This is a genomic window from Lacrimispora sp. (genome assembly GCF_036758025.1).
Taxonomy (GTDB): Bacteria; Bacillota; Clostridia; order Lachnospirales; family Lachnospiraceae; genus Lacrimispora.
The window spans coordinates 173,014-230,522 of the sequence record NZ_DAIOXM010000003.1 but is presented as its reverse complement, the minus strand read 5'-3'; the positions used below and the strand labels follow the sequence as shown (position 1 = coordinate 230,522).

Genomic DNA, 57,509 nt, shown 5'->3' with positions numbered 1-57,509 from the left:
GATTGCAGCATTTTTCACCAGGGAAATCAATCCCTCTTCTCCGGTGGAATACGGGGCTACGGTCACCATGGGATCTACGGGAGTGGCAGGTTCTGAATATCTTGCAAGACTTTTCAGCCATCAGGAAAATTTATATGACAGCAACGGGGAAATCCGTCTGGATTCAGAAGTTTCCCTCCAATCCTTAAAGGAGCTGACAGAACTGAAGCGGTATACTCAGCCGGATTACTGCGGCTGGTGGACTGATACGGCCAAAAGCTTTGCCTCAGGAAACTTTGCCATGTCCATTCTCTACAGCAATTATGCCGGCCCCTTCCTGGACAATACCTCCAATGTGGTGGGAAATATCGGCTACACCATGATGCCGGGAGCCAACCCGGTTATTGGGGGAGGCAGTCTTGGGGTATCAAAATACTCCTCCCAGCCGGAAAATGCTCTTTCCTTTATCCGGTGGATGTGCAGCGAGCCCATTTCCTCGGCGGCTTCCCTTTTAGGCAGCACTTCTCCTTGCAGGAAGACTTATGAAAATTACGAGGTCATGAATAACTTTCCCTGGATGAGCCTGTCCAAAAAATGTTTTCCATTGACCAAGGGAAACCGTATTCCCCAACACGCAGGACTGCCCTTTGACGAAAGAAAGTTTTTAAATATTCTGGGAATGGCCGTTAAAGATACCTACAGCAGCGTATCCGCACCGGAAGAAGCCCTTCGCAATGCCCAGGAGCAGTTGGAAAAGCATTTTAAATGCAAATTTTAAAAATAATATACAAACAGGACACCTTCTCACGTACCAAAAGAAGGTGTCCTGTTTATTAATGAAGGCTTTCCCGTATGGTCTTAAATGACTGAATCCCAAGAGTAGGAAGAACGGCAAATATGAAGATGGTGAGAAACTGTCTGGCTGTTAAGTCGGCCACATAAAAAAATGCATGAAGCCCGGGCACAAACAGCACTGCTGCCAATAATACCGCACCTGCCTCAAAGGCCATAATGGTCCATAAATTGCTCCTGAGCCCGATCTTTAATATGGAATGGCTGCTTCGGCAGTTAAAACCGTGAAAAAGTCTTGCCAGAGTCAGGGTAGAAAATGCCATGGTGCTGGCAGCCTGTTCGCTTCCCGTGACCAGTCCTGTGTGGTAGGCCGCCATGGTACAAAAGGCAATGAAAGTCCCCTGCAAAAGAATCTGAATGACAAATCTCTTTGTCAATATTCCCTCCTTTGGATTTCTCGGAGGGTGGGCCAAAAGGTCTGCTTCCGCCTGTTCCATGCCAATGGCAATGGCAGGAAGGGAGTCTGTCAGCAGATTGATAAACAGCAGATGCACCGGAACAAAAGGGGTGGGAAGAGCCAAAAAAGAGGTATACACAACGCAGAGGATTCCCGCCATATTTCCCGACAAAAGGAACTTGATGGCATTGCGGATATTCCGGTAAACATTGCGCCCGTTGGCAACCGCTTTTATGATGGTTGCAAAGTTGTCATCCATGAGGATCATGGCAGAAGCATCCTTTGATACCTCGGTTCCCATCTTTCCCATGGCAACGCCGATATCAGCCTGCTTTAAGGCAGGGGCATCATTGACTCCGTCTCCTGTCATGGCTACGATGCTGCCCTTCTTCTGCCAGGCCCGGACAATGCGGATTTTATGTTCCGGGGAAACTCTTGCGTAGACGCTGATGCTCTCCAGTCTTCTATCCAGTTCTTCTTCCGTCATATCGTCAAGCTCCGGCCCGCTGACTGCGGTTCCGTTCATGTCTAAAATCCCAATTTTTTCTGCAATAGCTGCAGCCGTCACCTTGTGATCCCCTGTGATCATGACGGGACGGATTCCTGCCCTGCGGGCGCTTAAAACTGCATTTCTCGTTTCCGGGCGGGGAGGGTCCATCATGGCTGCCATGCCCAGAAAGATGTATCCGTCCTCTGACTTTTCCGTCAGCTCTTCCTGTTCTCCCATTTCCCGGCAGACAAAGGTGAGGACCCGAAGGCCCTGTTTGGAAAAGTCCAGATTCTGCTCTGTCATGGCCCGTCGGTCACTCTCTGTTATGGACCTGACCCCGTCCCAGGTCCAGATCTCAGTGATTCGGGGAAGGAGAACATCGACTGCCCCCTTGGTAAAGAGAATCCGTTTTCCTTCAATCCGGTGGAGGGTACTCATCAGCTTTCGCCTCGAATCAAAGGGAATCTCTCCGATTCTGGGATACCAGGACTTAACCTCTTCCTCTTGCAGACCCGTTCTCTCCGCCATCTGGATCAAAGCCGCTTCTGTAGGATCTCCCAGCAGCTTCCCCTCTCCATAGACAGAGTCATTGTTTAACACAGCATCATACAGCAAATATTTATGTACGGAAATTTCAGTATTTAAAAGCTCCGGCACGTAAAGGCGGTTATTGGCATAAACCTGCTGGACTGTCATCCGGTTCTGGGTCAGGGTTCCCGTTTTGTCGGAACAGATAACAGAAACGCATCCAAGGCTTTCCACTGCCTTCAAGTCCTTTATAATGGCATTTTCCCGGACCATCTTCTGGGTTCCCATGGCCTGCACAATGGTGACAATGGAACTCAATGCCTCCGGTATGGCGGCTACGGCAAGGGCTACTGCAAACATCAAAGAGTCCAGAATGGGCATCCTGCGGTAAAGGCTTAATCCAAAGACTCCGGCGCAGATAATGAGAATTGCGGCCGCCAGCCTGCTGCCAAACTGGTCCAGACTCACTTCAAGGGGAGTCTTTTTCTCTCCCGTATCGTTCATCAGGGCGGCAATCCGGCCTATTTCCGTATCCATCCCGGTTCCTGACACCACTGCCACGGCTCTGCCTGAGGCGACCAGGGAACCGGAAAACACCATATTGGTCTGTTCCGCCAAAGGCACCTTTTCCCCTCTTAATCTTCCCGTCTTCTTCTCCACCGGAACCGATTCTCCGGTTAAGGAGCTTTCATTGACCAGGAGAGAGTGATTTTCCAAAAGTCTGCCGTCAGCCGCAACCATATCTCCGGCCTCCAGCAGCAAAATATCTCCCGGTACGATTTCAGCCGATAAAACCTCCTGCTTTTTTCCCTCCCGGATTACCTTTGCAATGGGAGCTGACAGGGCCATCAGGCTGTCTAAGGACTTTTCCGCCTTCTGATGCTGGACGGTTCCTAAAATTGCATTTAACAGAAGCACTGCAAATATAACTCCTGTACTTTCCACATCACCGGAGATCATGGAAATGACCGCCGCTATAATTAAAATAATGACCAACAGATCTTTAAACTGGTCTAAAAACACTTCAAAAGCGCTTTTCCGTTCCACCCTTTTTAACATATTGGGTCCATAGATTTTCCTGCGCCTTAAGATTTCCTCAGAATTCAGCCCGTTCTGGCCTGCCTCCAGCCGTCTCAGGACCTCTTCCTCTGATAAACGAAACCATTCTTCCATACTGACGCTCCTTCCCATTTCTCCTACTATGGTATGAAGCGGGCAGGGGATTTCATGAATGAATCTTACCGGGCCATGAACCGAGGGTCGTTCTTTTTGCCTATTGCAGGAACGCAGATTTTTTATTATAATTTCTATATGACATTGAAACTTCAGGCTGACATGATACAACAGAAAGGATACGATTCCTATGGAGAAAATCACAAGCTTTACCATAAACCACTTAGAACTGCTTCCCGGCATCTACGTTTCCCGCAAGGACCAGGCCGGAGATGCTGTGATCACCACCTTTGACCTGCGAATGACCCGTCCTAATTTTGAACCGGTCATCAATACGGGAGAGCTTCACACCATAGAGCATTTAGGAGCTACTTTCTTAAGAAACCATGAAACCTTTGGTTCTAAAATCCTCTACTTCGGCCCCATGGGCTGCCGTACCGGCTTTTACCTTCTCTTGTCCGGAGATTACAGCTCCAGGGACATCGTTTCCCTGGTCACAGAAATGTATGAATTCATCCGGGATTTTGAAGGAGAGGTTCCCGGTGCTGCTCCAAGAGACTGCGGCAATTATCTGGATATGAACCTGGGGATGGCAAAATATATGGCCGGAAGATACCTGGATCAGGTTCTGTACGGAATCGATGATAAGAATCTTATTTATCCGGAAAACTAAAATAAACCCGAAGGGAGGAAGAGATGTACAAAGTATTAATACCTAAAACCATTTCCAACACCGGGGTGGAATATCTTCTGGAAAAAGGCTGCGAGGTCATCATCGGAGCCCCCTCTTCCCCTGACGATCCCCGTTTGGAGGATTGTGATGCCATTTTGCCAGGGGGAAAGTCCAAAATCAGATACGATCAGGAGGTTCTGGACCGGTGCAGAAACTGCAAGATCATCGCCAATTTCAGCGCCGGATATGAGCATGTGGACACTTTGTATGCGGAACAGGTCGGAATTCAGGTCACCAATGCGGGAACCGCCAACTCCAATGCTGTGGCGGAGCACACCTTATTTCTCCTGCTGGCCTGCGCCAAAAATCATGAAATCATGTCAAAGGCAGCCCGGACAGGCAGCTTCTCCATCAGGGCAGATGTGTTTAATTTAGAGCTTCAGGGAATGACTCTGGGAATTATCGGCTTCGGAAACATTGGCCGGCGGGTTGCAGAGAAGGCTGTCCATGGATTTGGGATGAAGGTTCTCGTCTATTCGCCCAGCTTGACCAAAGAACAGCTGCCTGACGGCATCCGGCTTGCATCTGACGAGAAGGAGATTTATCAAACAGCAGATTTTATCTCCCTCCACGTGCCTCTGACAGAAAAAACCAGATATATGGTTTCCAAAGAACAGTTTGATCTGATGAAGCCTTCTGCTTACATCATCAATGTTTCACGGGGAGGAATTATCAGGGAAGAGGATTTGATTAATGCAATAGAAGAAAAGAAAATCAGCGGAGCAGGGCTTGATGTGTTTGAGCAGGAGCCCCTTCCTGTTGACAGCCCGCTGTTCCGATATGAAAATATTATTATCTCTCCCCACTGTGCCGCCAATACGGTTCAGGCGCTGGAGAATATGGAATTGTATGCGGCCAAAGATATCTGGAGGGTTTTAAACGGGGAAGAACCGGAGTTTCCCGTAAATCATCCAAGAAAAAATTTGCCGTAAGAGAAACCGGACAGGAGGATTTCAAATGATTGATTTATCAGGAATACCTAAGACCAGCAGCCTGATTGATGAAGCATTAAAAGAGCAGCTCACTGGCATTTTTTCCAGGATGCCGGAACCAGTGGTGCTGAAGGCCGTGGTTGACACAAAACAGGAAAAGGATTCTGAAATGGCTTCATTTTTGCATGTTATTTCGGAGCTGGGAGAAAAGCTGAGTGTGGAACTCTACACCCCGGCGGAGGCTGCGGCTCAAGCTCCTGAGCTGGATACGGCTTATCTGCCGGTGACCGGATTTTACAAAAACGGCAGATACCAGCGAATAGCCTTTCATGGGGTGCCCGGAGGTAAGGAGATAAACTCCTTTATTCTTGCTGTCCTGAATCTGTCGGGAGGCTGTCGGGACGTACCGGAAAAGGTAAAAAAAAGCATTGGCAAACTGAAGAAAACGGCCAATATCAAGATCTGTGTATCCCTGTCATGCCACCACTGCCCTTCGGTGGTAACGGCGTGTCAGCAAATCGCCATTTTAAACCCGGGCATTGAGGCCGAGATGATTGATGCGGCCCTTTATCCGGAGCTGGTGGAAAAATTCAATATCTCGAGGGTGCCCATGATCATCACCAATGACCATGATATCCATATGGGCAGTAAAACCATTGAGGAAATCGTTAATCTGTTAAAATATTAACTAATTACAGATGAGAAATTTACCCATAATTGTGAAAACTCAACAATTTTTATCAATAAACTTGTCAACAATATGTACAAATCACAACAAATAAATTCAAGCTATTGAAAATATGTGTGCAATGTGCTATATTGTAATAAGGTTAATACATTGTGCAGAGACGATTGAGAGCATGGGATAACAACAGAAATGTTGGTTATATTCCATGCTCTTTTTTTCTTAGAGGGGTGCATTGTATTCAATTCAGGAAAGGGAGATTCCATGGATCAGAAATTATACGACCTAATTGAGGCGAGCCCGGTGATCGCAGCCGTCAAGGATATGGAGGGCTTAAAGGCCTGCTGCGAAGCTGAGGATGTAAAAGTAGTTTTTGTCCTGTTTGGTGATATCTGCAATATAGGTTCCATTGTAAAAAGGATCAATCAGGCAGGAAAGGTTGTAATGGTACATATTGATCTGATTACGGGTCTTAGCAGCAAGGAGATTGCTGTGGATTTTATCAAGAATAACACAGAAGTGTACGGGATCATCTCTACTAAGCCTTCGATGATTAAACGTGCCAAGGAGCTGTCGCTGTACACAATGCTGAGAGTTTTTATTCTGGATTCCATGGCATTTGAAAATGTTGAAAAACAGGTAAATATGGTACGCCCGGATATGATTGAAATTCTGCCGGGGCTGATGCCTAAGATAATCCGCCGTGTCAGCCGACTGGTGAAGGTTCCGGTGATTGCCGGCGGTCTGATTTCCGAGAAGGAAGATGTGATGGCTGCACTGCTGGCGGGAGCCATCTCCGTATCGTCTACAAACCAGGATGTGTGGAAGCTTTAACGGCAATAAATAAGGTAGCTAAACTGTTCTTTTTGCAGAGGACAGTTAGTACAATAGAGACAAACAACAACCAAATTATTAAGGAGGTCTTTTATGGCAAAGTATGTAATGGCATTGGATGCGGGGACAACAAGTAATCGCTGTATTCTCTTCAATGAAAAGGGTGAGATGTGCAGTGTGGCTCAGAAGGAATTTACACAGTATTTTCCGAAACCCGGCTGGGTTGAGCATGACGCCAATGAAATTTGGTCCAGCCAGCTCGGTGTTGCAGTAGAGGCAATGTCTAAGATCGGTGCAGCGGCTGAAGATATCGCAGCAATCGGTATTACAAACCAACGCGAAACTACAATTGTATGGGATAAAGAGACCGGTGAGCCGGTTTATCACGCAATCGTATGGCAATGCCGGAGAACCTCCGAATATTGTGACTCTTTAAAAGAAAAGGGATTGGTTGATACGTTCCGCGAAAAAACCGGACTGGTCATCGACGCATATTTTTCCGGAACCAAGCTGAAATGGATTCTGGATGAGGTACCAGGTGCCAGGGAGCGGGCCGAAAGAGGAGAGCTTCTGTTTGGTACCGTGGAGACATGGCTGATCTGGAAGCTGACCAAAGGGGCTGTCCATGTGACTGATTACTCCAACGCTTCCCGTACTATGCTGTTTAATATTAATACTCTGGAATGGGACGAGGAAATACTGGCAGAACTCAATATTCCAAAATCCTTGCTTCCGGAAGCCAAACCGTCAAGCTGTGTATACGGAGAGACCGATCCCCAGTTCCTGGGCGGCCCGATTCCCATCGGCGGCGCTGCAGGAGATCAGCAGGCGGCATTGTTCGGCCAGACCTGTTTCGAAGCGGGTGAGGCAAAAAATACATATGGAACAGGCTGCTTCATGCTGATGAATACCGGAGAAAAGCCTGTCTTCTCAAAGAACGGACTGGTTACTACCATCGCCTGGGGTCTGGACGGCAAAGTTAACTATGCTCTGGAAGGCTCCATATTCGTAGCCGGTGCGGCCATTCAGTGGCTTCGTGACGAGTTAAGAATCATTGACTCCTCACCTGATTCCGAATATATGGCAACGAGAGTAAAAGACACCAACGGCTGTTATGTAGTACCTGCATTTACCGGTCTGGGAGCACCTCACTGGGATCAGTATGCACGTGGAACCATTGTGGGACTGACCCGTGGTATCAACAAATATCATATTATCCGCGCCACCCTGGATTCACTGTGCTATCAGGTTAACGACGTCCTGCAGGCTATGAGAGCGGATTCCGGAATTGAACTGGCTGCTCTTAAAGTCGATGGCGGCGCAAGTGCCAACAACTATCTGATGCAGACCCAGGCCGATATTATCAATGCCCCGGTTCACCGTCCTCAGTGTGTGGAGACAACCGCCATGGGCGCTGCTTATCTGGCAGGTCTGGCAGTTGGTTACTGGGCTACCAAGGAAGATGTAATCAAAAACTGGGCTATCGACAGACAGTTCCATCCGGAGATTGAAGAAGAACAGAGAACAGACATGGTCCGCGGCTGGAACAAAGCAGTTAAATATTCTTACGGATGGGCTAAAGAAGACTGATTGCTGCAACGAGAATGTTTCACATAAACCAATAATAAAAAGAGGGGACTACTACTATGTTAGTTTATATTGCTGAATTTATTGGAACTTGTTTGCTTATATTGTTAGGTGACGGAGTTGTTGCCAATGTAACTTTGAATAAATCGGGTATGAAAGGGGCAGGCTCTATTCAGATCACCTTTGCCTGGGGTCTTGCGGTTATGCTTCCGGCGTTTATATTCGGAGCTTCCTCAGGAGCACATTTTAATCCGGCACTGACCATCGCTTTGGCAGTGGATGGAAGCCTTGCCTGGAGCCTGGTTCCCGGTTATGTCATCGCACAGTTTGCAGGTGCATTTTTAGGCGCATGCCTGGTTTACATCTTGTTTAAGGATCAGTTCGACGCGACAGAGTCCGCAGGCACAAAGCTGGGCGTATTCTCAACCGGACCTTCCATTCCCAACATGGGCCGCAATATTTTAAGTGAAGCTATCGGAACATTTGTCCTGACATTTGCCATTAAGGGCCTTGCTCAGGCAGGCGCAGTTCCTCCCGGAGTGAGCAATCTTCTGGTCTTTGGAATTATCGTATCCATCGGTATGTCTCTGGGCGGTCTGACCGGTTATGCCATCAATCCAGCCCGTGACTTAGGACCCCGTCTGGCTCATGCAGTTCTGCCTATCAAGGGTAAGGGTGATTCCAACTGGGGTTATGCACCGGTTGTTATTATCGGTCCCGTTATCGGAGCAATTGCAGCAGTGCTTCTGTATGGTGCAATTCCCTGGCAATAAGATACAACTGGCTTCTGTGTGAATTTCGGCGGCAAATAAATCCGGCACCGCAAACCACCGGTCATGGCATCTGGTAAAATGAATGAAACTAAGTTGAATCGGGAAACCAAGAAAGGAGGACAATGCATGGAGAAAAAACAGCTGGATATCACCAATATGAACGGTGTGACGGAGGATGAAGACACAACCTGCGGGCTGAATGACATGAACTGTGTCGGCGAAGACGAAGTGAACACCTGCGGATTGACTGACATGAACTGTCTGGGAGAAGATGACGATACAACATGCGGGCTGAATGATATGAACTGCCTGGATGAGGAAGAAGAAAAGGAAGAAAAAGAAGAAAAAAAGTAAAAAGACGCTAACATTCAGAGACTTCTTATGATAGAAGTCTCTGAAACGTATATCAGGAAATTATAAAAAGGGGGTTTCACAATGAAAAAATTCATCAATGATGCGGCACTGGTTGAGGAACAGATGATTTTGGGAATGGTAAAGGCATATCCTCAATATTTGAAGAAACTGGATTGCGGCAATGTGGTAGTGCGGGCCCATAAAAAGAATGGTAAGGTTGCCTTAATCAGCGGCGGCGGCAGCGGTCACGAACCGGCTCACGGCGGTTTTGTGGGCCAGGGTATGCTGGATGGAGCAGTTGCCGGAGCAGTCTTTACCTCTCCCACTCCCGATCAGATTTATGAAGGTATCAAGGCAATCGCCACAGATGCCGGAGTGCTGATGGTAGTTAAGAATTATACCGGCGACGTCATGAACTTCGAGATGGCTGCCGAGATGGCGGAGATGGAAGGCATTCAGGTTGCATACGTGGTAACCAACGACGATGTGGCTGTCAAGGACAGCCTGTATACGGTTGGACGCCGGGGTGTAGCCGGTACTGTTTTTGTACATAAAATTGCCGGTGCCATGGCTGAACAGGGCGCTTCCCTCAGCGAAGTACAGGCCGTAGCACAGAAGGTAATTGACCAGGTCCGTACCATGGGTGCAGCCATTGAACCGTGTACAGTGCCGGCAGCGGGAAAACCCGGATTTGAACTGGCAGAGGATGAGATGGAGATCGGCATCGGTATCCATGGAGAGCCGGGAACTCACCGGGAAGGGCTGAAACCGGCAGATGAGATTGTGGATCTCCTTTTAGAACAAATTCTTGCTGATATTGATTACACCGGCAGCGAAGTGGCAGTGATGATCAACGGGGCCGGAGCAACACCGCTTATGGAACTGTTTATTATCAATAACCATGTTGCAGACGTCCTGAAAGAGAAGAATATCCATGTGTATAAAACCTTTGTGGGAGAATATATGACTTCCATCGAGATGCAGGGCTTTTCCATTTCACTGCTCCGTCTGGATGATCAGCTAAAGGAGCTTTTAGACGCCCCGGCCGATACACCGGCATGGAGATAATATATACGGAGAGGTGATGCAGCATGGCAGACAGCAATAAAGTAATCGAGATTATCAAAGCAATCGGGCACTGCATGGTGGAGCACAAAGAGGAGCTGACAGCGTTGGACCAGCCCATTGGGGACAGCGATCACGGTATTAATCTGGCCCGCGGCTTTGAAGCGGTTGAAAAGAAGCTTCCGGAGCTGGCCGGAAAAGACATCGGAACGATCTTAAAAACAGTGGGGATGACCCTGGTCTCCACTGTTGGGGGGGCATCCGGTCCGCTTTACGGTTCGGCTTATATGAAGGCCGGTATGGCTTTGGCGGGAAAAAACGAAATGGATCAGAAAGATTTCCTGGAGATGATGAAGGCGGCCTCCGATGGTGTGATGCAGCGTGGCAAGGCAGTCTTGGGAGAGGCGACCATGCTGGATGCCATGCTTCCGGCACTGAAAGCTATGGAGGAAGCTGACGCTGCCGGAGCCCCGGCTAAGGATATGCTGGAGGCGGGTGTGCAGGCTGCCTGGGCCGGCACGAACCATACAAAGGATCTGATCGCCACCAAAGGACGGGCCAGCTATGTAGGAGAACGTGGACTGGGACATCAGGATCCGGGTGCAACGTCATTTTCCTATATGCTTGAAACAGTTGCACAGTGGAAAGGATAAGAAGAATGGTTGGGATTGTAATTGTTTCACACAGTGAGGATCTGGCAAAAAGCGTGGTGGGGCTGACCGCCATGATGGCCCCGGATGCAAAAATTGCACCGGCCGGCGGTCTGGAGGACGGCAGTTTCGGCACAAGTTTCGAGAAGATTCAGACAGCCATCCAGTCGGTGTATTCCGATGACGGAGTGCTGGTGCTGATGGATATGGGCAGTGCGGTAATGACCACCGAGATGGTAATAGAGACCATGGAGGGCATGAAAGTGGCAATGGTGGATTGTCCGCTTGTTGAGGGAGCAGTGGTCGCCACCATTGATGCGGCCGGGGGAATGGATTTTGACAGTATCCGGCAGGCACTTTCTTCTGTTGCAGCATCAAATAAGTTTTAAATAGAGGAAGCTTCAACCGTTAGTAAGACCGGAAGTAAATGCAGCAATTCAGCCAAGCTAATTACTCATTAGGTACAAGCAGTCAATAAGCCCGCCTTCAGGCGGGCTTATTAATTATACTTTTTTAGGATATCTCTGCATAACGTTTTCAAAACAGTTTCTCTTCTTTACACTTACAGATACATCATGACCACACACAGTCCAGGCACAGTGATAAGAGACAGTATAGTCGATAAAAATACAATTTTTACTGCAAAATGTTCGTCTCCGTCATATTTCGATGCCAGAATTGCTGTGGTGGTGGCAGCCGGCATTCCGGCAAGCACCACTGAAACCTCCGTAACCAGTTGATCTAACCTCAGCAGACGGCAGATTAACAATACCAGAGCCGGAAAGATCACCAGACGCACAAAGCAATACCATAAATTGTCACGGTCAATAATTTCGGAAGCTTTCACCTCTGCCAGTATGTTTCCAATTACAATCATGGACAGGGCTGTTGTACAGTTACTGGAATACTTAAGGGTTTTTTCAATTCCGCTGGGCAGACTGATCTGGCTGACCATCAGCATAACGCCTATTACAACTGCCACAATGCAAGGATGCGTTGCCACCTTGCGCAGCACATTTTTCCCCCTTGTTCCTGTAAAACAGGATATACCCGCAGACCACATCATGATTCTTTGGGGAATCAAATAAATTGATGCATACAGAAGTCCCTGACTTCCATACAGGCCTTCCACAATTGGGTTTCCAAGAAACCCGGCATTTGATACAATGGTTCCATACCGAAGTACAGGAATCCGGCTTTCACGGGCTCCCGGATAAAAGAACCTTCCCGCAAAGGCCGCAAAGACTTGTATTCCAACTGATATGAAGAAAACCGTAATACAGGATATGAGGATCTGTCTGTTAAATTCAATTAGAAACGACATGATTATGTTGCAGGGAAGGATAAAGCCAATAATTAAATCTGTCATTGGAATTCTGGCTGAAGGAGTCAGAATTCCCAGCCTGGTCATCACATAGCCTGCCATCATCAGGCAAAACATTGCTGTCTGAAGATCCAGCAGGCTTTTCACATCAGCCATTGTACTCCACCTTATTTACCGGCCAGGTTAATGGCTTGTGATACAAAACCTCAAGAATGCCAGCTGCCCCTGTGTAAGACAGATTCTCAGATGCTTCTACTGTCAGCCCTGAACAGTGAGGAGTTACAGACACATGATCCATGGCCAGCAGAGGATTATTTTTCTCCACCGGCTCCTTCTCGAATACGTCAAGTCCGGCGCCTGCGATTTCTCCCGTATTCAATGCTTCCACCAGATCATCTTCCCGAATCACATTTCCCCTGGCAGTATTGATCAGAAAAGCTGTCTTCTTCATGAGCCTGAACTCCTTTATGCCGATGCTGTGAATCGTATCCGGCAAGGCAGGCAGATGCACGCTCACAAAATCCGCTTCTGAAAACACCTGGTCCCGGTCAGCAATCACTTCTATGCCGCACTCCGTCATGCCCGGTTTTACAAAGGGATCATATCCGATCACCCTCATCCCAAAACCGGCAGACGCTTTCTGTGCCACCAGTCCGGCAATGCGGCCGCAGCCTATGAGAGCCAGAGTTTTTCCCTTGATTTCATGAGTATCATTTAACACAAAACGGATATCGTAATTTCCATTAATCAGTTCCTGCTGGGAACACCGTATTCTTCTTGCACAGCTTAATATATGCATCATGGCCATCTCAGCTACGGAATTGTTATTGCCCAGAGGCGCATAGACAACCTGAATTCCTTTCTTAGTGGCATATGCTACATCGATGTTATCATATCCTACTCCATGCTTGGCAATAACCTTCAGATTAGGTGCCATATCAATCATCTGGGAAGTCACAGGCTCATTTCTCACAAATATGGCATTGCAGCGCTTTAACTGATCCTGATAATCCGAAAGTTCTGTTCCATCTGCAATCATCACTTCACAGTCATTTTCTTCCAGAAGTGTTTTTCCTGATGGATGCATGTCCCGCAATAATAACGCACTGTATTTCATACTTCCTTTTCTCCTGTCTGCATTCTCAGTTCTATGATTCCTTCAGCCAGCCGCCTGCAGCCTTCAACAATATTTTCATAGCTGTTTGCAAAAGACATCCTTACATAACCTGCACCATTGTTTCCAAACACATCACCTGGTACAAGCGCTATCTTCTGATGTTCCAGCAGATATTCGACCACCTGGGAAGAAGGAATCCCCAGTGATTTCACATTAATGAAGATATAAAAGGCTCCCTTCGGGCTCAGGCAATGAATACCCGGAGTATTGTTAATGACTTGAACAGCATAATCCCGGCGGCGCTGATACTCTTTCACCATGTCCTCAACCTCGCTGCTTTCATCACGAAGCGCCGCAATACCTGCTTTCTGAACAAAAGAGGCTGCGCAGACAGTGATATGCTGATGCACTTTATTCAGCTCCTGAATCAGTTCGCTGGGAGCTGCCACATAGCCCAATCTCCAGCCTGTCATGGAGTAGGCCTTAGAAAATCCGTTAAAAGTAACGGTACGCTCTTTCATGCCCGGCAGGGATGCAATGCTCACATGTTCGGCATCATCATAAAGAAGGCGGTCATATATCTCATCTGAAATAATTGCCAGATCATATTTTTCAGCCAGTGCCGCAACCTCTTCCAGAGTTTTTCGGCTAAAAATACTGCCGGTGGGATTTCCGGGAGTATTAATCACCATAGCCTTGGTTTTATCGGTAATCAGTGCTTCCAGCTGTTTTATATCAGGCTGATATCCGTTCTCTTCCAGCAGATCATAGCAGACCGGCTCGGCTCCCAGCAGTTTGGGCACATTCAGATAATTGATCCATACCGGATCGGGAACCAGAATTTCATCTCCCGCGTCCAGCAATGCACAGAGAACATCATATACGGCTTCCGAGAGGCCTGCGGTAATGAGGATTTCTTCTGCCTTATAAAAAATGTGATTCTGTCTTTCCAAATACTCTGCCACCTGCTCCCGCAGCTTCATATCTCCAAAGTTAGACGTATAAAATACCTCACCCTTTTTAAGACTTTCTGCACACGCTTCCTTGATATACTCAGGAGTATCAAAATCAGGACGCCCTATTTCAAAATGAATCACCGTCTCACCGGCACGTTCCATCGCCAACGCCTTTTCATTTACCTTACGAATGCCGGAGGGAACCAGCCCTTTCATTCTGTCTGCAATCTTAAAGCCCATTTTTCCTGTCCTCCTTAACCTTTTAATGCTTCCAAAATTGTTAATGCGTAGACCTTTGCCGCTTCTGAGAGTTCTGAAATCCATACATATTCATTTGGCATATGAGCCAGCCGCCCGCTGCCCGGACCGTAAAGCACGGTAGGAATGTGCCCCAGATTGGTAAGAAAATCTGCGTCATCGTGCTGCGGCGTTCCCACCAGCGGACAATCGATTCCCATATACCGGTGTGCTGCCTGAATAGCCTTTACCACCTGAGCCTCCTCCTCAACGATAGAAGGGTTGGACTCGTAAGTCAGCACAGCAGAAGCCTTAAAATCCGGATCTTCCTGCTTAAGCTTATCCAGGATTTCATTGATCTGCTCCAGAAACAGCTCCCCGGTTTCACCCGGAACCGTAAATCTTGAACATTTCAGTATACAGGTATCGGGAACCACACTGGAGCGGCTGCCTCCCTGAATAACACCGGGATTAATGGAACCTTTTCCTGTGTAGGGATTGGTTCCCGGAACAATTCTGCACAGATGATCCACAACCTTTGTCATCATAACGATAGCATTTTTTCCTTCTTCCGGTGTGGCTCCATGAGCGCCTGTGCCATATGTAGTGATCAGCGCTTCCAGCATACCTTCACATGCAAGGCATACGCGAAGATCCGTATCTTCACCGTTGACCGCCATATCACCGGTAAAGCCATCCATCAGTGCCTTCCACGTGCCTTTCCGGCTTACATCCTGAACTTCTTCCTCCACAGGATACATCAGGCAGACTTCTCCGGCAAAATCAGCACCTTCCTTTAAAAGCGCATAAGCCGCAACAATCTGCGCTCCTATGGCTCCCTTGCAGTCTGTACTTCCTCTGCCCCATATCCGGTCTTGATGGACTTTTCCTGAATAGGGATCATCCTCCCAGCCCTCTCCCACCTCTACCGTATCCAGATGGCTGTTAAATATCAGACGTTTCCCTGGCCTGTTTCCCCTGATCCATGCAAAAAAGTTGCCATGACGGTCTGTTTCACATTCAAATCCCAATCCGGTGCAGTAATTCATCAGGAACGCAGCCAGCTCTGCTTCATTTCCGCTGACACTGGGAATCTTCACCATATCTGACACCAGGTTAATCATACGCTCCTGTTCTTCTTCTATACGTTTTAATACTTGTTCTCTCATTCAAGGTTCTCCTGTATTAAAAAGCGGCGTTTTACGATGCCCTTCAGCATGTCAATGCATTCCGCCTTTTCTACCCGGCCTGTATTGATCACATAATCATAATGATTCATGTTAGTCCATTTAAGGCCTCCTGTATAATAATGGTAATAATCAGAACGGTATTTATCAATCTGATGAATCAGACGGTGGGCTTCGGCCTCATCTACTTTAAGCCTGTTCATAACCGTCTTTACACAACACGCTCTGGGAGCGTCAACATAAATGCTTATTACATTTTTTCTTTCCCGCAGAATATAGTCAGCACATTTTCCTACGATTACACAGGATTCCGCCTCTGCCTGACTCCGGATAATTTCCGCCTGGATATTAAACAGGTTATCATCTGATGTAAATTCCTTGTCATCGGGAGTCAAAAGTGCGGCGGCCGGAACACCGGTTAGCAGCCTTCGGATGTTTTTTGCTCTCAGCTTCTCATCTACCTCTGAAAACAGCTGCTCACTGATACCGCTGTAATCAGAAGCCATTTTTAGAATCTGATGGTCATAGCAGGGAATATGAAGTTCATCTGCCAGCATATGTGCAATTTCCCTGCCTTTGCTGCCAAATCCTCTGGCTACGGTAATTACATAATTTCCCATTCCAATTGTCCTCCTGTCTGTTACTTGCTAAAGCAGCTGATCTCAATGCCTTCTTTGCCAAAAGCTTCTTTCAGGGCAAGGACAAATTCCAGCGCATGATCGCCGTCTCCATGTACCAGAACTGTCTCGGCCTTAACTTCAATATCCTTTCCGGTAACAGCTGTAACCTTTCCTTCTTTAATCATACGGATCACCCGTCCAATCGCTTCATCCTTATCCTCAATCATGGCACCAGGCTGGCTTCTTGGCACCAGGTTTCCATCTTCTAAATATGCCCTGTCTGCAAATACCATACTTACGGTTGGAAGACCAAACCTATCTGCCTCTTTTTTTAATACGGAATTTTTCCCATAATATAAGATCCGCATCTCTGTATCAAACTCGCAGCAAGCCTGACACAGTGCTTTTGCGGCAACGGCATCTTCCTGCACCAGATTTCCCAACGCTCCATGAGCACTGATATGAGCCACAGGTTTGCCCGCCGCTTTTGCAAATGCATAAACAGCTCCCAGCTGGTATGTGACCACGTTCTTTATCTCATCATAGGAAAGGGACATCTTTCTCCGGCCAAACCCCTGCAGATCAGGATATCCCGGATGGGCACCGATTCCTGTGCCGTATTTTACAGCCATCTCTACCGTGTGGCGCATAACCATAGGATCTCCGGCATGAAAACCGCATGCAATGTTGGCAGATGACACATGTTTGATGATTTCTTCATTTGCCTCCAGTGTATAACGCCCAAAGCTCTCTCCTAAGTCACTGTTTAAATCAACTTTATACATTCTAAACCTCCTCCTTTAACGGGGTCATTGTTCCGTCACACCGACATGATAAGTCCTGCCTCCCACATGAAGGCGAAAGGTCCGCTGATAAGATCTGTGCAGTTCCTCTTTTATTCCTTCCAATTCTTCCAGCTCAGACAGCCATAACTTCTGCGCTTCTTCCACAGTAACCTGTCTGAAGCGCACTCTTGTACCCGGCAGGGACTGGGCAATCAACGGCAGGTCTGCACTGATGACATTGGCGATTTTGGTGTACCCTCCCATGCTCTGACGTTCACTGAGCATGATGATGGGCAGCCCTGAAGTTGGAACCTGAACTGCTCCCAGCGCAATTCCATCTGAAATAATGTTTCCGTCCGTCTTATGTTCAATGGTTTCTCCCTCCAAACGATATCCCATACGATCGCACTCCTGACTCACCCGGTAAGACGTTCCATAAAATGCCGCCAATCCCGCCTCTGTGAAACGTTCCTCCTGGGGTCCTCCGATTACCCGAAGCTCAATTTCACTGTAACTAACCTTCTGAGGAGTATATCTGATATCATAATTTTCAAGAAATGACCTGGGTGCGGTAAAGCCGATTTCATCCCCTGTCTGAAGTTTCCTTCCGTTCCAGCCTCCGATGGCATTTCTCAGCAATGTGGATTTGCTTCCATCTGTCTCCGGAACAGCCAGCCCCCCTCCAAAAGCAATATAGGAACGGCAGCCGGAGTTTGCTGCACTGCATTGCAGAACGCTTCCTTCATATGCATAAAGGGCGGTATACATCGGAACCTCTCTTCCGTTTAAAGTGAGATTCATAGGAGCTCCCGTAACTGCAAAAAAGTTTGCCTCCGTAAATAAAATCTCCGGCCCCATGAAGGTAGTTTCCAGCACTGCTTCATCCATGTCATTGTCAATCAGAAGATTTGCCAGCCGCATGGAATGCAGATCCATGGCACCCGATGGCGACACGCCGTCTTTCTGACCTCCAAATCTTCCCCGGTCCTGAACGCTGGTCAGAAGTCCAGGGTTTTGAATATAGATTCCCATCGTTTATTCCTCCCTGTATATGACCGGCTTGTAGGTCCCGTCTTCCGCCTGTTTCCGGATTTTCCGGTATTCTTCCGGCGAGACAGGAATAAATTTCACCCACTGGCCTGCCTTTAAATAGCTTCCCTGTTTTCGTCTCCTGTCGTACAGATGAACCGGTGTCCCGCCGATAATATGCCAGCCGCACGGCTGATCAAAGGGAATGGTTGTGGTCTGGGATTCCCATACCACAATACTGTCTCCCGGAATCTTTACTCTGGGAGATTTCAGCCGGGGTATGGTGAAAGTAGGCTCCGGACAGCCGATATAGGCCAGACCCGGAGAAAATCCTATTGCATACACGAAGGACAGATGCCCGCTGTGGCGGCTTATTACCTCATCTTCCGTAATGCCGTCATGTTCTGCCACTATCCCGATGTCAGGCCCCAGTTCACCTCCATAGCATACCGGAAGTTCAATAATCTCTTTCACATGTTCCTGACCGCTGCCGCAGCGGTCCAGCCGTTTAAGGACAGCCTCCTTTAAATCACCATATAAAATCTGTTCCGGCCGGTAATACACCATCACCGACCGATAGGTAGGCACCATTTCTACAATACCCGGAATCGGGTCTTCTAAAAGAACCTTTACAAGGGTATGGACCTTCTGATTTACGGAAATGCTTATAATATTCTGAAACTCCACAGCAAGAGCACTGTCTCCTGTTGGCTTGATTACAACCTCTTCCATATCCTTCCATCTCCTTTTTGCAGCATAGACCTACAGGCCCAGATAAGCCTTTTTCACATCTTCGTTTGCAAGCATTTCCTGTCCGGTTCCTTCAAATACCGTTTCGCCGTTCTGAATGACATAGGCATAATCTGAAATTTCCAGAGTCATATTCACATTCTGTTCTACAATAATGACCGTAATGCCCATTTCTTTGATTCTGCCGACAAACTCAAAAATTTCACCTACCAGCTTTGGCGAAAGCCCCAGAGACGGCTCATCCAAAATCAGGAGCTTTGGCTCTGACATCAGCCCTCTGGCGATGGCCACCATCTGCTGTTCACCTCCTGATAAAGTAGCTGCCGTCTGCTTTAGACGTTCCTTTACACGGGGGAACATTTCATATACCTGCTGGAGACGTTTTTCTTTTCTTTCTTTATCTTTAATCAGGTAAGCTCCCATCATGATATTATCTTTGACGCTCATTTTCCCGAACAGGTGACGGCCTTCCGGCACCATATTAATTCCCAGTTTAACCACGTCATTGGCTTTTTTTCCGCTGATGACCTGCCCTTCATAGGTGATTGTGCCGCCCAGAGGTTTTGCAATTCCCGTGACGGCCTTCAGTGTGGTAGTCTTACCGGCACCGTTGGAACCAATCAGCCCTACTACCTGCCCTTCCTTCACTTCGAAACAAGCATCATGTACTACCGGCATTCCGCCGTATCCCGCTTTTAAATGTTCTACTTTAAGCACTATGAGCACCTCCTAAATAGGCAGAAATAACTTCCTCATTTGAAGTAACCTCCTGGGGAGTTCCTTCCATAAGTAAACGCCCTGCGTTGATAACAACTACCCGGTCAGAAACAGTCATGATTACATCCATTACATGTTCAATGGTGATAATGGCGATATTCATTTTGTTGATTTTACGAATCAGTTCCACTGCTTCCACACGCTCGGTATTGGTCAGACCTGCCATAGTCTCATCCAGCAGAAGGAGCTTAGGCACTGTTGCCAGTGCCCGTGCAATCTCAATTCTCTTCTTCTGGATAACACCCATCTTTCCTGTTATCTCATTCTGATGCTTGCTCAGGCCGCAAAGCTCAATGACCTCCATAGACTTTTCCCTGGCTTCTTTCATGTTTTTTGCTTTTCCAAGAGCACCAACCAGAACATTTTCAAATACAGTCATATTGTTCAGGGACTGGGGAATCTGAAAGGTCCTGCCTATTCCCAGTTTAGAGACATTGTGAGGCTCCATTTTCGTAATATCTGTGCCTTCAAAGATGATTTTTCCATATGTCAGTTTGTGAGCGCCGGACAGAGAATTGAACAATGTGGTTTTACCCGCTCCATTTGGTCCCACCATACCAACAATCTCACCGTAATTTACATGAAAGGATATATCCTCATTGGCTTTTAAGCCGCCAAAGATCTTGGTTGCATTCTGTACATTCAGAATATATTTTTCCTTCTCCATCAGTTTACCGCTCCTTTCTTCTCTGCTTCGGACACTTCTGCCTCTTCCGTTACCGGGGCTTTCTTCTTAAAAAACAAGGCGGCTATCCACTTCACACACCGCTCAAGCAGAGGCATTACACCGTGAGGAAGGAACAGAACAACGATAATTACAAGACCGCCGTAAAGAATCAGGTCAATTCCGGTTCCGGTTCCGCCGAAATAGATTCGGGTATACTGAGAGATCATGACCAGAACCGTCGCACCTATGATAGAGCCGTAAACAGTTCCTACACCACCCATAACCACTACTAAAACAATCATGAGGGACACTGACATGGTGCTGGATATATACGGATCAATGTACAGAAGGTACTGTGCATACAGACTGCCCGCAACACTGACAAATACGGCACTGAGCATAAAGGCCAGTGATTTATATTTTGAAGTATTGATGCCTACGCTTTCTGCCGCCATCTCATTTCCGGCTATACATCTTAAATTATATCCGAACTTCGATTTATCAACGTGAGAAGCAATTGCAATTGCTGCCACCAAAAATGCCAGTGCCACCCAATAATATTCCCTCTTATTAGTGAACTGCATATACAGATAAGGGTTTACTTTTTTATTCAGAAAATCAATGCCTGCGGAACCTCCCAGTACCTTTGTATTAATCAGTATGGTTCTCATACATTCCACTACAGCCATGGTTGCAATAGAGAACTGGGGACCACGAAGGCGCAGAAGAGGGATTCCGATTAGATTTGCACAGATTACAGACAGAATCACACCTATGACCATGCTGACCCATGGAACCACATGAAACAGATGAAACAGTGCTGACGGTGTATAAATACCGATGGCAAAGAACAATGCATGACCGATAGAAACCTGCCCCGCGTAGCCTCCGATAAAGTTCCAGCCAATTCCGGCAATGGACCATATGACAATCAGAAACAGGATATGCTGCTCCAGGGTAGATGTCAGGACCAGCGGAAGCATGACGGCAATCAAAAGCAGAATCAGTTTTGAAAGATACTTTTTCATCATGGCCTCCTCCTATTTCCCAAACAATCCGTTAGGTTTAAACGTTACAATCAGTACATATGCCACACATACAAACAAATACTTAAAGGCTGAGTTGAACGCAAAACCGGCCCCCGTATCCACGAGTCCCATAATTACCCCGCCAAAAAATGCACCTACAATACTTCCGAAGCCTCCAAGTGCAACAGCAATAAATCCAAACAGCTGGAACGTGACACCCACAGACGGGAATACATAGTAATAATATGTAAGGATACATCCGGCGGCTCCGGTGATTCCGCAGGAAAGGCCAAAAGCCAGTGCATAACATCTGTCAGAATCAATACCCATCAGAGAAGCGGCTTCTTTATCCATGGATACTGCCTGGATTGCCTTTCCGAATTTTGTCATATTCAGGATCAAGTACAGCGTCAAGGTCAGCAATAAACAAACGCCCAAAGGAATCAGCTTATTGATGCCAATGCTCAGTTCGCCAACGGAAATGCTGCCGGAAAAAAGCAGTTCTGTGTCACGAATAGTTCTGTAATCACCCTTGAAGAACATCAGTGCCAGATTACAGAGCATCATGCTTAAACCAAATGTCAGAAGCCTCTGCGAAAGCTGGGGCCCTGTCAGAACCCGCCTTACCATCAGATTGTAAATAGCAATACCAAATACAAATAACACCAGTGCACAGATCGGAAGGGAAAACAGAGGGTCCAATCCCAGATACTGATGCAGGAAAAATGCTGTATACATTCCGATCATCAGAAATTCTCCCTGTGCAAAACAAAGAAGACCCATAACCCCCCAGATCAGTGCAATTCCAATGGCTACCAGCGCAATAATGGAACCATTGATGATTCCTTCAACAATAATTTGTGTAAGCATCAGCATTTCCCTTTCATAAATCAGGGCCTGCCGGTATTCCCAGCAGGCCCTGTTGCCTTAACGTGGTTATTTAGTTATTTCCCCATGCTGAAAATGGATAGGCCAGTTCTTTCGCCGCAGCATCTTCAGGGTAAACTGTGTAGAACATACCGTCAAACATCTGAGTCAGAATGGAATTGCATCGGATATTCTGTCCGTTCTCATCAAATTTGATGCCATCCCACGGAACAATCAGCTGCCCTTCGTTTGTAATATCCATATTGATCAGTGCATCTCTGATTGCCTCCGGCTCTGTGGAACCTGCCGCATTGACTGCCTCTGCTACCGTACAAAGACCTACAAAGGAGCGGCAGTAAGCATCAGTCAGATCTTCACCTGTAATTTCCTTGAACATCGTATTAATTTTTCCGATTGTCGGATTGCTTTCCTGAAGGTCAGTGGCATATAAGTTGGTGGCAATGATACCCTCCACATTCTCAACTCCAATTGTCTCAACTGTCTCAGGAGCGGTAAAGCCTGATCTCTGTCCGATCATCATCTTAGGAGCCCAGCCCTGTTCTTTCATTGTTTTAAAGAGCAGAATCGTATCAGCAGTATAGGAACCGCAAAGAAGCACATCTGCATTTGCCGCCTTCAGTTTCATAACCTCTGCGCTTAAGTTTGTCGCACTGGCAGAGTAGGAAATATCCTCCAGAACCTCAAAATTATAACCGCCTATTTGTTTTTGGAACTGGTCTCTCAGCATTGCTCCCCATTCTGAATCTTCATGAATCATGGATACTGTCTTAATATCTTTACCTTTTTTATCCCTTGCATCCTGCATGAACTTCAAAGTATCTTCTACAAATGTAGAATCGTTTGGAGTCGTTCTGAAAAACCACTCATATCCCCGTTCTGTCAGGGTAACAGAGGTACTGTCCGGATTAATAAAAGGAATTCCGTATTTCTCTGCCACATTGCTGGCTGTCTTGGTTACAGAGCTGTGATAAGCTCCCATCAGCACATCAACACCTTCTTCCGTAATCAGACGCTCAGCCTCAGAAAGTCCTACCTCGGGAGATCCTTGGGAATCACTGATAATCAGCTCAATTTTAGCTCCGTTCAGATTTGGAAGTCCTTCTTCTTTTGCAAAGGGAACATTCAGATCGTCATAGGAATTATTAATAATGTCTGCCGCCAGCTTGATGGCTTCCAGTGACTCCTGGCCAATCTTGGCCACGTTTCCGCTGGTGGGATAAATAATCCCGACCTTTACCACATTGTCACCAGCTGACTCCGGAGCTTTGCTTCCTGCAGCAGAACCGCTTTCTGTTCCTGCAGCAGGAGCAGAAGTTGACGGCGTACTATTTCCTGCGCAGCCTGCCAGGGAAACAGCCATAACCCCGGTCATAGCCGCTGCACACAATCTTTTCATCATAGTTTTCATAATCCTCTCTCCTTTTTTAAATAAGTATTTATAAGGCCTGTAAAATACAGAACCGGGTTACCTGGGCCAAATATCTAAAGTGTGATTGCCGGAAACAAAACCATTAATGCTCTAAACAATCCGACTGCGCCGGCCTCCTTCTAAAAACGACCGGATATTTTCAATCGTTTCATCAATTGCTCTTTGCCTGGACTCTTTTGCTCCCCAGGCAATATGTGGTGTCAGGATCAGTTTTCTGTATAGTTCCTGATCCAGTGTTCCCTTCAGATAAGGACTGTCGGGGGGAATGGGTTCTTTTTCATAAACATCAATACAAGCTCCTGCAATTGCCCCTTCAGATAAGGCAGTAACCAGGTCGGTTTCCATGATGATGCCGCCCCGTCCCACATTGATGATACAGGCCGTTTTTTTCATCTGCCTCAGTTCTGTGATTGTAATCAGATCTTTTGTTTTCTCATTCATAGGTGCATGAACGGATACAATATCAGACTGTTTCAGAAGCTCTTTAAGCTCTGCTCTTTCATAATCTTCCTTTCTGTCAATGCCGGAAGCAGAGAAGTAAATAACCCTGCACCCGAAAGCGGAAGCAATTGAGGCCACCTGCCGACCGATATTACCAAGTCCGATGATTCCCCAGGTCTTTCCCCGAAGCTCAAAAAAATGGGTATCAACCATATTGTATAAATCTTTTCCAATCATACTTCTTTCTCTCGTGACCTTTTCATATTCACTGATTCTCTCCATAAACCGAAACAGGAGTGCAAATGTATGCTGTGCCACGCTGTCTGTCGAATAAGCCGGTATATTGCAAAGACTGATTCCCCGTTCCTTCAGAAATTCAAGATCCACGTTGTTATATCCGGTGCCGGTCACACAGATCAGTTTCAGGTTTTTTGCCTCTTCCAGCTGCTGACGGTCAAATCGGATTTTATTTCCAATCAGGATATTCATGTCTTTCACACGTTCCTTCATGATTTCGGTTTCAGTATTCTGGAAAAAACTTACATCTCCCAGCTTACTCAGTTCTGTATAATCCAAGTCATTTCCAATGGTGATTTGATCCAAAAGCCCGATCTGCATAACATTCTCCTCCCTAAAAAACTTAAAAAAAACAGGCGTATCACTTGAGATACGCCTGCGTACACTTTACAAATCAACGATTTTTGTCCGGTCCGGTGAACCGGGATTGATTGTGCTTGATTTTAACAAAAGGAATAACTATAATCAAATATATATTTTTGTATAATACTTATATAAATTTAATTATATCCCTTCCTTATGGACCAGCTTATGCAGAGAGGAGAACGCCTATGCTCAAAGAAATGCATTATGCCTACGAAGTATACAAAGAACAGAGTTTTTCAAAAGCTGCAAAGAATCTATATATCTCCCAACCGGCTCTCAGCGCCATCATCAGGCGCCTGGAGGATGAAATTCACCAGCCTCTCTTTGACCGCAGTACTAATCCCATCCAGCTTACTTCTGCCGGAGCTTATTACATTCAAAACATTGAACAGATCATGACAATTGAACGCAATCTGCAGACATATTTTGATGATTTATCTAATTTAAGGCGGGGTTCTCTCCGTATCGGAGGCGCAACATTTTTCTGCACTTATATTATTCCCCCTCTTATTTCCCCTTTTTCTGAACAGTATCCGGGAATCAATATAGAACTGATTGAAGCCTCCACCAATGAAATATTAAACATGCTTCAGCAGGGGCTGATTGATCTCGCTTTTGACAGCACTCCTCTGGATAACACACTTTTTGATGTAACCCGTATCTACGAGGAAGAAATCCTGCTGGCTGTTCCTGCATCCTGGCCCGTCAATAATCAGCTTACCTCCTGCCGCCTTACATTCTCCCAGGCCCAAAAAAAGAAACAACTTGCAAACGCCTCCGGTGTTCCGCTCCACCTGTTCGCCAATCTTCCGTTTCTTTTTCTGCACGAAGGAAATGACTTATATACCCGGAGTGTTGCCATATGCAAAGCCGCCGGTTTCTTTCCTCAAATTCAAATGTATCTGGACCAGATGATGACGTTGTATCATATGAGTAAATCTCAGATGGGAGCCACATTTCTGCGAAATTCCATCCTGAATTATGAAGTACCAACAGATAAACTGTACTTTTATAAACTGGATTCTTCATTAAATATTCGTCACGTCAGCATCAGCTGCAAAAAAAAGCGCTATGTCTCTCATGCAATGACCACCTTTATTGACTTTTGCAAATCCCAATACAAGGTGTAATCTTTAAGAGGTTTCAAGTAAATAATCTCAAGTCTTTGGCAAATATGATTGACAACTCAGTTTTTTTTATATATCATAACCAGCAAAACTTATTTTGCCGGCAAAGGAGAGAACATTTATGACAAATTCATTGAAACAAGACCTGACAACCATGTCACCAAAAGAAGTCCGTGCACTGATTCGCCAGGGAAAGATCACCTCCTCTACAGCAGGGATGTGCAACGCCTACGCCCAGGCAAATCTGGTCATACTTCCCAAAAAACTGGCTTATGATTTTCTTCTGTATGCGCAGCGGAATCCCAAGCCTTGTCCGATTCTGGAGGTTTCTGATGCAGGCAGCCGTAATCTTCCCATCATTGCAGACGGATGTGATATCGCCAATGATTTCCCAAAATACTGGGTCTATGAACACGGCGAAAAAGTTGGAGAATTTACCAGTGTGGAACAATTTTGGCGCGATGATCTGGTCAGCTTTCTGATCGGCTGCAGCTACTCTTTTGAAGCCGATCTGATAGAAGCCGGTATAGAGATGCGACACCAGACTGAAGACCATGCGGTACCCATGTATATCAGCAATATGGCCTGCAAACCAGCCGGTATCTTCCACGGCAATACCGTAGTCAGTATGCGCCCCATGTCAACTGAGGATGCCATCCGTGCTGCTATTATCACTTCTGCAATGCCCAATGTCCATGGTTCACCGGTTCACATCGGCGATCCTTCCCAGATTGGAATTAAAGACATCCAGAAACCTGATTTCGGTATTTCTGACACAATCAAAGAAGGGGAAGTTCCAGTATTCTGGTGCTGCGGCGTCACCCCCCAGGACGCAGTTATGCAGGCAAAGCCAGATTTCTGCATTACACATGCACCGGGCCATATGCTGGTCACTGATGTCAAAAATTCCATGCTGAAAAACTAGAACCGTGTCCTGTTCGGGTAACGCTGCAGTCAATAAAAAGAGGGTGTCACTGACACCCTCTTAATTTATAGCAGGAAGGAATCCCCATGAATACCACAATCGTCCTGGGAAGAACCATAAACCGTTTCCCTTCTGCTGCCGGCCCCGCAGTTTCTTCATACATGCCGTTGACTTCATTTCTGTCCGTATGGAAAACCACATGCCACTGTTCCCCCTTGGGAACGGTAGGAAGGTCAAATTCATGGGGCTCCCAATGCATATTATAAACCACGTAAAAATGGCTGTCCCTGGTGCCATCAGCCTTTTTCCCATAGTTTCCGCAGTAGAAAACCCCAAGCTGCCTTCGAAAATTTTCAAATTCCGGGCGCCATGCCTGTACGCCGTGATAAGACATATCAGGAAGTCCGCAGGACAGGTAATCCATAATTCTGGGCTCTTTTGGCATGTGAAATACGGGATGGGCCTTCCGGAAAGCGATTACTGCCTTTACAAAATCAAACAGATCTTTATTGGTCTTTTTTAAATTCCAGTTGATCCAGGACACTTCATTATCCTGGCAGTAAGCATTGTTATTGCCTGACTGGGAATTGCCGAACTCATCTCCTGCCATAATAAGGGGAGTTCCCTGACTTAAAAACAGGAGCAGAAATGCATTGCGAAGCTGCTTTTTTCGAAGCTCCACCACCTTTTTCCGTTTGGTGGGACCCTCTACCCCGCAATTCCAGGAATAGTTCACGTCACTTCCGTCCTTGTTATTCTCTCCGTTTGCCTCATTGTGCTTCATATCATAGGAAACCATGTCCATCATAGTGAAGCTATTGGTATTGGCCATATAGTGAATAAGGCCGAAATCAGCAGAATTTCTCCGGGTCCGGTAGGCCAGGGCCTTCATCTGGTCCTCATCTCCCTTAAGCACCCGTCTCATATCGATCATGAATCCGTCGTTGTATTCCCCTAAATGCTTTACCTTTCCGCCGGAAATCCCGCCCCAGTTCTCTGCCAGAAGCTTGATCCTGCTTAAATAAGGATCACGGCCCAGCAGTTCCAGGGGAGGCGCCCCGGTAAGCCGCAGTCCATCCACGTGAAATTCTTCCGCCCAGAACCGGACCGCATCAAGAACAAATGCCGGAGATTCATTTCCTGTAAAATAAAGCTCCGGAATCACCTCAATTCCTTCTTGATGAAGTGCCTTAACAAGACATTTAAACTCCAGGTCAGGAGTCTTTTCCTTACCTGAACCATAGGAGGCCTTGGGAGCAAAGTAAAATCCTGGCCCGTATCCCCAATAATTTAATTTCCCCGTAGGCTTATCCACATGATAAGGAGCTCCAGGTGTGGATTCCTGCATAATGACCTCGGAAAATTCATTGACCGGCATCAGCTCCACTGCCGTAATTCCCAATTCTTTCAAATAGGGAATCTTCTCCTGTATCCCCTGAAACGTCCCTTTATTCTTTACCCCGGAGGAGGAATGCTTTGTAAATCCCCTTACATGGAGGCGGTAGATCACGCTGTCTTCATAAGGAATCTGAGGAAGCTTATCCTCTCCCCAGTCAAATTCCGGAAATTCCACCGGAGTCCTTAAGATCCTGGAAGGGTGTTCCAAATCTCCCCAGACCTCCCGCCCGGTAAACCGTCTTCCATAAGGGTCGGCAAATAACGTTCCGTCAATTTCAAAACAGTATTCCAGGCCGTCAAATTCCTCTCCTAAAAGGGCCATGCTCCACACATCGCCTCTTCTGTACTCCTCAGGAAATGAAAGAGCCTGAACCGGTTTTTCCTCTCCCCTTTTGAATAAAAGAACCCGGCACACCTCTCCCTCTGCGGCTACGCAAAAATGAATTCCGCCATGAATTTTAGAAAGTCCCATGGGATACCCCCGTACATCACGTTTTGCTATCTTGTACTGTTCCATATTTCTTATCTCCTCCGCCTTTGGTCCGATTCAGGGAATGCCTTTGTCATCAGTTACTGGTTTTCAATCTGTTCTGCCAGGTCATTTAAGTACATCCACCGCTCCATCTTCTCCTCCAGAAGCCGCTCCTGCTCTGTCTTTTCTTCCATCAGAGCGTTCAGCTTGCTGTAATTGGAGGCAGCTTCTGCCATCTGCCCGTCAAGCGCCTGGATCTTTTCCTCCAGAGCAGCCATATCCTCTTCAATCGTATCCCAATCCTTCTGTTCTTTATAAGAAAACTTAAGCTTACGCTCTCCTCTGGGCTTTTCCCGGTTCTTCTTCACCTCTGTTTCAGCCTTTTTCCCCGGTTCCTCCTGCCCCGGTAGTCCATCGGGATATTTGGCCTGAAAGGCCGCCTGATAGTCCGTATATCCGCCTTCATACTGGGTCACTTCCCCCTGTCCCTCAAAGGCAAATATCCGCCGGACCACCCGGTCTAAGAAATACCGGTCATGAGAAACCGCAACTACGATTCCCGGAAAGCTGTCCAGATAATCTTCTAAAATGGTCAGGGTCTGGATGTCCAGGTCATTGGTGGGCTCGTCCAATAAAAGCACATTAGGGGCTTCCATCAGAATCCGAAGGAGATAAAGCCTTCTCTTCTCCCCTCCCGACAGCTTTTCTACCAAAGTATACTGAACCTCCGGGGGAAATAAAAATCGCTCCAGCATCTGGGATGCGCTGATGCTTCCGTCCTTTGTCTTTACATACTCAGCCGCATTCTTAATATAATCAATGACCTTCAGACTGCCGTCCATATCTTCACTTTCCTGAGAAAAATATCCCATTTTCACAGTCTGTCCCACGGTGACAGTTCCGGAATCCGGCTCCAGCCAGCCTGCGATAATCTTCATTAAAGTGGATTTTCCCGTTCCGTTAGGCCCGATAATGCCGATCCGGTCATTTTTGAGGAAAATATAGGTGAAATCCGTCATCAACACCTTTTCCCCGTAAGCCTTGGAGATTCCCTCCAGTTCTACAGTGGTCCGTCCAAGACGGCTTGCAATGGAATCCAGATCAATGGTCTGGTCAAACTCCAGCCCCTTCTGGTCCCGGAGGGCTTCGTACCTCTGGATGTGGGCCTTCTGCTTGGTAGATCTGGCCCTGGCTCCCCTCTGCATCCATTCCAGCTCTACCCTGAGAATGGACTGGCGCTTCCGTTCTGCCGCCACAGCCATATCCAGGCGCTCTGCTTTTAGCTTTAAGTACCCTTCATAGTTGGCCTGATAGCTGTATAATTTTCCCTTATCCAACTCCACAATCCGGTTAGTAACACTGTCCAGGAAATACCTGTCATGGGTTACCATTAAAAGGGCTCCTTTAAAGCGGCGCAGATAATCTTCCAGCCAGTCCGCCATGGTGCTGTCCAAATGGTTGGTAGGCTCGTCCAAAACTAAAATATCCGCAGTGGACAGCAGGACACTGACTAAAGCCACCCTCTTTTTCTGGCCTCCGGAAAGAGTTTCCACCTTGGAGTCAAAGTCAGTAAAGCCCAGCCTGGTCAGCATGGTCTTGGCCTGGCTTTCCATGTCCCACACATGCCCATGGCCTTCATTTTCCCGGACAATGCTCTGGAGTATGGTATCTCCCGCCTGGAATTCCGGGTTCTGGGAGAGGAAGCGAATGTCTAAGTTCCTGCCCTTTACTACTTTTCCCTCATCAGGCTCTTCAAGTCCCGCCACAATCCGCAGCAGGGTGGATTTTCCCGTTCCATTAATGCCGATTAAGCCGATCTTCTCCCCTTCATTGATGCTGAAGCTGGTATCGTCAAACAGCAGCCGTTCTGTATATGATTTTGTCAAATGATCAATAGTCAGTAAATTCATTGTTTCTCTTTCTCTCCTGTCTCGTTCTGCCGGATTACCAATCATACCGGATTGCCAGTTCTACCGGATTACCAGCTCCACCGGGCAATGGTCGGAGCCCAGTACTTCCGTATGAATGGATGCGCTTTCCAGCCTGTCCTTTAAGCTTTCTGAAACGCAGAAATAGTCAATGCGCCACCCCGCATTTTTCTGTCTGGCGCTGAACCGGTAGGACCACCAGGAATAGATTCCCTCCTGATCCGGGTAGAAATGGCGGAAGGTGTCAATAAAGCCATTTTCCAGAAGGTTGGTAAACTTTGCCCGCTCTTCGTCGGTAAAGCCTGCATTTTTCCGGTTGGTCTTGGGGTTTTTCAAATCAATTTCCTTGTGGGCAACGTTTAAATCGCCGCAGATAATTACCGGCTTTTTCTCTTCCAGCTTCTTTAAATAAGCAAGAAATGCCTCTTCCCATGTCATGCGGTAGGGAAGGCGGGCCAATTCATTCTGGGAATTGGGAGTATAGCAGGTAATCACATAATACTCCGGAAATTCTGCTGCAATAATTCTTCCTTCCTGATCATGTTCCTCAATACCGATTCCATAAGCCACTGATACAGGCTCTTCCTTTGTAAATATGGCTGTTCCCGAATAGCCTTTCTTCACTGCATAGTTCCAATACTGGTGATAGCCCGGTAAATCAAGGCTGATCTGCCCTTCCTGCAGCTTGCTTTCCTGAATACAGAAAACATCTGCATCCATCTCTTTAAAATAATCCAAAAAGCCCTTTTCCACACAGGCGCGAAGGCCGTTTACATTCCACGAAATCATTTTTTTCATCGTCGTCACCTCAAAATTAAAGATAGAAATAGTATACCATTTTCCTATTGATTAGAAAAGGGCTGAATGTTCTTAGTTTTTAGCTATTGACATTTTTTCTGATTAGTGATATCTTTTACTTAATAAGTAATAGGTATTACCTATTACCATAATAACAAAAAACGGAGGAATTTGATTATGGCTTACAAAAATCACATTGATTACTTAAAAAGGGCTGTTGATATCTCAAAAGAAGCCAGAGCAAACGGAAACACCCCATTCGGAGCACTTTTAGTGGATAAGGATGGAAACATCGTCATGGAACAGGGCAATATCGAAATTACAGATAAAATCTGTACCGGTCACGCAGAGGCCACACTGGCAGCCCGCGCTTCCCATGAATATTCCAAGGACTTCTTATGGGACTGCACCCTTTATACAACGGCTGAGCCATGTGCTATGTGTGCAGGAGCCATTTACTGGGCCAACATCGGCTGTGTGGTTTACGGAATGACAGAGCGCAGACTGCTGCAGCTTACAGGAAGCAATGAGCAGAATCCTACCTTTGATCTTCCATGCCGGGATGTCTTTTCAAAGGGACAGAAGGAAATCACAGTTCTCGGGCCTTTCCCTGAGATTGAAGAAGAAGCTGCTAAGGTACATGAAGGTTATTGGGACTAAACATATTGACATTCACTTGGAGGAGGATAAGAATGAAATCAGATCATACACCGGCCGGTGATGCATTTGGGGAAAAGATCAGTCTTGGAAAAAACATCATATTAGGTCTTCAGCATCTTTTGGTTATGTGTCCGGGCACCATTGCAGTGCCTCTCATTATGGCATCCGCACTGGAACTGGATGCAGAAACTACCGCATTTTTAATCTCCGCAAACTTTTTAACCAGCGGAATCCTGACACTCATTCACGTTTTAGGAATCGGCAGCCATGTCGGTGCCAAACTGCCCATTATATTAGGCTCTTCCTTTGCACCTTTGGCCCCCATGATCGTCATCGGGCAGAATTACGGCCTGGCTGCTGTATTTGGCTCCATTATCGCATCAGCCATCGCCATTTTTATCCTGACCTTTTTCATGGATAAGGTTCTGGTGCTCTTTCCCAGAAATGTAATCGGCTGCTTTGTTGCTTTAATGGGAATCAGCCTTGCTCCCACGGCCATTCGGGATCTTGCAGGAGGCCCTGGTGCTCCTGACTTCGGTTCTGTTGAAAATATTATTCTTGGAACCCTGGTCATGGTTTCCATTTTATTGATGCAGCGCTTTGGAAACAGTTTTATCAGTGCGTTTTCTCTGCTTATCGGCATTGTGGCAGGTACTGTTATCGGTTCCTTCTTCGGTATGGTCAACTTTGCTTCTGTGGAGCAGGCCAAATGGTTCCAGATGGTAACTCCCTTCCGGTTCGGTGCTCCTGAATTTAAGCTGGTTCCCATTGCCCTTATGACTGTTTTCTGTATCATCAACATCATTCAGTGTATTGGAGTATACTCTGTGCTTGACGAAATTTCAGGAACAGAAACTCCCAATGAACAGCGCATCAATGGAATCCGGGCCCAGTCCATAGGTCAGATGATTTCAGGTGTTTTTAACTCGGTTCCTTCCACCATGTTTAACGAAAACATCAGCCTTCTCGACCTTACAAAGGTAAAAAGCAGATCAGTTATCGTAACATCAGGAATCATGATGATCGCACTGGGGATATTCCCCAAGTTTTCAGCGGTTGTCACCATGGTACCTAAAAGCGTATTAGGAGGGGTTACCCTGGTATTGTTCGGAATCATCACGGCTTCCGGAATCTCCATGCTGTCAGGGCTGGACTTTTCAAAGGATAATAACTTTACCATTGTAGGCACCAGCCTGGCAATTGGAGTGGGCGGAAACTTTGCATCAGAAATATTCACCCAGCTCCCTTCCACCTTAAGTATGATCCTGAGCAACGGCCTGTTTATGGTCAGCATATCTGCAATTCTTTTGAATTTGCTGTTTAACGGAAAAAAGGGACTTTCCCGAAAAAGCCTTAGCGATTGACATTTATTTTAAAATCACCTATACTAATGTCACCAGTCACTCTATTACAGGACTGGTGGCATTTTTTCAGGGCTTTTAAGACCTTGATTACCCTAAGGAGGCCAGGACTTTGGAAGATCTCCATATTAATGTTACATCACTTTCCGAACAGGCAAAAAGCAAAATAAGACAGTATATTTCTTCCATGGATCTTGAAAAAAGCAATAAGCTGCCCAGGGAAGAGGTTTTTGCAAGCCTTATCGGCGTCAGCCGAATCACTCTGCGCAGTGCATTAAATGACTTGGCCTGTGAAGGCCTTATTTTCCGGCGTCAGGGAAAAGGCACTTTTGTAAATGTAGATTCTCTGAATATCAATGTGACCTTTAACCCTGTTATGGAATTCACTCGTATGATCTCCAACAGCGGGTATACTCCTTCCGTACAGCTTTTGGGAATCCGGATTGTGCCGCCCTCCAAGTCCATTGAAAATATATTGCAGCTTTCTGAAAATGATAAGCTGGTCATGTGTGATAAGATATTTCTTGCCGACGAGCGCCTTTGTGCTTACTGCATCGATTACTTTCCTCTGGCTGCAATTGGGGGAGAAGAGGCCTTTGATAATTTTTCCAACTATCAGAACTCTGTTTTCACCTACATTCACAGCCATTCCGGGCGTAAGATCATCTGGGATAAGGTGAATATAAAGACAGCCATAGGCAGCGACATTCCAAACCTGCCAAGCCATGTTTCAGATAAGAATATAAAGAATAAGCCCTTTCTGCTGCTGGAAGGTGTCAATTATGATGATAATGATAATCCGCTTTTATATGCTAGGGAGTATATTGATACAGAATTGATTCAGTTCAGTATGATACGGCAGAGAAATATTGATTATTTTAAATAAGGAAATAGATTTAAAAAATGTGCTTTGATCGGGCTTATTAAGGCCCTTTCAAAGCACATCTTTGATTTTAAATTCTTTTTATTTTTCCTGCCACTTTTTCCGTTCCACAAACCGTCCCATGAAAAAGGCCAAAATTCCAGTTCCAATTCCAGTCTGAAGGCAGAAGATCAGACTTTCCACCTCTCCGGGAATCTCCCCGCCGATCCAGGTTTCCATAACAGGGGTAAACCAGGGTTCGTGTTCTTCTCCCTTTATTTCCGATATCATCTGGCTTCCCGCATCGTCGGAGCCGCCAAATTCAGCCCCTCTTAAGACAAAGACAGGAATCACTGCAATCAAGCATACCAAGATCAACAGCATTGCTGCAATCTGTTTATTTTTCTTACTCATCTCCTTAAACCTCCTTTGAAAATCCAACGGCCTTAAGCTCAGGAAGAGCATAAGTCTCAAGGGTCATTATAATCACTGCAGTTAAGATTCCCTCAATGACCGCAAGGGGAAGCTGGGTGGGAGCGAAAACCCCTAAAAACTTAACAGCAGAAGCCCCTATGCCGCCGATCTCAGACGGATAAGCCAGGGCCAGCTGAAGGCTGGTCACACAGTATGTAAGCAAGTCGCCCAGCATGGCTGCCAGGAAAACGCTGACCATCTTATTTACATTCAGCTTTCTGCATAATTTATAGATACCAAAAGTCAGAAACGGCCCTGCAATCGCCATGGAAAAAGTATTGGCGCCCAAAGTCGTAAGTCCTCCGTGTGCAAGCAGAATTGCCTGGAAAATCAGTACAATCAATCCCAGAATGCTGACAGCAGACGGCCCGAACAAAATAGCCCCCAGGCCGGTTCCCGTCATATGGGAACAACTTCCCGTAACTGACGGAATCTTCAAGGACGATATGACAAAGATAAATGCCCCGGACATAGCCAGTATGGTAATGGCCCGGCCGTCCTTTTGAAGGGATTTCCTGATTGAGAAAAAGCCTGCTACCAGGAAGGGAAGGCAGACAGCTCCCCAGGCGATGCAGTATGCCGCCGGAAGATACCCCTCCATAATGTGCATTCCATAGGCGCTGGGCACAACGGCGAAGGCCATGGCAAATGCAATTGCCAGTTTCATAATACTTGTTTCTTTCTTACTCATGTTCATTCTCCTCTCAAAAAAATAAGCACCTACGATCCGATGATTCCCACTCATCAGACAGGCGCCCTCTGGGTAAATCTTTGTACAACAAAAAGACTTCCCGGCATCCGGTCATCGCTCGTAACCGAATGCATCGCAAAATGAAAGGCAGGTCTTCTGACTTTGGCTTCCTCGCAGCAGCTCCTCTTCCCGGTTTCCCAGTGATTTATGGAACCCTGCTCCACACTTACAGCGGCGGGACCGTAAGGGATTTTCACCCTTTTCCCTATTATCCTGCGGAGAATTTTCACAGGCACCTTCCAAATAATACCATTGTATTGTAACGTTTTAGAACTTTTCTGTCAACTTTTTTGATTTGGTCTCAATTCCTTCAGAAGAGTTTCCAATTTTCCGGCACTCCTGGGACAAACTTCCTTTTCATCTAAAATCCCATGTTTTACCAGACTGGTCCATACCTCAAGAAGTATGGGCTTTCTCAAATTAGCCTCTTGTAATACCTCATCTCTTTTGAAAATCTCTGCCATAGGACCGTCAGCAATGACTCTGCCATGGGCAAAAACCACCGCCCGGTCTGCCCATTGGTAGGCAAAATCCACATCGTGGGTAGAAATCAAAAGGGTTTTCCCCATAACTGCCATCTTATCCAGAATCCCTTTCAACATTTCCACATTGACCGGGTCTAAGGAAGCAGTAGGCTCATCAAATATCACTACCTCGGATTCCATGGCTAGAATATCCGCAATGCTGACCCGCTTTTTCTCCCCTCCGCTTAAATAGTGAGGCGGGCGGTCTTTCATTTCGGTTAAATTCATATCAGATAATGCCTGTTCCACACGCCTTGCCACCTTTTCCTTTGGAAGCCTTAAATTCATAGGACCAAAGGATACCTCGGAAAAGACTGTGGAAGCGATGATCTGGTGATCTGCATCTTGGAATACAATTCCCACGTGCTTTCTCAATTCATTAAAATCCTTTTTCTTTACTTCCTTTCCATTATAGAAAATCCGTCCGGAATCCGGCTGCAAAACTCCGTTTAGGTTGAGAAAACAAGTGGATTTTCCTGCCCCGTTAGAACCCAGAACTGCGATCTTCTCCCCTTTTCTCACAGTTAAGTTAACTCCCTTTAATACTTGAGCGCCTTCTTCATAGGAATAGCATAGGTTTTCTGCCTGTAAAAGAATACTTTCCATTTTTTCACCTCCCTTTCAGCCCGCAAAAGCTATTAATTCTGCTTTTAACCTCAGACGTTATCTTAGCCATTATCCAGTCTTTATTTCAACTATCTCCAGCCATTATTCGGTCCCTATTCCAGCTATCATCTCGCCCGCCATACCAACAACCATGCCAAAATCAGACCCCCAACATAACCTGCTGCTGCACCTATCTGCCACCCCTTAACCGGCCGCTCTTCTTCCAGAAACAAAAGCTCCCCGTCATAACACCTTGCGGTCATTGCATTGTAATAGATTCCTGCCTTTTTCAAAGAAACCACAAATAAGTTTCCCCCTATGCACCCAAAGGTACGGCAGGATGTCTTAAAACCGCTGTATCCAAGGCGTGACTCCGCCGCCTGCTTCATTTGGCGCTGGGAATCTGTCATTACAAAAATAAACCGGTAAATCAGGTTCATTAATTCCACAATTATCTTGGGTGTCCGGATGCTTTTCAAAACACCGATTACCTCGCTGGCAGTCGTGGAAAGTACCAGCATGTACATAGCGCTTAAAGAAGCCGAAGCCTTTAAGACAAGGCCAGCCGCCAGCCTTATCCCCTCCTCTGTCACATAGAGATAAAACCCTGCTGCAGAAATAAGAACCTGCCCATAGGGTTCTCTGGATATACCTATGGCAATGGCCGCCGTACCCAAAACCAGAAATCCAAACGGTATTCTAAAAAGGGCCAGATATTTCCTCCAGGAAAGTCCCCCTGCCAAAATGGTAATGGCAGACATGGACAAAAGCACCAGACAGGATACCCACACATCATTTGCTGCAATGCAGATCAAAAGCCCGGAGACAGCTACAGCAGCTTTCAGCCGGGGATTCCAGCTTCTCAGCCGGGAAACGCAGGCATAATAATCAATGGTATTCAACATTTTCACCTCCTTTCGTATGACTTAAGGCTGATTTCTGCTGCGGCCTGCAAAAAAAGACGGGAAAGACAGGCGTTTTTACGACTGACTTTCCCGTCTTTTTTATGTTATTTAACCCTCTGCATTCTCTGCAACCTGTTCCTCGGTCAGAGTAAATACCTGTCTCTTACGAGCCATATCATCGCTTGCCAGGTACTCATCGTAGGTAGTGATCTTATCAATCAACTGGCCGTTTACGATCTCCATAATTCGGTTTGCCGTAGTCTCCACGATCTGATGGTCACGGGAGGAGAAAAGCAGAACTCCCTGGAATTTCATAAGACCGTTATTTAATGCAGTGATTGACTCCATATCCAAATGGTCCGTAGGCTCATCAAGCATCAGCACATTGGAACCGGAAATCATCATTTTGGAAAGCATACAGCGCACCTTTTCACCACCGGAGAGCACACGCACTTTTTTCACGCCGTCTTCTCCTGCAAAAAGCATACGTCCCAGGAAACCGCGTACATAAGTAACATCCTTTTCCGGAGAATACTGGGTCAGCCAGTCTACAATGATATCGTCATTGTCAAACTCCGCAGAATTATCCTTGGGGAAATAGCTATGGCTGGTGGTAATACCCCACTTGTAATCACCTTCATCCGGCTCCATTTCTCCTGAAAGGATTTTAAACAGAACTGTCTTGGCAAGCTCATTTGGTCCTACCAAAGCCACCTTATCCTCACGGTTTAAGGTAAAGGAGATGTTATCTAAAATCTTTACTCCGTCAATGGTCTTTGATAAATTGGTAACCGTCAGTACTTCATTACCAATCTCACGGGCAGGACGGAAATCGATGTAAGGATATTTCCGGCTGGAGGGCTTAATGTCATCCAGTTCGATTTTCTCCAAAGCCTTCTTTCTGGAGGTTGCCTGCTTGGATTTGGAAGCATTGGCAGAGAAACGCTGGATAAATTCCTGCAATTCCTTGATCTTTTCTTCCTTCTTCCTGTTGGCTTCCTTCATCTGCTTTACGATCAACTGGCTGGACTCATACCAGAAGTCATAGTTTCCTGCATAAAGCTGGATCTTGCTGTAATCAATATCTGCGATCTGGGTGCAGACTTTATTTAAGAAATAACGGTCATGGGATACCACGATTACGATATTTTCAAAATTGATAAGGAATTCCTCCAGCCATGCAATGGCATCCAAATCCAAATGGTTGGTAGGCTCGTCAAGGAGCAGAATATCCGGATTTCCGAACAATGCCTGAGCAAGAAGCACCTTAACTTTTTCCGCTCCGGTTAAATCCTTCATCAATTTATAGTGAAGATCTGTCTCAACTCCAAGTCCGTTTAATAAGTTGGCTGCATCGGATTCAGCCTCCCAGCCGTTCATGGAAGCAAATTCGCCTTCTAAATCTGCCGCCTTAATGCCGTCCTCTTCCGTGAAGTCCTCCTTCATGTAGATGGCATCCTTTTCCTTCATGATCTCATAAAGTCTGGCATTTCCCATAATAACCGTATCCAGTACCTGGAAATCATCATATCGGAAGTGGTCCTGCTTTAAGAAGGAAAGTCTCTGTCCCGGTGTAATGACGATATCACCGCTGGTAGGCTCCAGCTCGCCGGAAAGAATCTTGAGAAATGTGGATTTTCCCGCACCATTGGCACCGATCATACCGTAGCAGTTGCCCTCTGTAAATTTGATATTTACATCTTCAAACAATGCTTTTTTTCCAATTCTTAATGTTACATTATGTGCACTGATCATTTTAACTTTAATTCCCTTTCTGTAATCTGCTTTTATCCGCCCTTCCTGTCCATGGTTCTTGGACAGAGCCTGCGGTTTTTCATTGTCTCTACTCAGCAAAATAGGGGTCAATTGGCCCCTTTCTTGTCATCTCTCTTATTGTACCTGAAAATCCCGAATTTGCAAGCCTTTTATACTGAAAAAAGGAAGTTCTGCCTGCATAATCCGGGATTTTAAGTATTTTTACTTTGCTGCTTCTACCTTTAATGGAAAATTCGTCTTACTGCCTGCATCATAATTGACAGTCACATAGGTTACCTTTACCATGGCTCCGCTTCCGTTTCCTCCGTCAGTGGCTGTTCCCAGCACACCGCTGTCCAGACCTTCACCGCTGCCCTTGATAAAGCTGAGCTCTTCTTCCGACTCCGTCTTAATGGTAAAGGTACTCATAGCCTGATCCACCACGCTGCCTGTCACTGTCTGAACCGTCATATCCTTTTGTCCATCCAGCACCAGAATGATCTTTGCGTTAGAGGTATCAGAACCGGATATCTCACCCTTGTAAACAACGGAAACCTCAACATCAGGCCCGAGAGCATAGGAAGTCTCCACTACCACGCCCTTTAAGTCAAAATCAGTCTCTGCCTCACCGTTTAACACGGTCATGTGTTCCAGATTGTCGTCCACCTTTGTGACCTTAGCTGTCAGTATCTTAAATTCAGCACCATTGCCGGGGGCCTCCTGGCTGGCAGTTTCCGTGCTATCTGTTGATGCTTCGGAAGAAGCAGTCGTCGATTCTGAGCTGCTTTCCCCGTTGCCAGCCGGTTTTCCACAAGCAGTAAATAAAACAGCACCGCAGACGGCCAATGCTAAAATCCATATTCTTTTCATGAGCATCCCCTTCTTTCTTTTCTGCTTTATCTGTTATTTCAAATTCAGTATATCATCCGATTGTGAAAAATCTTTATCTTTTTTCTTAAGTAATTTTAATAATTGGATAAAACTTCCTGAATTATTATTTTCTGCCCAACACACCCTATTTTTGAGGTGATTTAATGAAAAACAATTTATCCAAATTACTTTTTAAAAGTACCAGCACCAGACTTTACTTTATAACACTCCCTGTATGGCTGCAAATGTTACTGCACGAAAATCATTCATACATTGATACCGCTGCACAATTACACCACGTTGCCGGGATATTATTACAGCAAAAAAACCTTAGTTTTTAATAAACCAGTTTTAGAGGTATGGGTAAAATATTTATTCTTAAATTTCTCCGTACCGCCCCAGAAAACTCTGAGTTCTCACGTTATTGGAGGCAAAAACATCTTCCGGCTTTCCTTCTTCCACGATCACTCCGCCGTCCATAAAGATAATCCGGTCTGAAATATCCCTGGCAAAGGCCATTTCATGAGTTACAATGACCATGGTAATCTGCATGTCCGCCAGAGATTTAATAACCTTCAATACCTCTCCCGTAAGCTCCGGGTCCAAAGCTGAGGTGGGTTCATCAAAGAATAAAATTCTGGGGTTTAAAGCCAAAGCTCTGGCAATAGCCACTCTCTGGCACTGTCCTCCGGAAAGCTGGCAGGGGTATGCATTGGCTTTTTCCTCCAGGCCCATTTTCCGCAGAAGCTCCATGGCACTGGCTTCCGCCTCTTCCTTCTTCCGCTTCTGCACGTGGATAGGCGCATCGGTCACATTTCTTAATACGGTCATATGGGGAAATAAGTGAAAATTCTGAAATACCAGACCGTAATGTTTCTGTATTTCCTTCAGATTTTCCTTTTTGGCGTAAACGGATTTTCCATCACTGCCTTCCCAGGCAGCCTTTTCTCCTATGTAGATCAATTCTCCCCCATCCATCTGTTCCAGCATGGTGGCGCAGCGGAGCAAAGTGGATTTGCCTGAACCGGAGGGGCCTATGATGGATACGATCTCCCCTTCTCTTACCGACAGGGAAATATCCCGAAGCACACCCTGGCCGTCAAACTCCTTGCGGACATGGTTCATTTCCAGTAAGTACATCTCTTCTTCCTCCTATTGATAATAGTTCAAACGATGTTCCAAATGCTCCATTCCCACTGCCACAATCAGGTTAAAGACATAATAGAACAGCCCTGCCGCAACAAAGGGAACGAGACTGGTCTGAGAAGAGGCCAGAGCCTTGGCAACGGCGAACATTTCTAAAACGCTGATGGTAAAGGCCAGGGACGTGTCTTTAACCAGAGTGATGACCTCATTGGTGACAGAGGGCAGTATCCGCTTCACTACCTGGGGAAATATGATCCGGAAAAAGGTCTGCCCCCTGGAGTAACCCAGCAGCTTTGACGCTTCATACTGCCCAACAGGCATGGACTGAATCCCGCTGCGGTAAATCTCTGCAAAATAGGCGGCATAGTTGATGATAAAGCCAATAAAGGCGGCCATAAGCCGGTATCCGTTTCCCACCTTTAAGCCGAATAAGTAATAGGGGCCGAAATACACCACCATGAGCTGAAGCATCAGAGGAGTTCCCCTCATGACTGAAATATAAAATTTAACAATGGCTCTTATAACAGGGTTCTTTGACATCCTTCCAAAGGATACCAAAAGTCCCAGGGGCAGAGAAAAGACCAGCGTCACAAAAAATATCTGGATGCTGACCCACATACCCCCTGCCAGTTGTAAAAGTATCTTATCTAAAGTCATGACTTCTCCTCCATGTTCTCCCGAAAATGGGTTCCGGCTTCTGATGAAAAGGGCCGGAACCCATGGGTTTTATCTTTATTTTCCGATGGTTGTTACATCTTTGCCGAACCATTTTTCGGAAACAGTCTTTAATGTTCCGTCAGCGGCCATTGCCTCTAACTGTTCCTGAACCTGATCTCTTAAGGCTTCATTGCCTTTCTTAAAGCCTACGCCGTATTCTTCGGCAGCCAGGGCTTCTTCCAATATGATGAAATCTGCGTTTCTCTGTTCAATCTGATATCCTGCCACAATGACATCCATGGCAATGGCATCAACAGCGCCCATTTCCAGATCCATAAATGCGGTGTTGTAATCCGGTGTGGTCTGTAAAGTACCAAAGGTTCCTGTCAGCTCTGCGTCTTCCTGCAATGCCTTTTCCGCAGAGGAATCGGCCTGAACCTCTACCACTTTTCCTGCCAGATCAGCAAGAGTTTTGATGCCGGAATCTCCTTTTACTACAAATACCTGACTGTTTTCCATATAAGGGGTTGTCCAGGTATAACCGTCTTCCCGTCCGTTCATGGTAAAGCCGTTCCAGATGCAATCCACATTTCCGGAGGTCAGTTCCATATCCTTGGAATCCCAGGCAATGGGCTGTGGAACGTAAGTCTTTCCAAGACGTTTTGCAACCTCCTGAGCCAGCTCTAAGTCAAAGCCTGTATATTCTCCGTCGTCTCCCACAAATCCCATAGGCGGGAAGTCCTGGTCAAATCCAACGGTAAATGTATCTGTTCCATCTGCCGCAGCCTGGCTGGTTTCTCCTGCCGCTGTGGTCTCTTCTGTCTTTGTCTGTGCGGTAGTTTCTGCTGCCGTAGTAGTAGCTGCCTCCTTCTGTCCGGAACAGCCCCCAAGAATCAGTGCTGCTCCCAGCAGTGCCGCTGCTTTCCAAATCTTCTTTTTCATAATTACTTCCTCCTCGTTGTTTTCATGTGTTACCATGGTAGCATAGTAAAGCGTTTCTGTAAAGAAGAAACTTTATAATTTCACTTTACCTTCCCATAAAACCCACAAAAAATATCAGAAGAAGCAGTCCTGCAAATACTCCAAATGCTACAACCGGACTTACAGCCCTTTTTCCGGAAGGCCTTTCCGGCTCCGCAAACATCCCCCAGGGGCTCAGCTCCAAAAGCCCGGGCAGGAGACGTCCAAAACCTTCCCCTTCCAAAAAATTTAAAAACTCCCGCCAGTCCCGCTCTAAAATACGTTTTCCATCCTTCCAGTCCTCCAGGGCTTCCCTCTTTTCCCTGGAAAAAAAGAATCCCTCTTTCTCTTCCTCCCCAGCGCTTTCCCTTTTCTTTAAATACTGCCGGTAAGCCTGGCGAAGCCCCTTATTGATGACTTCTTGAAAGTCGCCTGTGGTCTGATAAAGATTCATCATATAATAGTAGGTCTTATAGGCTGCCCTTGGCTCAAAAAGGCTTTTACGGATTCCCGTCCCAGCCCTTTTCTCTGCCTCCTGTCTGGCAGCTTCCTCCTGGATATATAAATCGATCATCTTATCAACTGCGCTGCGCAGATCAGAAGACAGCTCCTTTTCCACCGCAGAAATAGAAGTATAGGTCTGGGATTTGATCGCCATGACTGCTGCCAGAAAGCCGTAAAGCTCTCCGCTGCTGCCGCTGATCCCCTGTGCAACGAATAAATTTCCTCTGCGGCTTATGTACCCGGCAAACCGTTCCCCCGGTTCTAAATCCCCCGGGGAATAGACCCGGTTCTTTCCCAGGGCAGAGATAGAGGCTTCCGCCCCGTAAACCTTTTCCTGTCCCGCCTTCATGGTCAGAGGAAACTCCATTTCCATCCGGTCCGTGTACCGTTCATTTCTTATGATCCGTCCCTGACCGTCAGGCTGATAGATAATTCCCCGGCTTAAGCTCCCCTGGTTTACAGGAGTCCGGATTCCGCCCCGGACCGGGAAATTCCCAGCTTCTGCCTCAGGATCTGTCTGCCCTTTAAACATTCGGTCCAGCTCTCCCTGATCCGGCGAACGGCCCGTTACGCTGCGGTAAAGGGCCGTCTGCAGGGACCTTACGGAATCCTGGGTTCCATAAGCTTTAAAAAGTCCGTTCAACTCTCCCAGGCGGGTATTTAAAACCTTTGACAGAACCTCCGAAAGCATCTGGTCAAGAGTTCCGGGCTGTCCCTCAGTCATTTCCTGGTTCCCGTAAAGAAGCATCTGCTCAAGGAGCTTTTCATACATGGCCCCAAGATTTAAAAGCTCAGACTCCAAAGAGATATCCAGGGAAACGGCCCAGTTTTGCAGACTCTTCCAGGCAAGCTCCAGTATTTCCCGGCCCTGTTTCTCTTCAGAAACAGCGGACTGGTTCCGAAGCTGTCGGTAGGGCCTGCTTTCCCTGGACAAGACAGCCTGGTCCTTGCCGGAATCGCCAGTGCTTTCCAGTTTGCTTTTATTCTCCTCTTCTTTTTGCACCATGGCTTCAATCAGCTTGCCGTCAGTCTGGATTTTCCCCATTTCCAGGGCTGCTTCTACATTCTGGGGAAACTCCTGGATTGCCGGTTCCCCTCTGGATGTTCCGGCAGAGGATAAGTCCTGAGCCTTAATTTCCATATTTACTCCTTAATCTTTTTCGTCCTGGTAAACGATCTGACCGCTGCAGATGGTGTATTTCACCTTTCCAAACAGCTTCTCTCCTGTAAAGGGGGTATTAGAAGATTTTGATGCATATTCCCCTGCAATCCATTCTTCATTGGGATCAAAAATTACCAGATCCGCTGCTGCCCCTTCTTTTATGAAACCGGAATCCAGACGGTATAATCTGGCGGGATTGAGGCTCATCTTTTCCATAAGCTCCATCATGGTCAAATGACCGGGCCTTACCAGGTTAGTTACAGCCAGTCCTAAGGCTGTTTCAAGTCCTGTAATTCCGCTGGGTGCTTCGGTTAAGGGTCTTTCCTTCTCCTCTTTGCTGTGGGGGGCGTGGTCGGTGGCAATGATATCAATGCTTCCATCCTTTAACCCCTGGATAATAGCCTGGCGGTCCTTTTCCGTTCTGAGTGGCGGATTCATCTTTGCCAGAGTGCCGTACTTTAATACCGCTTCTTCCGTCAGGGTAAAGTGGTGTGGAGTCACTTCTGCGTATACGTCAGCTCCCAGCTCCTTTGCCAGCTTCACCATTTTTACAGAAGCCGCAGAGCTAATGTGCTGGATGTCTATGGTGGCACCTGTGTGGAGGGCGATCATGCAGTCCCTGGCCACAAGGCTGTCCTCTGCCAGAGCAGGGGAACCGTAGATACCAAGCTGTTCGGACACCTTTCCATGGTTGATTCCGTTATTTTTAATAAATGCAGGCACTTCCTCATGAAAGCTTAAAGGAAGGTCCAGCTCTGCCGCCCGCTCCATAGCCTCCTTAACCAGAGCTTCATCTAAAAGAGGAATTCCATCATCTGTAAAGCCTGCGGCTCCCTTGGCTTTTAGCAAAGCCATATCCGTCAGTTCCTTCCCCTGAAGTCCCTTTGACACGGCTGCTGCCTGGAGCACGTGGATTCCTGTTTTTTTTCCTTCTTCTATTATATATTGAAGAGTTTCTTCATTGTCTACCGGAGGCTTTGTATTGGCCATGCAGACTACGGTGGTAAAACCGCCCTTTGCCGCCGCCCTTGCCCCTGTATAGATATCTTCCTTGTAAGTAAATCCGGGGTCACGGAAATGAACGTGAACGTCAATCAGCCCCGGCGCTGCCACAAGACCAGTTCCATCAATTACTACATCCTCTTTAGAAACCGAATCCCGGTTGATCGAAAGAGATTCCCCTATTGAAACAATCTTCCCGTCTTTTATACAGATATCTCCATCCCGTTCCAGCCCGCTTCCGGGGTCTACCAGGTGGGCATTTTTAATCCATATCATCCTTTTTTCCTCTCTTCCTTCTCTATGGTATTCTGCTTCCATTTTCAGTTGATTTCGAAGCTGTCTCCATCCCGTTGAATGACTGCAATTCTTTCCCGGTAAGGAGCGGAAACTTCCATTTCCTTAAGCCTTCCGATTACGGAAAAATCTCCCCAGCAGTGCATGGGAAATGCATGGGATGCAAAAGCTTTTCTCATGAACTCATCAAAGCCCAGGTAAAAGTTTTTCTCCTGCCTGGGGTCTAAGGGGAGAAAGGCCACCTCCATGTGCAGTCCTTCCAGCTTGTCCATTTCCGCCGAAAACTGTTTTGCCATGTCTTCATTCCAGCTTTCCGGTTCACCTTCCCATCTCCAGTGGTTCAAGTCTCCGGCATGGTAAATGGTCTTTCCCTCGGCTTTTATAAGAAAAGCGACGCCTTCATCGGTGGATCGGAAGGTCTGCACCTGTACTTCCTCCCCTGTCTCAGAAATGCTTAAATGATATATTTCTCCCGGCTTTACAGCGGTAACACGTTCCGAAATTTCTTTGGGGAACTGCTTTCTTTCTATGTCATCTGACAGGACATACCGGACACTTTCATGAATTTTCTGAAATTCCAGTATTTTTGATGAATAGTGATCCCCATGACGGTGGCTGGCAAATACCAGAAGAGGCTTATGTGCCGGAAATTCCGGCAGTGTTCCCTCTGTATAATCAAACAGAAGGCACATGGTATTAAGTTCCACCATGAAGGAGCTGTGATGGATAAATGTAATCTTCATCTGAAATGACCTCCTTTTAAGTTTCTTTAGAAAATTATATCACAGAAGCTGCTGCTCTGCATAGGATTGTAAACGGAATCCCCTTTATTTTTCGCGTAAAAAAGAGACACTGTCTGGGGTTATTAAAAATCAGGGCGGAGACAATTGTCTCCGCCCTGATTTTTTTGCTTTCTGACGCACTTATCCTGCTGCTTATTTTGCGGCAGTTTCTGATTCTTCCGCCGGAGATTCCTCTGTTTTTTCGGTTGCTCCTGAAACAGCATCTGCTGTAGTCTCAGCAGTTGTTGCTGCTGTTGTAGGCTCAGGTTCATTGCCGCCGCATGCGGAAATAATGGTCATGGTCAATATGGCTGCACTTGTAAGTACAAGTTTTTTTGCTGTTAATTTCACAATGATTCTCCTCCTTATAACTGCACGGATTAATAGACTTTTATGTATCCATGAAGCACGTTATCAAGTCTAGCACTATAAACAGCCAAAGTCAATTGCTGTGGCATGATTTTAAGCCTCTGTCCATTGTGAATTGCTCTCATTCCTGCTATAATTTTATTTAAAGACACAAATAAAATCTTAACTACCAGGAGGAATTGTATATGCTGAAAGATTTAGTTACCAAATGCCGTACCTACCGCCGTTTTTATGAGGAGGAATCCATTTCACTGGAAGATTTGAGAGATCTGGTGGATTTAGCCAGACTGGCTCCCTCCTCTGCCAATTCCCAGGCTTTAAAGTTCCGGCTGTGTAATACACCGGAAGAAAATGCAAAGGTATTTAACACTCTTTCCTGGGCCGGCGCCCTGCCGGAGTGGAAAGGGCCTGAAGAAGGAGAGCGCCCCTCTGCTTATATCATCATCCTGTGCGACCTTTCCCTTGGAAAGAACAAGTTTCATGACGATGGAATTACCGCTCAGACCATGATGCTTGGGGCGGTGGAAAAAGGGTATGGAGGCTGTATCCTTGCAAGCGTTCAGAGGGAAAAGCTGGCAAGAGCCTTGGGTATCGATATTTCCCGTTACTCTCTTGATCTGGTTCTGGCTCTTGGAAAGCCTAAGGAAGAGGTTGTCCTGGTTCCCATGAAAGAGGACGGGAATGTCCGCTATTATAGGGATGAAAATCAGGTGCATTACGTTCCCAAGAGAGAGCTTGACGATATTATTATTTAAGTTTGGCAGGTATTTTAAAAACAGCCGGTTTCCTGACTATTCAGGGCCGGCTGTTTTCTTCATTCTTTATTCTAAAAATGCTGTCCGCATTTGGGGCAGTATTCGAAGTTTTCCGATGTTTCATATCCGCAGCTTGAACACTTTTTATAATTCCACTCCTCCGCCCTATGCCCGGACTGTACCAGGGTTAAATCCTGCTCGCTGATATCTGCAGACTCTCTGCGGCTGATCTGCTTTCCCTTTTCCGAGTTTAGTTCATAAACGGTATTACAACAGGACATCTGAACGTAATAATGACGGTTCCATTTTATAATAGGGATGAAGAAAATGCTGAAATAGCTATAGGTCATGAATACCTGATATCTGCCATAGCCTCCGCACTGGCCGCAAATGACCGTTTTTGTGTAATCAAGCAGTTTTCTTCCCTGGCTTATGCCGAATATAAATAACATAGCGTCCTCCTGAAATTGGAATTTTCTATGGCCTGTGGTTAACACTTGAGTGGCATTGGTCACATTAACGCCCCACTGCAAATATTGATGAGATAAAGTGGTATAATAAAGTGAGGTATGTTACCATAATACTATAAAGCAGCTTCAAGTAAATTTTCACAACCCTAAGATGTAAGTATAGAAAATATAGCATATTCGATTCATCATTGCAATGGATATTGATTTCGATAGAATTGAGAACCCCCCCGGGAACCCAGCATAAAAATGTACCTTCGGAGCTCTCAACTCCCCTGGCATGCCTGCATTTGCTCTGGAATATAGAGAAAAATAATCAATAAAATTAAAGGTATTTTGTAATAGAAAACTTGACAACCGGCAAATTAGTAACTATAATAGTTACTAAAGGTGGTGCTTATGTACTCTACAAAATTATCGGTTAGTATACACATTATGTGTTTAATTGCATTGACCAATACAGAGCCTGTTACATCGGAGTATATTGCTTCCAGCATTAATACCAATCCGGCGCTTGTCCGGCGTTTGATGAGCCGGCTAAAAAAAGCACAGCTGATTGAATCCAGCACAAGAGTCGGTATTACAGGACTTGCCAAGAAGGCAGAAGACATTACACTTCTGGATATATTTGAGGCCGTGGAGGAAAACCCGGATTTGTTCGGTATACACAGTAATACCAATCACAAATGTCCTGTAGGGGCAGAGATTGAAAGTACCTTGAAGCATTTATATAGCAATATTCAAAGTGCAGCAGAAAATGAAATGTCCGCCATTACATTGGCTGACATCACAAAAGAATTCATCAAATAAATAAGGAGGGGGGATCTATAAAACTCACAATTATCAGAGCAACAGGCATGGCAATTGCAATTTTAGATGAAATAGAAAAACCCCAGTTTATCCGCACCAGATTCACAGTATGCAATCAGTAGTCTTTGAAAAATAATTATATAACGGAGGTATGTAATCATGAGTAAAACAATTGGAATTATTACAGGCAGTTTGAGAAAAAACTCTTTTTCCGGAAGCATTGCCGAGTATGTGAAGAACCATGCTCCAGCAGGAGTTGTATTCAAAACCATTGATATCAGCCAACTTCCTCTTTATAATCAGGATTATGACGGTGCTGATCCGGAAGAATACACCACATTCCGCAATGAAGTACTAACTTTGGATGGCGTACTCTTCATCACGCCAGAACATAACCGTTCCATTCCTGCGGCACTGAAAAATGCATTGGATGTAGGGTCCCGTCCTTATGGAAAAAATGTTTGGAACGGTAAACCAGGGGCTGTTATCAGTCAGTCTCCCGGAGGTATCGGTGGTTTTGGAGCAAATCACCACCTGCGTCAGGTGCTCGCTTTTCTGAATGTTTTAACCTTAGCTCAACCGGAAGCGTATATTGGTTCTTACCACACCTTGATCGATGAAAACGGCGCTTTAAGCAATGAGGATACAAAAACGTTCCTTGACAGCTTTTTAAGCTCTTTCGTATCTTGGATGGAAAAGGTTTCTTGATTCCTTGTTAAGGACATATTAAAAGAGGGCGTTGATCTTTAACAGATCAGCGCCTTTTATATAGCATGTTTTCAGCTGTTAAATAGATATTATTTCACTTAAGAATTATAACAAAAAGTACCCTAATAGTTCAACACAGCTTTTTTTCTGTGTTTTACTATCAGGGTACAGTTTAGGGTACAGTTTACCCCTTCTCCATATTACCTACTATCTTTCTGTACTAACTTCGGAACGACCATAAAAGGTGAACAGGTACAGTCCGCAAATTCCCACCAGCGCATACAGGATTCTGGAAACCCATGTCATGCTGCCAAAAATAAATGACACCAGGTTGAAATCGAAGAATCCTACCAGCCCCCAGTTTACTGCGCCCACAATGGCTATGGTAAGGGCTGTGTAGTCCAATGCTTTATTTCTCATGGCACTACCTCCTTTTCATCTGTTATTATGATATAGAGGCCTGATTTTTATACATTATCTCCCTAAGCCGTTGATCCTGGCCCTTATTTCATCCTCACGGGTGTTGAATAAAAGCCTTTCATTATACTGATAATACCGTTCACAATCGTACTCCTTTAAAAACTGAACGCTGTAATAACCGGTATTTAATTCCGTTACAAATATGACCATTTCCTGCCCGTCTCCAAAAGCTGCCTCCATAAAATCAAAAGCATGTTCCAGGGCTTTTCCTGCCTCAGATAAGGCCTCATCATACTGTATGCTTTCTTCTTCAAACATCTGGCTGATCCGTTCCCAGGCTGTTTTTAAGTCTGTAATATCTTCCCTTTTAAGGGTTTCTTCATATTTAAAAAGAAGTCCTTCCACATCGCGGCGCAGGTAATCTTCTCTTCTGCTTAAAAGACCGGCTTCCCGCTTGCTGTTCCATTCCTTTTTCCATTTTTCCCGCAAAGAAGCCAGACGGCTTAACATGGAACCGGAAGCATTTCCTTCTGTTTCCGGATTAATTTCCTTTAAGGCTTCCATCAAAAGCTGGGTCTTGTCTCCCTGGTCAGCAGCCTTGCGAAAACCCTGGCCCAGCCTGGATAAAAGCAGACCTATGACATTTAATTTTTCATCAAAAGCCGCCCGTTTCAGCTTATCGCAAAGCCTTTCCCGAATAATCCCTGATAAAATCTCATCAATCTGATAATCTTCCTCATACTTATAGTATAGCTCCAGGTAGTTGGCAAAATCCTTGGAAATCTTTGGAAATTGAATGTATTCTCCCACTACATCCCGGTCCGGTTTTCTGCCCAGCCGCTCGCTGATCTGGATAAAGCGGGATAAGTCCTCCCAGCCTCTGGGAGTGGCAAAAAGCTTGCCGTCCACTGTGGTTTCAATGCGGCAGAAGTTTTCAGTTCTGGCATTTAGATAAGATATGATCGCCGGATGAAGTCCATTTTCATAGGCATAAGCCTTCCATACCTCATAATCCGGCTCCACCTGGATCAGCTTGATCCGATCCAGGGTCACAACGTCAAAATCCCGGACCGATTTATTGTATTCCGGCGGATTTCCGGCCGTGACGATAACCCAGCCTTCTGGAATGCTGTGATTTCCAAAGGTTTTATACTGAAGAAACTGGAGCATGGTGGGCGCCAGAGTCTCGGAAACACAGTTGATTTCATCAATAAAAAGGATTCCCTCTTTAAGCCCTGTGCTTTCTATTTTATCATAAATGGAAGCCACAATTTCGCTCATGGTGTATTCTGTTACACTGTAATGCTTCCCGTCGTATTCCTTTTCCGTAATAAAAGGCAGGCCAACAGCACTCTGCCGGGTATGATGAGTAATGGTATAGGCAACCAGACCTACCTGGCACTCTCTCGCCACCTGCTCCATAATCTGAGTTTTTCCGATTCCGGGAGGCCCGATGAGAAATACCGGCCTCTGCCGCATGGACGGAATCTCATAGGAGCCATAGGAATCCTTCAGCAGATAGGCTTCAATGGTATTTTTAATTTCTTCTTTCGCTCGTTTTATATTCATAGTCAAATCTCCTGTAAGTTAACTTGCAGTAACAGTTCAGTCCTGAACAGTTACAAGATCTTCAGGCATCAATATCACCTTCATAGCCCACCCGGGGACAGAAATATCTTCATACTGATCCTTCATAAAGACAAATGCAGTATCATAAGGAGGCATTTTCACCGGATAAATTCCCTTTCCATCGGTAAAATAAATCAGTCCCCGCAGCTTCTTAAAAGCCCCTTTGTTCACAAGGCCGTTTACATATTCAAAGGCAGGACGGAAATCCGTACCTCCAAAACCGGACAGGGTAAAATGCTCCATATAGTCCTCCATCTCCTCTCTGCTGGTGATGGTCACGTCAGAACGGATTTCTTCATCGCATTGAATGATGTGAATATTGATTTTCCTGAAATAGCTTTCAGACTCCCCAAGAACCCCATAAGTTTCCTGAAGAAACTGGCTCACCAAATCACCTGATACGGACATGGAGGTGTCAATGACAATGACAAAGTCTTCTATTTTAAAAACCTCTTTCGTTTCCAGAGGCTCAATTAAAGGCATGTTTTTATAAAGAGACAGGCCGTAGGTATAGAAAACATAATCAAAGGAATCAGGGTCCACTTCCGCTTCTTCCTTTAGGACTGCAAACTTTCTTAAAAACTTTTTGTAGTCGTATTGTTCCCTGTTTTCAACCTTGATCTGCTCCAAAAGATTTTTAGAGGATTTATCATCCTTTTCTCCAAAGGATTCCATCTCCGTTTCCATTTTCTCCCGGATGTTCTGCCACTGGTTCTGGCGCTCCACCGGAATCTTGGGGTCCTGCTCCTGGTCCCAAAGGACATGGCTGTCCACATAGAATTCTCCTGCCATTTTCTGAAGCTGCTCTGCAGGGAAGTTCTTTTCCCGGAGAAACTGATAGATTCCTTCCGCAGTAAAGACCTTAAGCCGCTCTCCAATCCGCCCGTATATTTCTCTGCGGTAACCGGACTGATGGCGGTAAACAGATTTCACATAAAAGCTGTCCAATATGGACTCTATGGCAATGTCGCAGGCTAAGTCCCAGACCGCCTTATCCCTGTTTCCCCTGGAGTATACGTGGCAGAACAGGCAGTGAAACAGCATATGCAAATAGGACCGGTTCACCCAGACCCTGTTGCTTTTATACATGGCAAACAAATGCTCCGGCTGGTAATAAATCACGGCCCCGTCCGTGGCCAGACCTGTTCCGGACCAGTCTGCCTCAAAGATGAAGCTGCTCAGGGCAATATCCAGGTATCGGAAATTCAAATACAGCTCATTGCGTGCATTGGTTAAAATGTCACTGCCTATTTCCACGGTTTTCAGCTCATCAAGCTGCTTTTGCCTTACCGGATCAATCATTGCTTCACCTTCTTTCTGTTTCATTCTGTTTATTGATTACGATAAAGAAAACTTTCGCTTCACAGCAGGAAAACGCCTGCGGCGCATTTCCATAAGCGCACTTAAAACCTCTGTGCGGTCCGCCTCCCCTGCCAGGTCAACCAGCCCGTCAAAGGTCTTCCTGTCCTGCCCATACTCCCTTGCAAGCCATAGGAAAAGATCGGGGTCCTCGTCTGCAAGGGCCGCCTTCCCTGCTGCTGTCATATGATCCGTCAAATAATCCTCATAAATTTCCCTGTCCTGATCATAGAGGTCAACAGGAGTATAAAGCCTGCCAAGAACCAGAGCTGCTGTTACAGACTCTCTTTCCTGCACTAATGCGTGGGGAAACAGGGCATCGTATTTGTGAAACTGAAATTCCGTATGTTCAAAGCAATAGCGGTACATATGACCGCAGCCGTGCATTTCCCGGATGGTGATCCGGGCCGGAGTGTGCTCCACCGACTCCTCAAACATCTCAGGAAAGACCAGGCGGGCATTCCCTTTTGGGCTGTAATAGTTTATATAAAGCTCCTGATGCAGCTCTGCCAGAATTTCTTCCATACAGGAGCGTTTTTCCGCCACAATATGAATATCCAAAGACCGGATTCCCGTACATCCGGTAAACAGCCCGGAACCCAAGTTTTCTATGGAACTATAGCACTGGAGGTGAGCCAGATCAAAACAATTATAAAATGCGTAATTTCCTATTTTCCTGATGGTATCCGGCAGATACAGGGCCTTTAGTTTTTCACAGTTGATTTCCGGAGGCAGGTCTGTTTCCTCTGCCGTGACAGGATTTCCTTCCTCATCACAAACCAGTATTTCACTTCCTACACGGGCAAGCATTGCATCTCTGCCCCAGCCGCAGGAAAAGGCATAGGCAGACAGCTCTTTCACTGTCCTGTTTCCGATTCGCTCCGGAACCCGCACAACGCCGTCATATCCCCGGTAACCAAGGATTTTTATATGATTATCCACAATCTGATATAAAAACATTCTAAAATCCTTTCCGTCAATGGTTTAACATGTTAGTTTAACAGAAAAAATGGATAAACGCAATGGATTTTACCAAAAAACGGCTTTTGCCCCGCAAATGTATATCTGCATACAGGGCAAAAGCCGTTTACAACTATTCTCCCGCCTCCGGTAGAGTCAGGTTCATACTTCCGGTCCGGTAGCCATCCAGATCCAGTGTCACATAAGAAAAGCCCAGACCGTGAAATGCATCCACAATCTCTTGTCTTTTGGGTCCCTCTACCAATTGCAATAACTGAGAAGGAAGTACTTCAATCCTGGCTATGGTTCCATGGATTCTGACCCGGACTTGTTTTAGCCCCATATCCAGAAGAAGCTGCTCCGCCTGGTCAATCATGGACAGCTTTTCCCTGGTAATAGTCTCACCGTAGACAAAACGGCTGGACAGACAGGCAAATGACTGTTTATCCCAGGTCAGCAGGCCCAGTTCTTTGGACAGTTCCCGGATTTCTTCCTTGGTAAGCTTTACATGGCGCAAAGGACTGCGGACATTTAACTCCGCCACTGCCTGCAAGCCGGGGCGGTAATCCCCGTTGTCATCCTCGTTGGAGCCTTCTACGATTTCACTTATGCCATGTTCAGCGGCTATGACAGCAATCTTTTCAAACAGCTCATGCTTGCATAAGTAGCAGCGGTTTTTCGGGTTGCTGCTGAAACCATCTATATCCAGCTCTTCGCTGTCCACAATAAAATGCCGAATTCCCTCTGCTTTACAGAATTCCACCGCTTCATTTAACTCTCTTTCGGGAAAGGAGCAGGAACGGGCTGTAACGGCAATCACACGGTCTCCCAGCACATCATGGGCTGTTTTCAGCAGAAATGTGGAATCAACGCCTGATGAAAAAGCAACGGCAACGCTTCCAAGCTGGGAAAGGTAGTTTTTAAGTTCTTCATTTTTTTCTTGTAAAGTCATATGCACTCCTTAAGCAGGTCTTATAACCATTTATCCTGTAACAGACCAAATATATATGTTGTACAAAAATTATAACAATATATGATTTGCGTGTCAATGGTTTTAAACCGCCTGCCAAAGCAGCCGTCAGGGAAGAACATCAGGGATCTGCCCCGCCAGGCGTTCTGACTCTTCTGAATCATCAGCCATTACACAGGTAATTAGCCTGTGAACTCCCGGTTTCAGCCGGTAGCAGATGGTGGGAATGACTGTTAAGGGCTGGAAGAGATTGGTATTAGGGAAAGCATCCACCATCTTCCCCTTTCCTCCGCTTAAACTGACTACTTTACTAATTCCCCATGGGAAGGAGGCGGAGGCTGTTTCTTCTCCCTCTTCAATACAGCTTCTGTCATATTTTGCCGACTCCACCGGAATTGCAAAGCCTCCGTCAGCCACATCAATTTCATGTTCCGTCCTGATTTCATGGATTCTCACATGCCAGGCTCCCTGAGGAATGATCCGGCTTACTGCTTCTACTCCCGGCATGAGACGGTAAGTGATTTTCACTTCGTCTTCACTCACTTCAAAGTCCCGGGCTCCATAGCGCATCTGATACCGTTCCTCACCGGCCAAAGACACTGCCAACGTGTTGTCAAAAGCCCCTTCAGACAGTCCAAAGCCTCTGGATACGCTGAATCCGAATTTATTGGAATAGACGAATTTTTCATATTTTTCCGGGCAGGCTCCATGATTTCTGCAATGCTGACCGGCCACATAGGCCAGCACATGATTGTGGCTGTCATGGGTGACCAGCATATGAGGATGGGAAAGCAGCTTTTTCTCTTCATATGGATAAGTCTCTTCCTCACTCTGCCAGAAGGGATGTTCCTGGGGGAGAGCCAGAAGAAAGAAAGACTTAAATGCCCAGTAAGGAGAGCCTGGAGCATTGTAGCGCTCGCTCATAAACAGGTTGGGATACCCGTAGCCGATGGACAGGACTCCTCCATTATCAAAAATAGGAAGCTTCATCCACTGTTCCAGATTCTTAAGAGCCAGACTCTTCATAACCCCAAATCCGGCTCCCTCCACTCCGGCAAAGCCCATGGCCCCAAAGAAAGCGCCGTGGGCAAAGCGGTATGTCAGGCTTCTTCCATAGGGAATCTCCCGCCCATCTTCTGCAAACCAGTAAATGAAATCGTGGGAAAATACACGGGAGCGCTCCTTAAACATTCTGCTTCTCTCCGGGTCCTTCTGCTCCATGAGCCGGGAGTAAATCAGACTGTAAAAATGAATGGCAAAGGGAATATAATAATCCACCTGCCCTGCATTTCCGTCATAATACCAACCGTCCCCTGTATAACAGCCTTCTATGACTGCCATATCATCCTCCAGGACCTCCTCAGACCAGGGCAGGTCCAGAAGCTGGAACATCATGTTCACCAGAATGCGGAAGAACCTCCAGTTATTAGGGTGAACTTTGTGGTCATTGATCTGATTCAGCCATTGATAGAGGTTTTCCTTCTGCTTTTTCGTAAGGGGATTCCAAAGCTTTTGAGGGGATAAGCTGATTCCTGTCACCAGAGAAGCCATTTCCACCATTTTCTGATCGTAATCCACCAGATCACCCCAGTACTCTTCATGGTCAGGATCTGTACCGTGGATCATTCCCTCCAGGTACAGATTGAGCCATTCATCCGCTTCCTGCTTAAGTTCCGCGGAAAGACTTTTATTATCCTGGGACCACAGGGGGCCAAGTCCCCACATCACCCGGGCAAAGCCCTCCATCCAGGCTGGTTTGTCGCCGTAATGGACTCCTGTATTCCCCAATTTCAGCCAGCTTTTACCTGGACTGTAGAATCCTTTCAGGGGACGGATCATATCCAGCAGGACTTCTGCCGCATCATTTCTTGTCACAATTCTGCGTTTTTTCCACTTTTCCATACAGTGATTCATCGTTTTCCTCTCACCTTTCTTTTATTTCCCGTATCTATTGTGTGGTGATTGTTTCTACCAGATCATAAACCCTTTATTTAAAAGCCGTAAGATGCCCTCTGTAAAGAAGTAGTCTCCATAAATAATCGGTACATGGGTTTCCCCTTCTTTTCCGTATGCCACAGTTCCGTTCTGCAGAATTCCATCTTCTTCCGGATTCCAGTTACAATGGTTTTCCGCCAGGGCCATCAGCATCTTCACTCCGCTGTCATAGTACAGGGGCTTTTCAAAATCCGGGACCATTTCTGAAATCTGA

Annotated in this window: 58 protein-coding genes and 1 riboswitch (2 of these 59 only partly in view); of the genes, 19 read left to right on the top strand and 39 right to left on the bottom strand. The window is 46.2% G+C overall.

Going from position 1 to position 57,509, the window contains the following annotated elements; all coding sequences use genetic code 11:
* A protein-coding gene (locus tag V7M78_RS04975; protein WP_333647036.1) for an extracellular solute-binding protein crosses the window boundary here: on the top strand, positions 1-757 show its 3' end. Its footprint begins 1,445 nt before the window's first position; only the last 757 of its 2,202 coding nucleotides appear in the window; its start codon lies off the left edge, out of view; its stop codon occupies positions 755-757.
* 55 nt (positions 758-812) lie between these two features.
* On the opposite strand, the gene V7M78_RS04970 is transcribed toward V7M78_RS04975, so the two are convergent.
* On the bottom strand, positions 813-3,419 hold the full coding sequence (locus V7M78_RS04970; RefSeq protein ID WP_333647034.1) for a cation-translocating P-type ATPase: 2,607 nt from the start codon (positions 3,417-3,419) through the stop codon (positions 813-815).
* Between the two features lie 190 nt (positions 3,420-3,609).
* Between V7M78_RS04970 and V7M78_RS04965 the strand changes: the two genes are divergently transcribed.
* The 10 genes from V7M78_RS04965 (at position 3,610) to dhaM (ending at position 11,421) form a co-directional block, all read left to right on the top strand.
* Complete coding sequence (locus V7M78_RS04965; RefSeq protein ID WP_333647032.1) at positions 3,610-4,092, top strand: S-ribosylhomocysteine lyase; 483 nt, start codon at positions 3,610-3,612, stop codon at positions 4,090-4,092.
* A 23-nt stretch (positions 4,093-4,115) separates the two neighbouring features.
* Positions 4,116-5,084, top strand: coding sequence for a hydroxyacid dehydrogenase (locus V7M78_RS04960; RefSeq protein WP_333647030.1), 969 nt, complete (start codon positions 4,116-4,118; stop codon positions 5,082-5,084).
* A gap of 25 nt (positions 5,085-5,109) precedes the next feature.
* The gene (locus V7M78_RS04955) at positions 5,110-5,772 is read left to right on the top strand and encodes a thioredoxin family protein (protein WP_333647028.1); all 663 of its coding nucleotides are present in this window, start codon (positions 5,110-5,112) and stop codon (positions 5,770-5,772) included.
* Between the two features lie 261 nt (positions 5,773-6,033).
* Positions 6,034-6,603, top strand: a complete 570-nt coding sequence (locus tag V7M78_RS04950) for a glycerol-3-phosphate responsive antiterminator (protein WP_333647026.1) — start codon at positions 6,034-6,036, stop codon at positions 6,601-6,603.
* A gap of 93 nt (positions 6,604-6,696) precedes the next feature.
* The gene (glpK, locus tag V7M78_RS04945; RefSeq protein WP_333647024.1) at positions 6,697-8,193 is read left to right on the top strand and encodes a glycerol kinase GlpK; all 1,497 of its coding nucleotides are present in this window, start codon (positions 6,697-6,699) and stop codon (positions 8,191-8,193) included.
* Between the two features lie 56 nt (positions 8,194-8,249).
* The gene (locus tag V7M78_RS04940) at positions 8,250-8,963 is read left to right on the top strand and encodes an MIP/aquaporin family protein (protein WP_333647022.1); all 714 of its coding nucleotides are present in this window, start codon (positions 8,250-8,252) and stop codon (positions 8,961-8,963) included.
* Positions 8,964-9,089: 126 nt separating this feature from the next.
* Complete coding sequence (locus V7M78_RS04935; protein WP_333647020.1) at positions 9,090-9,317, top strand: hypothetical protein; 228 nt, start codon at positions 9,090-9,092, stop codon at positions 9,315-9,317.
* Between the two features lie 81 nt (positions 9,318-9,398).
* Positions 9,399-10,385: a dihydroxyacetone kinase subunit DhaK gene (gene dhaK, locus V7M78_RS04930; protein ID WP_333647018.1), complete on the top strand. Its 987-nt coding sequence runs from the start codon at positions 9,399-9,401 to the stop codon at positions 10,383-10,385.
* A gap of 23 nt (positions 10,386-10,408) precedes the next feature.
* The gene (gene dhaL, locus V7M78_RS04925) at positions 10,409-11,035 is read left to right on the top strand and encodes a dihydroxyacetone kinase subunit DhaL (RefSeq protein ID WP_333647016.1); all 627 of its coding nucleotides are present in this window, start codon (positions 10,409-10,411) and stop codon (positions 11,033-11,035) included.
* 5 nt (positions 11,036-11,040) lie between these two features.
* Complete coding sequence (gene dhaM, locus V7M78_RS04920; RefSeq protein ID WP_333647014.1) at positions 11,041-11,421, top strand: dihydroxyacetone kinase phosphoryl donor subunit DhaM; 381 nt, start codon at positions 11,041-11,043, stop codon at positions 11,419-11,421.
* A 173-nt stretch (positions 11,422-11,594) separates the two neighbouring features.
* Here the strand turns inward: dhaM and V7M78_RS04915 are convergent, their stop codons facing one another.
* From V7M78_RS04915 to V7M78_RS04850, 14 genes are all read right to left on the bottom strand, one after another.
* Complete coding sequence (locus V7M78_RS04915; protein WP_333647012.1) at positions 11,595-12,512, bottom strand: AEC family transporter; 918 nt, start codon at positions 12,510-12,512, stop codon at positions 11,595-11,597.
* Positions 12,505-13,473 carry a hydroxyacid dehydrogenase gene (locus tag V7M78_RS04910; RefSeq protein ID WP_333647010.1) on the bottom strand — a complete coding sequence of 323 codons (969 nt, stop codon included), beginning with the start codon at positions 13,471-13,473 and terminating at the stop codon, positions 12,505-12,507. The genes V7M78_RS04915 and V7M78_RS04910 overlap by 8 nt, the downstream gene beginning before the upstream one ends.
* Positions 13,470-14,669 (bottom strand): pyridoxal phosphate-dependent aminotransferase, encoded by a 1,200-nt coding sequence (locus tag V7M78_RS04905; RefSeq protein WP_333647008.1) that lies wholly within the window; start codon positions 14,667-14,669, stop codon positions 13,470-13,472. The genes V7M78_RS04910 and V7M78_RS04905 overlap by 4 nt, the downstream gene beginning before the upstream one ends.
* A gap of 14 nt (positions 14,670-14,683) precedes the next feature.
* Positions 14,684-15,835 (bottom strand): M20 family metallopeptidase, encoded by a 1,152-nt coding sequence (locus V7M78_RS04900; protein WP_333647006.1) that lies wholly within the window; start codon positions 15,833-15,835, stop codon positions 14,684-14,686.
* Positions 15,832-16,473: a cytidylate kinase-like family protein gene (locus V7M78_RS04895; RefSeq protein ID WP_333647004.1), complete on the bottom strand. Its 642-nt coding sequence runs from the start codon at positions 16,471-16,473 to the stop codon at positions 15,832-15,834. The genes V7M78_RS04900 and V7M78_RS04895 overlap by 4 nt, the downstream gene beginning before the upstream one ends.
* A gap of 20 nt (positions 16,474-16,493) precedes the next feature.
* On the bottom strand, positions 16,494-17,258 hold the full coding sequence (locus V7M78_RS04890; protein WP_333647002.1) for a LamB/YcsF family protein: 765 nt from the start codon (positions 17,256-17,258) through the stop codon (positions 16,494-16,496).
* 24 nt (positions 17,259-17,282) lie between these two features.
* Positions 17,283-18,290, bottom strand: coding sequence for a biotin-dependent carboxyltransferase family protein (locus tag V7M78_RS04885; RefSeq protein WP_333647000.1), 1,008 nt, complete (start codon positions 18,288-18,290; stop codon positions 17,283-17,285).
* Positions 18,291-18,293: 3 nt separating this feature from the next.
* Positions 18,294-19,019 carry a 5-oxoprolinase subunit PxpB gene (gene pxpB / locus V7M78_RS04880; RefSeq protein WP_333646998.1) on the bottom strand — a complete coding sequence of 242 codons (726 nt, stop codon included), beginning with the start codon at positions 19,017-19,019 and terminating at the stop codon, positions 18,294-18,296.
* Positions 19,020-19,049: 30 nt separating this feature from the next.
* Positions 19,050-19,754: an ABC transporter ATP-binding protein gene (locus tag V7M78_RS04875; RefSeq protein WP_333646995.1), complete on the bottom strand. Its 705-nt coding sequence runs from the start codon at positions 19,752-19,754 to the stop codon at positions 19,050-19,052.
* Positions 19,747-20,481, bottom strand: coding sequence for an ABC transporter ATP-binding protein (locus tag V7M78_RS04870; RefSeq protein WP_333646993.1), 735 nt, complete (start codon positions 20,479-20,481; stop codon positions 19,747-19,749). The genes V7M78_RS04875 and V7M78_RS04870 overlap by 8 nt, the downstream gene beginning before the upstream one ends.
* Positions 20,481-21,512, bottom strand: a complete 1,032-nt coding sequence (locus tag V7M78_RS04865; protein ID WP_333646991.1) for a branched-chain amino acid ABC transporter permease — start codon at positions 21,510-21,512, stop codon at positions 20,481-20,483. The genes V7M78_RS04870 and V7M78_RS04865 overlap by 1 nt, the downstream gene beginning before the upstream one ends.
* Positions 21,513-21,521: 9 nt before the next feature.
* The gene (locus V7M78_RS04860; protein ID WP_333646989.1) at positions 21,522-22,379 is read right to left on the bottom strand and encodes a branched-chain amino acid ABC transporter permease; all 858 of its coding nucleotides are present in this window, start codon (positions 22,377-22,379) and stop codon (positions 21,522-21,524) included.
* Between the two features lie 70 nt (positions 22,380-22,449).
* Complete coding sequence (locus V7M78_RS04855; RefSeq protein WP_333646987.1) at positions 22,450-23,805, bottom strand: ABC transporter substrate-binding protein; 1,356 nt, start codon at positions 23,803-23,805, stop codon at positions 22,450-22,452.
* Between the two features lie 111 nt (positions 23,806-23,916).
* On the bottom strand, positions 23,917-24,885 hold the full coding sequence (locus tag V7M78_RS04850) for an NAD(P)-dependent oxidoreductase (protein ID WP_333646985.1): 969 nt from the start codon (positions 24,883-24,885) through the stop codon (positions 23,917-23,919).
* A gap of 230 nt (positions 24,886-25,115) precedes the next feature.
* On the opposite strand from V7M78_RS04850, the gene V7M78_RS04845 reads away from it, so the two are divergent.
* Positions 25,116-26,060, top strand: a complete 945-nt coding sequence (locus tag V7M78_RS04845) for a LysR family transcriptional regulator (RefSeq protein ID WP_333646983.1) — start codon at positions 25,116-25,118, stop codon at positions 26,058-26,060.
* 118 nt (positions 26,061-26,178) lie between these two features.
* Positions 26,179-26,982: a putative hydro-lyase gene (locus tag V7M78_RS04840; RefSeq protein WP_333646981.1), complete on the top strand. Its 804-nt coding sequence runs from the start codon at positions 26,179-26,181 to the stop codon at positions 26,980-26,982.
* Between the two features lie 46 nt (positions 26,983-27,028).
* Here the strand turns inward: V7M78_RS04840 and V7M78_RS04835 are convergent, their stop codons facing one another.
* From V7M78_RS04835 to V7M78_RS04825, 3 genes are read right to left on the bottom strand one after another with little or no spacing between them, the layout of a single operon-like run.
* The gene (locus tag V7M78_RS04835) at positions 27,029-28,897 is read right to left on the bottom strand and encodes an alpha-amylase family glycosyl hydrolase (RefSeq protein WP_333646979.1); all 1,869 of its coding nucleotides are present in this window, start codon (positions 28,895-28,897) and stop codon (positions 27,029-27,031) included.
* Between the two features lie 53 nt (positions 28,898-28,950).
* Complete coding sequence (locus tag V7M78_RS04830) at positions 28,951-30,762, bottom strand: ABC-F family ATP-binding cassette domain-containing protein (RefSeq protein WP_333646977.1); 1,812 nt, start codon at positions 30,760-30,762, stop codon at positions 28,951-28,953.
* 60 nt (positions 30,763-30,822) lie between these two features.
* Positions 30,823-31,578: an exodeoxyribonuclease III gene (locus V7M78_RS04825; RefSeq protein WP_333646975.1), complete on the bottom strand. Its 756-nt coding sequence runs from the start codon at positions 31,576-31,578 to the stop codon at positions 30,823-30,825.
* Positions 31,579-31,755: 177 nt separating this feature from the next.
* Between V7M78_RS04825 and V7M78_RS04820 the strand changes: the two genes are divergently transcribed.
* The 3 genes from V7M78_RS04820 (at position 31,756) to V7M78_RS04810 (ending at position 34,485) form a co-directional block, all read left to right on the top strand.
* Positions 31,756-32,238, top strand: coding sequence for a nucleoside deaminase (locus V7M78_RS04820; protein WP_333646973.1), 483 nt, complete (start codon positions 31,756-31,758; stop codon positions 32,236-32,238).
* Between the two features lie 32 nt (positions 32,239-32,270).
* On the top strand, positions 32,271-33,602 hold the full coding sequence (locus tag V7M78_RS04815) for a uracil-xanthine permease family protein (RefSeq protein ID WP_333646971.1): 1,332 nt from the start codon (positions 32,271-32,273) through the stop codon (positions 33,600-33,602).
* A gap of 109 nt (positions 33,603-33,711) precedes the next feature.
* Positions 33,712-34,485, top strand: coding sequence for a GntR family transcriptional regulator (locus V7M78_RS04810; protein ID WP_333646969.1), 774 nt, complete (start codon positions 33,712-33,714; stop codon positions 34,483-34,485).
* A 78-nt stretch (positions 34,486-34,563) separates the two neighbouring features.
* Here V7M78_RS04810 and V7M78_RS04805 read toward each other — a convergent pair whose 3' ends face one another.
* From V7M78_RS04805 to V7M78_RS04745, 13 genes are all read right to left on the bottom strand, one after another.
* The gene (locus tag V7M78_RS04805; RefSeq protein ID WP_333646967.1) at positions 34,564-34,875 is read right to left on the bottom strand and encodes an energy-coupling factor ABC transporter substrate-binding protein; all 312 of its coding nucleotides are present in this window, start codon (positions 34,873-34,875) and stop codon (positions 34,564-34,566) included.
* Positions 34,876-34,879: 4 nt separating this feature from the next.
* Positions 34,880-35,626, bottom strand: coding sequence for an energy-coupling factor ABC transporter permease (locus V7M78_RS04800; protein WP_333646965.1), 747 nt, complete (start codon positions 35,624-35,626; stop codon positions 34,880-34,882).
* A 129-nt stretch (positions 35,627-35,755) separates the two neighbouring features.
* Positions 35,756-35,941: riboswitch (cobalamin riboswitch) on the bottom strand.
* Positions 35,942-35,967: 26 nt separating this feature from the next.
* Positions 35,968-36,816, bottom strand: coding sequence for an energy-coupling factor ABC transporter ATP-binding protein (locus V7M78_RS04795; protein ID WP_333646963.1), 849 nt, complete (start codon positions 36,814-36,816; stop codon positions 35,968-35,970).
* 125 nt (positions 36,817-36,941) lie between these two features.
* Positions 36,942-37,721, bottom strand: a complete 780-nt coding sequence (gene cbiQ, locus V7M78_RS04790) for a cobalt ECF transporter T component CbiQ (RefSeq protein WP_333646961.1) — start codon at positions 37,719-37,721, stop codon at positions 36,942-36,944.
* Between the two features lie 108 nt (positions 37,722-37,829).
* Positions 37,830-39,476, bottom strand: a complete 1,647-nt coding sequence (locus tag V7M78_RS04785; protein WP_333646959.1) for an ABC-F family ATP-binding cassette domain-containing protein — start codon at positions 39,474-39,476, stop codon at positions 37,830-37,832.
* A 222-nt stretch (positions 39,477-39,698) separates the two neighbouring features.
* Positions 39,699-40,346: a hypothetical protein gene (locus V7M78_RS04780; RefSeq protein ID WP_333646957.1), complete on the bottom strand. Its 648-nt coding sequence runs from the start codon at positions 40,344-40,346 to the stop codon at positions 39,699-39,701.
* Between the two features lie 378 nt (positions 40,347-40,724).
* Entirely contained in the window at positions 40,725-41,486 is a 762-nt protein-coding gene (locus tag V7M78_RS04775) for an amino acid ABC transporter ATP-binding protein (protein ID WP_333646955.1), read from the bottom strand.
* A gap of 12 nt (positions 41,487-41,498) precedes the next feature.
* Positions 41,499-42,149 carry an amino acid ABC transporter permease gene (locus tag V7M78_RS04770; RefSeq protein ID WP_333646953.1) on the bottom strand — a complete coding sequence of 217 codons (651 nt, stop codon included), beginning with the start codon at positions 42,147-42,149 and terminating at the stop codon, positions 41,499-41,501.
* Between the two features lie 75 nt (positions 42,150-42,224).
* Positions 42,225-43,091: an amino acid ABC transporter substrate-binding protein gene (locus tag V7M78_RS04765; protein WP_333646951.1), complete on the bottom strand. Its 867-nt coding sequence runs from the start codon at positions 43,089-43,091 to the stop codon at positions 42,225-42,227.
* A gap of 85 nt (positions 43,092-43,176) precedes the next feature.
* Entirely contained in the window at positions 43,177-44,754 is a 1,578-nt protein-coding gene (locus tag V7M78_RS04760; RefSeq protein WP_333646949.1) for a hypothetical protein, read from the bottom strand.
* Between the two features lie 9 nt (positions 44,755-44,763).
* Positions 44,764-46,050 carry a dihydroorotase gene (locus V7M78_RS04755; protein WP_442914627.1) on the bottom strand — a complete coding sequence of 429 codons (1,287 nt, stop codon included), beginning with the start codon at positions 46,048-46,050 and terminating at the stop codon, positions 44,764-44,766.
* A 47-nt stretch (positions 46,051-46,097) separates the two neighbouring features.
* On the bottom strand, positions 46,098-46,814 hold the full coding sequence (locus V7M78_RS04750) for an MBL fold metallo-hydrolase (RefSeq protein WP_333646945.1): 717 nt from the start codon (positions 46,812-46,814) through the stop codon (positions 46,098-46,100).
* 192 nt (positions 46,815-47,006) lie between these two features.
* Complete coding sequence (locus V7M78_RS04745; RefSeq protein ID WP_333646943.1) at positions 47,007-47,204, bottom strand: hypothetical protein; 198 nt, start codon at positions 47,202-47,204, stop codon at positions 47,007-47,009.
* Between the two features lie 203 nt (positions 47,205-47,407).
* On the opposite strand from V7M78_RS04745, the gene V7M78_RS04740 reads away from it, so the two are divergent.
* Positions 47,408-47,977: a nitroreductase family protein gene (locus V7M78_RS04740; RefSeq protein ID WP_333646941.1), complete on the top strand. Its 570-nt coding sequence runs from the start codon at positions 47,408-47,410 to the stop codon at positions 47,975-47,977.
* Positions 47,978-48,048: 71 nt separating this feature from the next.
* On the opposite strand, the gene V7M78_RS04735 is transcribed toward V7M78_RS04740, so the two are convergent.
* Positions 48,049-48,429 (bottom strand): zinc ribbon domain-containing protein, encoded by a 381-nt coding sequence (locus V7M78_RS04735; protein WP_333646939.1) that lies wholly within the window; start codon positions 48,427-48,429, stop codon positions 48,049-48,051.
* Between the two features lie 414 nt (positions 48,430-48,843).
* On the opposite strand from V7M78_RS04735, the gene V7M78_RS04730 reads away from it, so the two are divergent.
* Both V7M78_RS04730 and V7M78_RS04725 read left to right on the top strand, forming a co-directional pair.
* Positions 48,844-49,254 (top strand): Rrf2 family transcriptional regulator, encoded by a 411-nt coding sequence (locus V7M78_RS04730; protein ID WP_333646937.1) that lies wholly within the window; start codon positions 48,844-48,846, stop codon positions 49,252-49,254.
* 159 nt (positions 49,255-49,413) lie between these two features.
* Positions 49,414-49,962 carry an NADPH-dependent FMN reductase gene (locus V7M78_RS04725; protein WP_333646935.1) on the top strand — a complete coding sequence of 183 codons (549 nt, stop codon included), beginning with the start codon at positions 49,414-49,416 and terminating at the stop codon, positions 49,960-49,962.
* A 207-nt stretch (positions 49,963-50,169) separates the two neighbouring features.
* Here V7M78_RS04725 and V7M78_RS04720 read toward each other — a convergent pair whose 3' ends face one another.
* The 7 genes from V7M78_RS04720 to V7M78_RS04690 all read right to left on the bottom strand — a co-directional run.
* Positions 50,170-50,382 carry a DUF378 domain-containing protein gene (locus V7M78_RS04720; protein ID WP_333646933.1) on the bottom strand — a complete coding sequence of 71 codons (213 nt, stop codon included), beginning with the start codon at positions 50,380-50,382 and terminating at the stop codon, positions 50,170-50,172.
* Positions 50,383-50,436: 54 nt separating this feature from the next.
* Positions 50,437-51,951, bottom strand: coding sequence for an ATP-binding protein (locus V7M78_RS04715; protein ID WP_333646931.1), 1,515 nt, complete (start codon positions 51,949-51,951; stop codon positions 50,437-50,439).
* Positions 51,952-51,987: 36 nt separating this feature from the next.
* Complete coding sequence (locus V7M78_RS04710) at positions 51,988-53,313, bottom strand: vWA domain-containing protein (protein ID WP_333646930.1); 1,326 nt, start codon at positions 53,311-53,313, stop codon at positions 51,988-51,990.
* A gap of 36 nt (positions 53,314-53,349) precedes the next feature.
* Positions 53,350-54,330 carry a leucine-rich repeat protein gene (locus V7M78_RS04705; protein WP_333646929.1) on the bottom strand — a complete coding sequence of 327 codons (981 nt, stop codon included), beginning with the start codon at positions 54,328-54,330 and terminating at the stop codon, positions 53,350-53,352.
* 133 nt (positions 54,331-54,463) lie between these two features.
* Positions 54,464-55,282 carry an ATP-dependent sacrificial sulfur transferase LarE gene (gene larE / locus V7M78_RS04700; RefSeq protein WP_333646927.1) on the bottom strand — a complete coding sequence of 273 codons (819 nt, stop codon included), beginning with the start codon at positions 55,280-55,282 and terminating at the stop codon, positions 54,464-54,466.
* 126 nt (positions 55,283-55,408) lie between these two features.
* A complete protein-coding gene (locus V7M78_RS04695; RefSeq protein ID WP_333646925.1) occupies positions 55,409-57,214 on the bottom strand; it encodes a DUF2264 domain-containing protein in 1,806 nt (601 codons plus the stop codon).
* 54 nt (positions 57,215-57,268) lie between these two features.
* Positions 57,269-57,509 carry the end of a glycoside hydrolase family 88 protein gene (locus V7M78_RS04690; RefSeq protein WP_333646923.1) on the bottom strand. It continues 872 nt past the right edge of the window, so only the last 241 of its 1,113 coding nucleotides appear in the window; its start codon lies off the right edge, out of view; it ends in the stop codon at positions 57,269-57,271.

Coding starts and splice junctions, on each gene's coding strand:
- V7M78_RS04775 (WP_333646955.1), bottom strand. CDS start 41,486: ATGTACTTACTGGAAATGAACCATGTCCGCAAGGAGTTTGACGGCCAG.
- larE (WP_333646927.1), bottom strand. CDS start 55,282: ATGACTTTACAAGAAAAAAATGAAGAACTTAAAAACTACCTTTCCCAG.
- cbiQ (WP_333646961.1), bottom strand. CDS start 37,721: ATGTTGAATACCATTGATTATTATGCCTGCGTTTCCCGGCTGAGAAGC.
- V7M78_RS04960 (WP_333647030.1), top strand. CDS start 4,116: ATGTACAAAGTATTAATACCTAAAACCATTTCCAACACCGGGGTGGAA.
- V7M78_RS04900 (WP_333647006.1), bottom strand. CDS start 15,835: ATGAGAGAACAAGTATTAAAACGTATAGAAGAAGAACAGGAGCGTATG.
- V7M78_RS04695 (WP_333646925.1), bottom strand. CDS start 57,214: ATGAATCACTGTATGGAAAAGTGGAAAAAACGCAGAATTGTGACAAGA.
- V7M78_RS04885 (WP_333647000.1), bottom strand. CDS start 18,290: ATGGGAATCTATATTCAAAACCCTGGACTTCTGACCAGCGTTCAGGAC.
- V7M78_RS04730 (WP_333646937.1), top strand. CDS start 48,844: ATGTACTCTACAAAATTATCGGTTAGTATACACATTATGTGTTTAATT.
- V7M78_RS04785 (WP_333646959.1), bottom strand. CDS start 39,476: ATGATCAGTGCACATAATGTAACATTAAGAATTGGAAAAAAAGCATTG.
- V7M78_RS04970 (WP_333647034.1), bottom strand. CDS start 3,419: ATGGAAGAATGGTTTCGTTTATCAGAGGAAGAGGTCCTGAGACGGCTG.
- V7M78_RS04890 (WP_333647002.1), bottom strand. CDS start 17,258: ATGTATAAAGTTGATTTAAACAGTGACTTAGGAGAGAGCTTTGGGCGT.
- V7M78_RS04735 (WP_333646939.1), bottom strand. CDS start 48,429: ATGTTATTTATATTCGGCATAAGCCAGGGAAGAAAACTGCTTGATTAC.
- V7M78_RS04835 (WP_333646979.1), bottom strand. CDS start 28,897: ATGGAACAGTACAAGATAGCAAAACGTGATGTACGGGGGTATCCCATG.
- V7M78_RS04910 (WP_333647010.1), bottom strand. CDS start 13,473: ATGAAATACAGTGCGTTATTATTGCGGGACATGCATCCATCAGGAAAA.
- V7M78_RS04905 (WP_333647008.1), bottom strand. CDS start 14,669: ATGGGCTTTAAGATTGCAGACAGAATGAAAGGGCTGGTTCCCTCCGGC.
- V7M78_RS04865 (WP_333646991.1), bottom strand. CDS start 21,512: ATGATGAAAAAGTATCTTTCAAAACTGATTCTGCTTTTGATTGCCGTC.
- V7M78_RS04965 (WP_333647032.1), top strand. CDS start 3,610: ATGGAGAAAATCACAAGCTTTACCATAAACCACTTAGAACTGCTTCCC.
- V7M78_RS04720 (WP_333646933.1), bottom strand. CDS start 50,382: ATGAGAAATAAAGCATTGGACTACACAGCCCTTACCATAGCCATTGTG.
- V7M78_RS04860 (WP_333646989.1), bottom strand. CDS start 22,379: ATGCTTACACAAATTATTGTTGAAGGAATCATCAATGGTTCCATTATT.
- V7M78_RS04840 (WP_333646981.1), top strand. CDS start 26,179: ATGACAAATTCATTGAAACAAGACCTGACAACCATGTCACCAAAAGAA.
- V7M78_RS04940 (WP_333647022.1), top strand. CDS start 8,250: ATGTTAGTTTATATTGCTGAATTTATTGGAACTTGTTTGCTTATATTG.
- pxpB (WP_333646998.1), bottom strand. CDS start 19,019: ATGGAAGAGGTTGTAATCAAGCCAACAGGAGACAGTGCTCTTGCTGTG.
- glpK (WP_333647024.1), top strand. CDS start 6,697: ATGGCAAAGTATGTAATGGCATTGGATGCGGGGACAACAAGTAATCGC.
- V7M78_RS04800 (WP_333646965.1), bottom strand. CDS start 35,626: ATGAGTAAGAAAGAAACAAGTATTATGAAACTGGCAATTGCATTTGCC.
- V7M78_RS04780 (WP_333646957.1), bottom strand. CDS start 40,346: ATGAAAAGAATATGGATTTTAGCATTGGCCGTCTGCGGTGCTGTTTTA.
- V7M78_RS04815 (WP_333646971.1), top strand. CDS start 32,271: ATGAAATCAGATCATACACCGGCCGGTGATGCATTTGGGGAAAAGATC.
- dhaK (WP_333647018.1), top strand. CDS start 9,399: ATGAAAAAATTCATCAATGATGCGGCACTGGTTGAGGAACAGATGATT.
- V7M78_RS04895 (WP_333647004.1), bottom strand. CDS start 16,473: ATGGGAAATTATGTAATTACCGTAGCCAGAGGATTTGGCAGCAAAGGC.
- V7M78_RS04750 (WP_333646945.1), bottom strand. CDS start 46,814: ATGAAGATTACATTTATCCATCACAGCTCCTTCATGGTGGAACTTAAT.
- V7M78_RS04820 (WP_333646973.1), top strand. CDS start 31,756: ATGGCTTACAAAAATCACATTGATTACTTAAAAAGGGCTGTTGATATC.
- dhaM (WP_333647014.1), top strand. CDS start 11,041: ATGGTTGGGATTGTAATTGTTTCACACAGTGAGGATCTGGCAAAAAGC.
- V7M78_RS04765 (WP_333646951.1), bottom strand. CDS start 43,091: ATGAAAAAGAAGATTTGGAAAGCAGCGGCACTGCTGGGAGCAGCACTG.
- V7M78_RS04705 (WP_333646929.1), bottom strand. CDS start 54,330: ATGTTTTTATATCAGATTGTGGATAATCATATAAAAATCCTTGGTTAC.
- V7M78_RS04935 (WP_333647020.1), top strand. CDS start 9,090: ATGGAGAAAAAACAGCTGGATATCACCAATATGAACGGTGTGACGGAG.
- dhaL (WP_333647016.1), top strand. CDS start 10,409: ATGGCAGACAGCAATAAAGTAATCGAGATTATCAAAGCAATCGGGCAC.
- V7M78_RS04825 (WP_333646975.1), bottom strand. CDS start 31,578: ATGAAAAAAATGATTTCGTGGAATGTAAACGGCCTTCGCGCCTGTGTG.
- V7M78_RS04845 (WP_333646983.1), top strand. CDS start 25,116: ATGCTCAAAGAAATGCATTATGCCTACGAAGTATACAAAGAACAGAGT.
- V7M78_RS04915 (WP_333647012.1), bottom strand. CDS start 12,512: ATGGCTGATGTGAAAAGCCTGCTGGATCTTCAGACAGCAATGTTTTGC.
- V7M78_RS04715 (WP_333646931.1), bottom strand. CDS start 51,951: ATGAATATAAAACGAGCGAAAGAAGAAATTAAAAATACCATTGAAGCC.
- V7M78_RS04955 (WP_333647028.1), top strand. CDS start 5,110: ATGATTGATTTATCAGGAATACCTAAGACCAGCAGCCTGATTGATGAA.
- V7M78_RS04950 (WP_333647026.1), top strand. CDS start 6,034: ATGGATCAGAAATTATACGACCTAATTGAGGCGAGCCCGGTGATCGCA.
- V7M78_RS04760 (WP_333646949.1), bottom strand. CDS start 44,754: ATGGAAATTAAGGCTCAGGACTTATCCTCTGCCGGAACATCCAGAGGG.
- V7M78_RS04795 (WP_333646963.1), bottom strand. CDS start 36,816: ATGGAAAGTATTCTTTTACAGGCAGAAAACCTATGCTATTCCTATGAA.
- V7M78_RS04830 (WP_333646977.1), bottom strand. CDS start 30,762: ATGAATTTACTGACTATTGATCATTTGACAAAATCATATACAGAACGG.
- V7M78_RS04710 (WP_333646930.1), bottom strand. CDS start 53,313: ATGATTGATCCGGTAAGGCAAAAGCAGCTTGATGAGCTGAAAACCGTG.
- V7M78_RS04805 (WP_333646967.1), bottom strand. CDS start 34,875: ATGAGTAAGAAAAATAAACAGATTGCAGCAATGCTGTTGATCTTGGTA.
- V7M78_RS04740 (WP_333646941.1), top strand. CDS start 47,408: ATGCTGAAAGATTTAGTTACCAAATGCCGTACCTACCGCCGTTTTTAT.
- V7M78_RS04870 (WP_333646993.1), bottom strand. CDS start 20,481: ATGGAGAAGGAAAAATATATTCTGAATGTACAGAATGCAACCAAGATC.
- V7M78_RS04770 (WP_333646953.1), bottom strand. CDS start 42,149: ATGACTTTAGATAAGATACTTTTACAACTGGCAGGGGGTATGTGGGTC.
- V7M78_RS04725 (WP_333646935.1), top strand. CDS start 49,414: ATGAGTAAAACAATTGGAATTATTACAGGCAGTTTGAGAAAAAACTCT.
- V7M78_RS04850 (WP_333646985.1), bottom strand. CDS start 24,885: ATGCAGATCGGGCTTTTGGATCAAATCACCATTGGAAATGACTTGGAT.
- V7M78_RS04855 (WP_333646987.1), bottom strand. CDS start 23,805: ATGAAAACTATGATGAAAAGATTGTGTGCAGCGGCTATGACCGGGGTT.